Source organism: Streptomyces sp. NPDC096012 (assembly GCF_040426375.1).
GTDB lineage: Bacteria > Actinomycetota > Actinomycetes > Streptomycetales > Streptomycetaceae > Streptomyces.
In genome coordinates, this window is record NZ_JBEOTD010000002.1 from 349,278 (window position 1) to 400,440 (window position 51,163).

The 51,163-nt window shown below is 70.3% G+C and carries 38 protein-coding genes, 8 tRNA genes and 1 pseudogene; 22 read left to right on the forward strand and 25 right to left on the reverse strand.

Features of this window, described 5'->3' with window-relative positions; all coding sequences use genetic code 11:
* Positions 1-131 precede the first annotated feature (131 nt).
* The 4 genes from purD to ABVB68_RS04010 all read left to right on the forward strand — a co-directional run bounded on the left by purD (position 132) and on the right by ABVB68_RS04010 (position 6,527).
* Complete coding sequence (gene purD / locus ABVB68_RS03995) at positions 132-1,382, forward strand: phosphoribosylamine--glycine ligase (RefSeq protein ID WP_353599420.1); 1,251 nt, start codon at positions 132-134, stop codon at positions 1,380-1,382.
* Positions 1,383-1,688: 306 nt separating this feature from the next.
* A complete protein-coding gene (locus ABVB68_RS04000; protein WP_353599421.1) occupies positions 1,689-3,752 on the forward strand; it encodes a M48 family metalloprotease in 2,064 nt (687 codons plus the stop codon).
* Positions 3,753-4,033: 281 nt separating this feature from the next.
* Entirely contained in the window at positions 4,034-5,536 is a 1,503-nt protein-coding gene (locus tag ABVB68_RS04005; protein WP_353599422.1) for a N,N-dimethylformamidase beta subunit family domain-containing protein, read from the forward strand.
* Between the two features lie 91 nt (positions 5,537-5,627).
* Positions 5,628-6,527 carry a phosphoribosylaminoimidazolesuccinocarboxamide synthase gene (locus ABVB68_RS04010; protein WP_353599423.1) on the forward strand — a complete coding sequence of 300 codons (900 nt, stop codon included), beginning with the start codon at positions 5,628-5,630 and terminating at the stop codon, positions 6,525-6,527.
* Between the two features lie 161 nt (positions 6,528-6,688).
* Here the strand turns inward: ABVB68_RS04010 and ABVB68_RS04015 are convergent.
* The 8 genes from ABVB68_RS04015 to ABVB68_RS04050 all read right to left on the reverse strand — a co-directional run bounded on the left by ABVB68_RS04015 (position 6,689) and on the right by ABVB68_RS04050 (position 11,998).
* Positions 6,689-6,764: transfer RNA gene (locus ABVB68_RS04015), tRNA-Gly, on the reverse strand.
* Positions 6,765-6,787: 23 nt separating this feature from the next.
* Positions 6,788-7,402: a response regulator gene (locus tag ABVB68_RS04020; protein ID WP_353599424.1), complete on the reverse strand. Its 615-nt coding sequence runs from the start codon at positions 7,400-7,402 to the stop codon at positions 6,788-6,790.
* A complete protein-coding gene (locus ABVB68_RS04025) occupies positions 7,399-9,021 on the reverse strand; it encodes a sensor histidine kinase (protein WP_353599425.1) in 1,623 nt (540 codons plus the stop codon). Before ABVB68_RS04025 ends, ABVB68_RS04020 begins: the two co-directional genes overlap by 4 nt.
* 18 nt (positions 9,022-9,039) lie before the next feature.
* On the reverse strand, positions 9,040-9,795 hold the full coding sequence (locus ABVB68_RS04030) for an ABC transporter permease (protein ID WP_353599426.1): 756 nt from the start codon (positions 9,793-9,795) through the stop codon (positions 9,040-9,042).
* A gap of 428 nt (positions 9,796-10,223) precedes the next feature.
* On the reverse strand, positions 10,224-11,162 hold the full coding sequence (locus ABVB68_RS04035) for an ABC transporter ATP-binding protein (protein ID WP_353599427.1): 939 nt from the start codon (positions 11,160-11,162) through the stop codon (positions 10,224-10,226).
* Between the two features lie 127 nt (positions 11,163-11,289).
* Positions 11,290-11,362, reverse strand: a tRNA-Gly gene (locus tag ABVB68_RS04040).
* Between the two features lie 79 nt (positions 11,363-11,441).
* A tRNA-Gly gene (locus ABVB68_RS04045) sits at positions 11,442-11,513 on the reverse strand.
* A 167-nt stretch (positions 11,514-11,680) separates the two neighbouring features.
* Positions 11,681-11,998, reverse strand: a complete 318-nt coding sequence (locus ABVB68_RS04050; RefSeq protein ID WP_145488531.1) for a histone-like nucleoid-structuring protein Lsr2 — start codon at positions 11,996-11,998, stop codon at positions 11,681-11,683.
* Between the two features lie 310 nt (positions 11,999-12,308).
* Here ABVB68_RS04050 and purS point away from each other — a divergent pair, with 310 nt between their 5' ends.
* From purS to purM, 7 genes are all read left to right on the forward strand, one after another.
* Positions 12,309-12,581 (forward strand): phosphoribosylformylglycinamidine synthase subunit PurS, encoded by a 273-nt coding sequence (gene purS, locus ABVB68_RS04055; protein WP_351016547.1) that lies wholly within the window; start codon positions 12,309-12,311, stop codon positions 12,579-12,581.
* Positions 12,578-13,258, forward strand: coding sequence for a phosphoribosylformylglycinamidine synthase subunit PurQ (purQ, locus tag ABVB68_RS04060; RefSeq protein ID WP_353599428.1), 681 nt, complete (start codon positions 12,578-12,580; stop codon positions 13,256-13,258). Before purS ends, purQ begins: the two co-directional genes overlap by 4 nt.
* Positions 13,255-15,513, forward strand: coding sequence for a phosphoribosylformylglycinamidine synthase subunit PurL (purL, locus tag ABVB68_RS04065; RefSeq protein ID WP_353599429.1), 2,259 nt, complete (start codon positions 13,255-13,257; stop codon positions 15,511-15,513). Before purQ ends, purL begins: the two co-directional genes overlap by 4 nt.
* A gap of 250 nt (positions 15,514-15,763) precedes the next feature.
* Positions 15,764-16,561: a maleylpyruvate isomerase family mycothiol-dependent enzyme gene (locus ABVB68_RS04070; RefSeq protein WP_353599430.1), complete on the forward strand. Its 798-nt coding sequence runs from the start codon at positions 15,764-15,766 to the stop codon at positions 16,559-16,561.
* A gap of 35 nt (positions 16,562-16,596) precedes the next feature.
* Positions 16,597-17,049: an META domain-containing protein gene (locus ABVB68_RS04075; RefSeq protein ID WP_353599431.1), complete on the forward strand. Its 453-nt coding sequence runs from the start codon at positions 16,597-16,599 to the stop codon at positions 17,047-17,049.
* A 202-nt stretch (positions 17,050-17,251) separates the two neighbouring features.
* Positions 17,252-18,781, forward strand: a complete 1,530-nt coding sequence (purF, locus tag ABVB68_RS04080; RefSeq protein ID WP_353599432.1) for an amidophosphoribosyltransferase — start codon at positions 17,252-17,254, stop codon at positions 18,779-18,781.
* 42 nt (positions 18,782-18,823) lie between these two features.
* Positions 18,824-19,921 carry a phosphoribosylformylglycinamidine cyclo-ligase gene (gene purM / locus ABVB68_RS04085; RefSeq protein WP_353599433.1) on the forward strand — a complete coding sequence of 366 codons (1,098 nt, stop codon included), beginning with the start codon at positions 18,824-18,826 and terminating at the stop codon, positions 19,919-19,921.
* A gap of 66 nt (positions 19,922-19,987) precedes the next feature.
* Here purM and ABVB68_RS04090 read toward each other — a convergent pair whose 3' ends face one another.
* Together ABVB68_RS04090 and ABVB68_RS04095 are read right to left on the reverse strand one after the other, a co-directional pair.
* On the reverse strand, positions 19,988-20,239 hold the full coding sequence (locus ABVB68_RS04090) for a DUF3073 domain-containing protein (protein WP_353599434.1): 252 nt from the start codon (positions 20,237-20,239) through the stop codon (positions 19,988-19,990).
* Positions 20,240-20,529: 290 nt separating this feature from the next.
* Positions 20,530-21,633, reverse strand: a complete 1,104-nt coding sequence (locus ABVB68_RS04095) for a Leu/Phe/Val dehydrogenase (protein WP_353599435.1) — start codon at positions 21,631-21,633, stop codon at positions 20,530-20,532.
* 223 nt (positions 21,634-21,856) lie between these two features.
* On the opposite strand from ABVB68_RS04095, the gene ABVB68_RS04100 reads away from it, so the two are divergent.
* Both ABVB68_RS04100 and bldC read left to right on the forward strand, forming a co-directional pair.
* The gene (locus ABVB68_RS04100) at positions 21,857-22,699 is read left to right on the forward strand and encodes a DUF8083 family protein (RefSeq protein ID WP_353599436.1); all 843 of its coding nucleotides are present in this window, start codon (positions 21,857-21,859) and stop codon (positions 22,697-22,699) included.
* A gap of 562 nt (positions 22,700-23,261) precedes the next feature.
* A complete protein-coding gene (gene bldC / locus ABVB68_RS04105; RefSeq protein ID WP_003949541.1) occupies positions 23,262-23,468 on the forward strand; it encodes a developmental transcriptional regulator BldC in 207 nt (68 codons plus the stop codon).
* Positions 23,469-23,925: 457 nt separating this feature from the next.
* Here the strand turns inward: bldC and ABVB68_RS04110 are convergent, their stop codons facing one another.
* The 3 genes from ABVB68_RS04110 to hrpA form a co-directional block, all read right to left on the reverse strand.
* The gene (locus tag ABVB68_RS04110; RefSeq protein ID WP_353599437.1) at positions 23,926-24,114 is read right to left on the reverse strand and encodes a DUF6274 family protein; all 189 of its coding nucleotides are present in this window, start codon (positions 24,112-24,114) and stop codon (positions 23,926-23,928) included.
* A gap of 414 nt (positions 24,115-24,528) precedes the next feature.
* Positions 24,529-24,603: transfer RNA gene (locus ABVB68_RS04115), tRNA-Asp, on the reverse strand.
* A 97-nt stretch (positions 24,604-24,700) separates the two neighbouring features.
* On the reverse strand, positions 24,701-28,657 hold the full coding sequence (gene hrpA, locus ABVB68_RS04120; RefSeq protein ID WP_353599438.1) for an ATP-dependent RNA helicase HrpA: 3,957 nt from the start codon (positions 28,655-28,657) through the stop codon (positions 24,701-24,703).
* A gap of 132 nt (positions 28,658-28,789) precedes the next feature.
* On the opposite strand from hrpA, the gene ABVB68_RS04125 reads away from it, so the two are divergent.
* Complete coding sequence (locus ABVB68_RS04125; RefSeq protein WP_353599439.1) at positions 28,790-29,848, forward strand: ABC transporter permease; 1,059 nt, start codon at positions 28,790-28,792, stop codon at positions 29,846-29,848.
* 263 nt (positions 29,849-30,111) lie between these two features.
* On the opposite strand, the gene ABVB68_RS04130 is transcribed toward ABVB68_RS04125, so the two are convergent.
* The 4 genes from ABVB68_RS04130 to ABVB68_RS04145 form a co-directional block, all read right to left on the reverse strand.
* Positions 30,112-30,185: transfer RNA gene (locus tag ABVB68_RS04130), tRNA-Phe, on the reverse strand.
* 24 nt (positions 30,186-30,209) lie between these two features.
* Positions 30,210-30,284: transfer RNA gene (locus tag ABVB68_RS04135), tRNA-Asp, on the reverse strand.
* Between the two features lie 36 nt (positions 30,285-30,320).
* A tRNA-Glu gene (locus ABVB68_RS04140) sits at positions 30,321-30,393 on the reverse strand.
* A gap of 80 nt (positions 30,394-30,473) precedes the next feature.
* Complete coding sequence (locus ABVB68_RS04145; protein ID WP_353599440.1) at positions 30,474-32,033, reverse strand: metallophosphoesterase family protein; 1,560 nt, start codon at positions 32,031-32,033, stop codon at positions 30,474-30,476.
* Positions 32,034-32,146: 113 nt separating this feature from the next.
* On the opposite strand from ABVB68_RS04145, the gene ABVB68_RS04150 reads away from it, so the two are divergent.
* The 5 genes from ABVB68_RS04150 (at position 32,147) to ABVB68_RS04170 (ending at position 37,897) form a co-directional block, all read left to right on the forward strand.
* The gene (locus ABVB68_RS04150; RefSeq protein ID WP_353599441.1) at positions 32,147-32,497 is read left to right on the forward strand and encodes a metallopeptidase family protein; all 351 of its coding nucleotides are present in this window, start codon (positions 32,147-32,149) and stop codon (positions 32,495-32,497) included.
* A gap of 88 nt (positions 32,498-32,585) precedes the next feature.
* Positions 32,586-33,101: a hypothetical protein gene (locus ABVB68_RS04155; protein ID WP_503006013.1), complete on the forward strand. Its 516-nt coding sequence runs from the start codon at positions 32,586-32,588 to the stop codon at positions 33,099-33,101.
* Positions 33,102-33,483: 382 nt separating this feature from the next.
* Positions 33,484-35,664 (forward strand): DEAD/DEAH box helicase, encoded by a 2,181-nt coding sequence (locus ABVB68_RS04160; protein ID WP_353599443.1) that lies wholly within the window; start codon positions 33,484-33,486, stop codon positions 35,662-35,664.
* Between the two features lie 555 nt (positions 35,665-36,219).
* Positions 36,220-37,725 (forward strand): amino acid permease, encoded by a 1,506-nt coding sequence (locus ABVB68_RS04165; protein WP_353599444.1) that lies wholly within the window; start codon positions 36,220-36,222, stop codon positions 37,723-37,725.
* A gap of 99 nt (positions 37,726-37,824) precedes the next feature.
* Positions 37,825-37,897 (forward strand) — tRNA-Lys (locus tag ABVB68_RS04170).
* 34 nt (positions 37,898-37,931) lie between these two features.
* Here the strand turns inward: ABVB68_RS04170 and ABVB68_RS04175 are convergent.
* Together ABVB68_RS04175 and ABVB68_RS04180 are read right to left on the reverse strand one after the other, a co-directional pair.
* Positions 37,932-38,893 (reverse strand): annotated as a pseudogene (locus tag ABVB68_RS04175) (site-specific integrase); the annotation flags it as partial.
* A 123-nt stretch (positions 38,894-39,016) separates the two neighbouring features.
* A complete protein-coding gene (locus ABVB68_RS04180) occupies positions 39,017-39,766 on the reverse strand; it encodes a hypothetical protein (RefSeq protein WP_353599445.1) in 750 nt (249 codons plus the stop codon).
* A gap of 225 nt (positions 39,767-39,991) precedes the next feature.
* Between ABVB68_RS04180 and ABVB68_RS04185 the strand changes: the two genes are divergently transcribed.
* On the forward strand, positions 39,992-41,344 hold the full coding sequence (locus ABVB68_RS04185) for an NsdA family TPR-like regulatory protein (protein WP_353599446.1): 1,353 nt from the start codon (positions 39,992-39,994) through the stop codon (positions 41,342-41,344).
* A 35-nt stretch (positions 41,345-41,379) separates the two neighbouring features.
* A complete protein-coding gene (locus tag ABVB68_RS04190; RefSeq protein ID WP_353599447.1) occupies positions 41,380-41,880 on the forward strand; it encodes an NUDIX domain-containing protein in 501 nt (166 codons plus the stop codon).
* A 111-nt stretch (positions 41,881-41,991) separates the two neighbouring features.
* Here the strand turns inward: ABVB68_RS04190 and ABVB68_RS04195 are convergent, their stop codons facing one another.
* The 6 genes from ABVB68_RS04195 to ABVB68_RS04220 all read right to left on the reverse strand — a co-directional run bounded on the left by ABVB68_RS04195 (position 41,992) and on the right by ABVB68_RS04220 (position 49,329).
* The gene (locus ABVB68_RS04195; RefSeq protein WP_353599448.1) at positions 41,992-42,372 is read right to left on the reverse strand and encodes a hypothetical protein; all 381 of its coding nucleotides are present in this window, start codon (positions 42,370-42,372) and stop codon (positions 41,992-41,994) included.
* Positions 42,373-42,421: 49 nt separating this feature from the next.
* Positions 42,422-42,937: a hypothetical protein gene (locus tag ABVB68_RS04200; protein ID WP_353599449.1), complete on the reverse strand. Its 516-nt coding sequence runs from the start codon at positions 42,935-42,937 to the stop codon at positions 42,422-42,424.
* Positions 42,938-42,951: 14 nt separating this feature from the next.
* Positions 42,952-45,216 (reverse strand): hypothetical protein, encoded by a 2,265-nt coding sequence (locus ABVB68_RS04205; protein WP_353599450.1) that lies wholly within the window; start codon positions 45,214-45,216, stop codon positions 42,952-42,954.
* Between the two features lie 28 nt (positions 45,217-45,244).
* Positions 45,245-45,673: a hypothetical protein gene (locus tag ABVB68_RS04210; protein ID WP_353599451.1), complete on the reverse strand. Its 429-nt coding sequence runs from the start codon at positions 45,671-45,673 to the stop codon at positions 45,245-45,247.
* 1 nt (position 45,674) lies between these two features.
* Positions 45,675-46,985 (reverse strand): type VII secretion-associated serine protease mycosin, encoded by a 1,311-nt coding sequence (gene mycP / locus ABVB68_RS04215; protein WP_353599452.1) that lies wholly within the window; start codon positions 46,983-46,985, stop codon positions 45,675-45,677.
* Positions 46,986-48,774: 1,789 nt separating this feature from the next.
* Positions 48,775-49,329, reverse strand: coding sequence for a DUF2563 family protein (locus ABVB68_RS04220; protein ID WP_353599453.1), 555 nt, complete (start codon positions 49,327-49,329; stop codon positions 48,775-48,777).
* 848 nt (positions 49,330-50,177) lie between these two features.
* Between ABVB68_RS04220 and ABVB68_RS04225 the strand changes: the two genes are divergently transcribed.
* Positions 50,178-50,879: a hypothetical protein gene (locus ABVB68_RS04225; protein ID WP_353599454.1), complete on the forward strand. Its 702-nt coding sequence runs from the start codon at positions 50,178-50,180 to the stop codon at positions 50,877-50,879.
* Positions 50,880-51,163 lie beyond the last annotated feature (284 nt).

The window sequence follows — 51,163 nt, forward strand, 5'->3', positions numbered from 1 at the left end:
GCCCCCGGCCCCCGTAGGAGAAGCCGTCCAGGGCCCGAGCCGTGCGCGGCCCCGTCCACGGGCGCCTTTGTAGGAAAGCCCGAGAAACCCGGCCCCCGGCCTTCGGCGACCTTGCCAGTAGGCTGACCCCCGTGAAGGTCCTCGTCATCGGCAGCGGCGCCCGCGAACACGCCCTGTGCCGCTCCCTGTCCCTCGATCCCGACGTCACCGCGCTGTACTGCGCTCCCGGCAACGCCGGCATCGCCGAGGTCGCCGAGCTGCACCAGGTCGACGCGCTCGACGGCGCCGCGGTGGCCCGGCTGGCCACCGACCTCGGTGCCGATCTGGCCGTCGTCGGCCCGGAGGCCCCGCTGGTCGCCGGTGTGGCCGACGCCGTGCGCGCGGCGGGCATCCCGGTGTTCGGCCCGTCCGGAGAAGCCGCCCGGATCGAGGGCTCCAAGGCCTTCGCCAAGGACGTCATGGCCGCGGCCGCGGTGCCGACCGCCCGCTCCTACGTCTGCACCACCGCCGAGGAGGCCGCCCGCGCCCTCGACGCCTTCGGCGCCCCCTACGTCGTCAAGGACGACGGGCTCGCCGCCGGCAAGGGCGTCGTGGTGACCTCCGACCTGGAGGCCGCCAAGGCGCACGCCGCCGCGTGCGAGCGGGTGGTCGTCGAGGAGTTCCTCGACGGCCCCGAGGTGTCGCTGTTCGCCGTCACCGACGGCGAGACGGTCGTCCCGCTGCAGCCGGCCCAGGACTTCAAGCGCGCCCTGGACGGCGACGAGGGCCCGAACACCGGCGGCATGGGCGCGTACTCGCCGCTGCCGTGGGCCGACCCGAAGCTGGTGGACGAGGTGCGGCAGACCGTGCTGCAGCCGACCGTGGACGAGATGCGGCGCCGCGGCACCCCCTTCTCCGGGCTGCTCTACGCCGGGCTCGCGATCACCTCGCGCGGTGTCCGGGTGATCGAGTTCAACGCCCGTTTCGGTGACCCGGAGACCCAGGTCGTGCTGGCCCGCCTGCGGACGCCGCTGGCCGGTGTCCTGATGGCCGCCGCCACCGGTCACCTGGCCGATCTGGAGCCCCTGCGCTGGAGCGAGGAGGCGGCCGTCACCGTCGTCGTCGCCTCCCGCGACTACCCGGCGTCCCCCCGCACCGGCGACCCGATCACCGGCCTGGACGAGGTGGCCGCCGAGGACGCCCCGCACGCGTACGTGCTGCACGCCGGGACCCGGCGGGACGGCGACGCCGTCGTCAGCGCGGGTGGACGGGTGCTGTCCGTCACGGCCAGCGGCAAGGACCTCGCCGAGGCGCGCGAGCGGGCGTACCGGGCGGTGGGCCGGATCCGTCTGGACGGCTCGCAGCACCGCACCGACATCGCGGAGAAGGCGGCGCAGGCCTAGCGCGGCGACGCCGGCCGCGGCGCACCCAGGAAAGCGCCGGTCGCGCGCACCCTCGCACCCAGATCGGGCCCCGGACGGAATCCGGGGCCCGATCTTTGCTGTCTGTCACCCACCTCTGACCAAAGCCATTCCATCGAGTGAGCAATCCCCCATCCGGCTGACGGGGGCCGGGGCCCCAACTAGGGTGCCGCGCAAGCGTTCCGGCACTTGGCCCTCCGGCATTGCGATGTCAGTGGCGGGTGCCACAGTGGGGAGTGACAGGACCAGGACGGCACGGCATCGGCAGGGAGGGGGTGAGGTCGCCAGGTGAGTGGAATCGGTGTGGAGATGGGCGCGCAGGCCGCGCGTTCCCGGGCTCTGGCGGTGCTGCGGGTCCGGGCCCGGGCGCTGGCCGTGGCGCTGCTGCCCGCGGGCGTCGCGGTGATCCTGCTGGCCGGCGGCCCGACCGGCCATTTCGCCGGCGCGGGCTGGGACGCCGCCCGCTGGGTCGTCGGCGTTGTCGCCGTGCTGGTGCTGCTGGCCGCCGCCGGCATCTCCCTGGTCGTGGCCCGGGCCCGCCCCGCCGTGACACCCACGGTGCCGGTCCCGGAGGAGTCCGCCCCGGATCTGTACCGGATGGTGCGCGACCTCGCCGACCGTCTGGACGTGCCGGCGCCCTCGGCCATAGCGCTCACCCCGGACTGCGACAGCTGGCTGGAGGACCGCACCCACGCGGCCCACGGCCCGCCACCGCGCCCGGCACCCGACGAGATAGCGGGCCCGGGAGCGCGCTCCCAGGGCCGCACCCCGGTCGCGCCGGTCCTCGTCATCGGCTCTCCGTTCCTGTGGTGGATGCGGGTCGGCGAGCTGCGCGCGGTCCTCGCCCCGGTCATCGCGGGTACGGGCCCCTCGGCCCACCCCGACATAGCGGCCGCCCGCCGCTTCGTCCGCGGACTGGACGCCGCGGTGGCCGTCGCCTCGGCGTCCGGCGGGCACCCGCTGAGCCGTGGGTTCCGCGCGGTCCTCGGCTGGGTGGCCCGGCTGCTGCTGCGCGGCTGCCGGGAGCACGCCACGCTGATGGAGCGCGGAGTCGCGGCGGCGGCGGCCGAGCGGGCGCAGACGGTGGACTACGGCCTGCGGATCGTCGCCCAGGAGCAGGTCGGCCTCGCCTACGCGGGCTGGGACCGGCTGCTGACCAGGGTGGCGCTGCCCGCCTGGCGCATGGGCCGCTGGCCCTCCCGGCTGGACGCGGGCGTGGTGGCGGCGCTCACCGAGCTGTCCCGGCGCGACCGCCTGGCCGAGGGCTTCGCCTCCCGGCTCGGTGAGCGCCCCGCCTGCGACCTGCTGGAGGAGCCCGGCGTGATGGACGAGGCGGCCTCGCTGCTCGCCGCGCGCCTCTTCCACGGCGGCCCCGCCGAGACCGGCCCCGACTGGGCGCCGGTGGACTGGCAGGCGTATCCGGAGGAGGTGGTGGACCGCACCTGGCGCGCGAACGCCGCCCGTCTGCACCGCGTACTGGACTTCCTCGGCGTCCGCCCCTCCCTCGACCCCGCCGCCCCCGACCCCGGCGGCGCCACTCTGGCCCGCGTCCTGGACCACCTGACGGTTTCCGCCGAGACCGACGGCACACCCCCGGCACGCATCGCCACGCCCCCGCCGACCACCGGCCCGGAGGACACCGGCACCGGAAAAGGCACCCGGACGGGCACCGAGGACACGGCCACCGGGGTCGACGCCCCGATCACCGGCCCGGAGGACACGGCCACCGGCGCCCCCGACATGATCACCGGCACCGAGACCGCTATCACCGGCGCCGAAGACACGATCAGCGGCACCGAGACCGCGCTCACCGGCGCCGAAGACACGATCACCGGCACCGAGGCCGCGATCACCGGCACCGACGACGCGGTCCCCGCCACCACCACGACCGGCCTGACCGACCCGGCCGAGTCGTCCGACGCCTACGACGACGGCGAGGACCCCGATCCCGGGACCGAGCGCAGCGCCGTACTCGCCGCCGGTCTGAGCGCCGAGCTGGCCCGCGAGGAGGCCCTCGCGCCGAGCGCTGCGAGCACGGCCGGGCAGAGCCCCGGGAGCGCCCTCTGGGACGACTGCGGCCTGCCGCTGTTCCCGCTGCAGCCGCCCCGCACCGGCCGTGAGCTGCTCGCCGACCACGTCACGGCGATGGTGTGCTGCGCGGCCGTCGACACCGCCGGTGCGGCCCCGGCCCTGGACTGGCTGGACGGGCCGTCCCTGCTGCTGGGCGGCGAGCGCGCCGCCGACCTGACGCCGAGAGTCCTCAGCCTCATCGAGGACGGGGACCCCGGTCCGCTGCGCGACTGGCTGACCGCGTCCGGCATACGCGCGGAGAAGCCCGTACGCCTCGTGTGACCCGCTCAGGCGGCGCCCCGCGCGCTCCCACCCCGAACCGGCCCGACCGGACCGTCATACGGAGAGGCGACTTCCACTTCAGGTCAATTCGCAACGACTAGTGACCGGGCCCGTGCGTTATGTGATGTGCTGGGACCGACCACGCCTTTGGCAAAGGCGTGCGACATACGACACCAGGACCCGGGACATCGCCTCGACCGGGCGCACCGGGCCCGACGACCACCGAGCACGCCGAGCACCGCCGGGACAGGGACACGGGGGCACCAGGGAGGGGAGCGATCATGGCCTCGGATCACATCCGCCGTTGGGAGTCCGGAGCACTCGCGCACGCCGTCACGGACCCCTTCGGCCTGGGCCCGGTGCCCTGGCTGCGCGGCAGTGAGACCTATTTCGACGACACGGGACACGTCGTGCCCTGGTACGTCGACCCGAGCCCGCAGCCGCTGACCGCCGCCGGGGGCAGAGGGCGTATCCCGGCGCCGCGGTCGAGCGGCTCCGGACCCCGCTCGGCGGACGACGTGCACCGCCAGATCAAGGGCTTCGCCTCCACCGGTGCCGTCACGCCCGGCGAGGCGATCGACTTCCACATCACGGTCGACCCGCCGCAGGAGTTCAGCGTCGACATCTACCGGATCGGCCACTACGGCGGCGACGGCGCGGCCAAGATCACCACGAGTCCGCGCCTGTCCGGGATCGTCCAGCCCCGGCCGCTGACCGCCGACCGCACGGTGTCCTGCCACCACTGGTGGCTGTCCTGGCGCCTCCAGGTGCCCACCCACTGGAGCATCGGCGCCTACGTGGCCGTCCTGACCACCACCGACGGCTACCGCTCCCACGTGCCGTTCACGGTTCGCGACGACCACCCCGCGGACCTGCTCCTGCTGCTGCCCGACGTCACCTGGCAGGCGTACAACCTCTACCCGGAGGACGGCCACACCGGCGCCAGCCTCTACCACGCCTGGGACGATCAGGGCCGGCTGCTCGGCGAGGCGGACGCCGCCACCACGGTCTCCTTCGACCGCCCCTACGCGGGCGCGGGCCTGCCGCTGCACGTCGGCCACGCCTACGACTTCATCCGCTGGGCCGAGCGCTACGGCTACGACCTCGCCTACGCCGACGCCCGCGACCTGCACGCCGGCCGGGTCGACCCCAGCCGCTACCGGGGCCTGGTCTTCCCCGGGCACGACGAGTACTGGTCGGTGCCGATGCGCCGCGCCGTCGAGGACGCCCGGGACCGCGGCACCTCCCTGGTCTTCCTCTCCGCCAACACCATGTACTGGCAGGTGGAGCTGGGGCCCTCCCCCTCGGGCGTCCCGGACCGGCTGCTGACCTGCCGCAAGCGCAGGGGGCCGGGAAAGCCGGTGCTGTGGCGGGAGATCGACCGTCCCGAGCAGCAACTGGTCGGCATCCAGTACGCGGGCCGGGTGCCCGAGCCGCACCCGCTGATCGTCCGCAACGCCGGGCACTGGCTGTGGGAGGCGACCGGCGCGAAGGAGGGCGACGAGATCGAGGGCCTGGTCGCGGGCGAGGCCGACCGGTACTTCCCCCGCACCCCGCTGCCCGAGCACGACGAGCGCATCCTGCTCGCTCACTCCCCCTACAGCGACAACGACGGTGCCGTGCGCCACCAGGAGACCTCCCTCTACCGAGCCCCCTCCGGCGCCTGGGTGTTCGCCTCCGGCACCTTCGCCTGGTCCCCCGCCCTGGACCGCCCGGGTCATGTGGACCCCCGTATCCAGCGCGCCACGGCGAACCTGCTGGACCGCATCTGCAAGCGCGACTGACGGCCGGAGCCCCCGGCCGACCCCCTGGCCGAATCCGATCGCCCGCATAAGGGAGAATCGAGGCACTTGGACAGAACCACGGGGAGGAACCGTGTCCGGATTCGTAGAAAAGCCCGAGCCGATCCAGGTTCCGGGCCTGGTGCACCTGCACACCGGAAAGGTGCGCGACCTGTACCGGAACGAGGCGGGCGATCTCGTGATGGTCGCCAGCGACCGCATGTCCGCCTATGACTGGGTGCTGCCCACCGAGATCCCCGACAAGGGCCGCGTCCTCACCCGGCTCTCCCTGTGGTGGTTCGACCAGCTGCGCGACCTGGCGCCCAACCATGTGATCAGCACCGAGCTGCCGGAGGGCGCCCCGGCCGACTGGGCGGGCCGGACGCTGGTGTGCAAGTCGCTGCGGATGGTCCCGGTGGAGTGCGTGGCCCGCGGCTACCTCACCGGCTCCGGCCTGCTCGAGTACCAGGAGTCCCGGACCGTCTGCGGCCTCGCCCTCCCCGAAGGCCTCGTCGACGGCTCGCAGCTGCCCGCCCCGATCTTCACCCCGGCCACCAAGGCGGAGGTCGGCGAGCACGACGAGAACGTCTCCTACGAGGAGGTGGCCCGTCAGGTCGGTGCGGAGACCGCCGCCCAGCTGCGCCAGGCCACCCTCGCCGTGTACTCCCGCGCCCAGGACATCGCCCGGGACCGGGGGATCATCCTGGCCGACACCAAGTTCGAGTTCGGCTTCGACGGGGACACGCTGATCCTCGCCGACGAGGTGCTCACCCCGGACTCCTCCCGCTTCTGGCCGGCCGACCAGTGGCAGCCGGGCCGCGCGCAGCCGTCGTACGACAAGCAGTTCGTGCGGGACTGGCTGACCTCCGCCGAGTCCGGCTGGGACCGCAGGAGCGAGCAGCCCCCGCCGCCGCTGCCGCACAAGGTCGTGGAGGCGACGAGGGCGAAGTACGTGGAGGCGTACGAGCGGCTGACGGGCACCGGCTGGTCCTAGACGCCGGTCCCGCGGGACCGGGTCCTGGACGCCGGTCCCGGGCGACCGGTCCCGGGCACGGCCCAGGCAAGCGGTCCCGGGCACCGGCCCTGCGCAACGGGTTCCGGGCAATGGCCCCGGACATGGAAAAGGCCCCCGGTGGAACCGGGGGCCTTTCGCCGTGGAGCGGACGACGAGGCTCGAACTCGCGACCTCAACCTTGGCAAGGTTGCGCTCTACCAACTGAGCTACGTCCGCAGTGCGCCGTGGCGCGAGAGCAACTATACCCAACCGCGCTCCCGGGCGAGACGTACCGCCGCGTGACGGTTCTCCGCACCGAGCTTCGTGACGGCCGAGGAGAGGTAGTTCCGCACGGTCCCGGGGGACAGCGCGGCCCGCGCGGCGATCTCCGCGACCGGCGCCCCCTCGGCGGCCAGTTCCAGCACCTCGGCCTCCCGTGCGGTCAGCGGGGAGTCCCCGGCGGAGATCGCGTCGGCGGCCAACTCCGGGTCGACGTAACGGTTTCCCGCGTGCACGGTCCGGATGATCTCGGCGAGGCGCTGGGCGCTGACCGTCTTCGGGACGAATCCGCGCACACCGGCCGCGAGCGCTCGTTTCAGGTGTCCGGGCCGCCCGTGACCGGTGACGATCAGCACCTGGCAGCCGGGCAGTTCGGCGCGCAGCGATGTGGCGACGCTCACACCGTCGGCGCCCGGCATCTGGAGATCGAGCACGGCCACATCGGGCTCGTGCGCCCGGGCCATCGCGAGCGCCTCGGGTCCGCTCGCCGCCTCCGCGACGACCCGCAGATCGTCCTCCAGCGAGAGCAGCGCGGTCAGGGCGCCCCGGATCAGATGCTCGTCGTCGGCGAGCAACAGCCGTACGGGACCGGTCATGAGGAGACGTCCGTCACTTTCTTCCTCGCGAGCGGGACCTCGCCGCCACTCAGCGGCACCCGTGCGACGACCCGGAACCGGCCTTCGCCGACTGCCCCCGCCTCCAGACTGCCGTCCACGGCGGCCAGCCGTTCCCGCAGCCCGGCGAGCCCCGAGCCCCCGCCCGACCCGCCGCTCGTGCCGTCAACCGAGCCCCCGCCCGACCGTTCGCCTGGGCCATAGCCCGAGCCTTCGCTCGGCCCTTCTCCCGGGCCGTCACCCGGGCCCTCGCCCGAGCCCCCGCCCGACCGTTCGCCTGGGCCGTAGCCCGAGCCCCCGCCCGACCCTTCGCCCGGGCCGTCACCCGAGCCCTCGCCCGAGCCCCCGCCCGACCGTTCGCCTGGGCCGTAGCCCGAGCCCCCGCCCGACCCTTCGCCCGACCCGTCACCCGAGCCCCCGCCAGACCCTTCGCCCGACCCGTCGCCCCGGCCGCCGTCGCCGGGGCCGTCACCGCCCACGTCCGCCGCCCGGCCGGCCGCGGTGCCGCCGGGCCCGGCCACCCCGTCGTTCTCCACCGTCAGCACCACATGACCCTCTCGCATCCCTAGTCCCACCGTGCACCGGCTCGCGTCCCCGTGCCGCAGTACGTTGGTGGCCGCCTCGCGTACCACCCAGCCCAGCGCGGACTGCACCCGCGCGGGCAGCCCGGTGGTCTCGGCCCGGACCTCGCACTCGATACCGGCAGCCGTCAACACGCCCCGCGCACCCGCGAGTTCCGCCTCGAGGTCGGCCTCCCGGTAGCCGCGTACGACGGCTCGCACCTCCCGCTGGGACTCCTGGGCGATGCGCTGCACCTCGATCATCTGCTCCACGGCCTCCGGCCGCCCGCGCCGGGCCAGTTGTACGGCCAGCTCGCTCTTGAGGGAGATCACGGACAGGTTCCGGCCCAGCACGTCGTGCAGATCCCGCCCGAACCGCAGCCGCTCCTCGGCGACGGCGAGCCGGGCCTCGATCTCCCGGGCGCGTTCCGCCTCCCAGAGCACGGAGAGGGTCCAGGCGCCGCAGCGGGTGGCGATCAGGGCGAAGGCGGCGGCGAAGACGACGAACGCGCCGGCGGCGAGCACGCCGAGGCCGCTCGGGCGGACGGCCGCGAACGCGGCCGCGATCAGCGCCACGAGCACGGCGGACCGGCGCAGGAACACCCGGATGGGGACGAGGAGGGCGTACGGAAGCGCGAGCGGCAGGAGTGCGGCGGCGACCGCGAGCCGGATGCCGGCCGGTTCGGCTCCGTCGACGGCCGCGAGCGCCAGGGTCGGCGCGAGCGCGAGACCGAACAGGCACACGGCGGGGCGCAGGGCGCGCGCCGGCAGTTCGGCGCGGCCGAGGTAGTGGTCGAGCGCCGGCCGCAGCAGCCGGCCCGCGGCCGCGCACTGCAGCAGGCTCACGGCGACCATCAGGCCGCCGAGCGCCAACGGCGCGGGACGCCGGTCCAGCCCGCCGACGAGCGGCAGCATCAGCCAGCCCAGTGAGAACGTCCAGATGCTGACGTGCCAGGTGAGCAGGGTCTGCAGTTCCACCCGCTCGGCCTTGCTCCGCTCCCGCCAGTGCCGCCGCTGCCACCGCCGTACCCGCTCCAGCATCCGCGCGTACCCCCTTCCTCAGCGCCGCGGCTCCCACCGGAACCACCGGCGTACAGCAAACACCGCCACGATCGTCCAGACCAGCGCGGTCACGAGCGCGCCCAGCGTCTCGAAGGCGCTCAACCGGCCCGTCCAGCCGGCCCGGACGAGCAGGATCGCGGGGGACAGCGGCAGGAGCCGGCAGACGGAGGCGAACCGGTCCCCCATGACCTCGGTGGGCACCGTGATCCCGGAGCCGGCCATGGACACGAACACCAGAGGCAGCGCGGTCACCTGGGCGCTCTCCACGGTGCGGGTGAAGGACGCGGTGAGCGCGGCGAGCGCGGCACTGATCACGAGCCCGGCGAGCAGCCCGGGCACCAGCAGGTACGGCGCCCTCGGCGCGCCGGTGTGCAGCAGTGCGGCGCAGCCGGCGCACAGGACGACGGCCTGGGCGAGGCCTGTGACGACCGCGGGCAGCGCGGTGCCGGCGAGGATCTCGGGGTCGGAGAGTTCGCCTGTGCGCAGCCGCTTGAGGACCAGTTCCTCGCGGCGGGCGACGTACGCGCCGACCAGAGAGGTGTAGACGGCGAAGAGGAAGGAGAAGCCGATCGCGGCCGTCAGCAGGGTCGTGCCGACGCTCAGCCCCTCCTTCGCCAGATCCAGCCGGTCGAGAGCGGGCCGGATGCTGAACGGCAGCGCGAGCGGCATGACGAGCGCCGTGAACAGGGCCCCGCGATTGCGCCCGAGAAGCGTCAACTCGGCCCGGGCCAGCCCCCGAACCCGCCGCCACACCCCCCGGCTCCCCCCGATACGCCCACTCGCGTCCGCGCGCCCGCTCCTCCCCGCGTTCCCGCTCCTCCCCGCGCGCCCGCTCCTCCCCGCGTTCCCGCTCCTCCCCGCGCGCCCGCTCCTCCCCGCGTTCCCGGTGCCGCCCACGCGCCCGGTGCCGCCCAAGGGACCGGTGCTGCCCACGCGCCCGGTGCCGCCCAAGGGATCGGTGACGCCCACGCGCCCGGTGCCGCCCAAGGGACCGGTGCTGCCCACGCGTCCGGTGCCGCCCAAGGGACCGGTGCCGCCCACGCGTCCGGCGGTGCTCGCGCCTCCGCTCCCGTCCGCGTGACCACTCCCCTTCGCGCGCCTGCTGCCGTCCGACCCGTCCGTGCCGGCGTTCGCCGTGGGCTCTGGGCGCATGGTCCGGCCCCCCTTCCGCTCGATTCCGGTCATGCCGCCGTCTCCCGCTCCCGGGCGATGCCGAGGAACGCCTCCTCCAGTGAGGCCGACCGCAGGTCCAGGCCGCGCAGTTCGACGCCGGTCCGCTCGGCCCAGGTCAGCACCCCGGTGGCGGTGCGCTGCAGGTGTGTCGTGCGCAGCCGCACGACCTGGCCGTCGCTCTCGTGCCCGCAGACGCCGAGTTCGGGGAGGGAGGGCAGGTCGCCGAGGAAGTAGCCGGCGGGCAGTTCGAAGGTCATCCGCGCGGGGCGGCCGGCGGTGACCTCGGCCGGGGTGCCGGACGCGGCGATGCGGCCCTCGTGCAGGATGGCCAGCCGGTCGGCGAGGTGCTCGGCCTCCTCCAGGTAGTGCGTGGTGAGCAGCACGGTCGTACCGGCGTCTCGCAGCGCCCGCACCAACTGCCAGGCGTCCCGGCGGCCTTCCGCGTCGAGGCCGGTCGTCGGCTCGTCGAGGAAGAGCACCTCGGGGTCGCCGAGCAGGGCGAGCGCCAGGTCCAGGCGGCGCCGCTCCCCGCCGGACAGCTGCTTGACCCGCACCCTGTGCTTGTCCGCGAGCCCCACCAGCCCCAGTGCCTCCGCCTGCGGCCGTGCCCCGCTCGTGCAGGCCGCCCACATGCGGGCGGTCTCGGCGACGGTCAGTTCGGAGGGGAAGCCGCCTTCCTGGAGCATCACACCGGTGCGGGGGCGTACGGCGGCGCGCTCCAGGCAGGGGTCGTGGCCGAGGATCCGGACCCGGCCCCCGGCCGGTGCGGCGAGCCCCTCCAGCAGTTCCAGCGTGGACGTCTTGCCGGCGCCGTTGGTGCCCAGCAGGGCGAAGATCTCCCCGCGTGCCACGGGGAAGGTGATGCCGCGTACCGCTTCGAACCCGTCCCCGTAGACACGTTCGAGGCCGGTGACCTCGATCACGTGCTCGTGTTCGTCGTTGTCCATGCGTCCAGCGTCCCGGCGCCCAGGGCGGCGGGGCAGTGCGCGGTGTCATCGCCCGGCATGACAAATGTCAGAGTGGCGCGGGGCATACGAAAAGACCCCGGTCCAGTGGACCGGGGTCTCATTCCCGAGCGGACGACGAGGCTCGAACTCGCGACCTCAACCTTGGCAAGGTTGCGCTCTACCAACTGAGCTACGTCCGCACTGCCTCCGACCGGCTCCCACCGATCGGTGCGAGCACCAGCCTACCTGATCCACAAGGGTGGTCATGACCGGTGCCAGAGCGGGTGACAGGAATTGCACACTGCGCCTTCCCCCTGGAAGGGGGATGTTCTACTACTGAACTACACCCGCACGATCCTCGGGATCCGGCCCTGCGGCCTCGCCCCTCGGCGTGTCCCAGACATTAGCTGATCGGCAGGGGGGTAGCGCAAGTCGGTTCCCCGAAGGCTCCCAAATGCCCCAAGTGCACGGCCCCCGGGGCTCGCTGACGGAGCCCCGGGAACCGCCCCTTCGCGGGCTCACTGGGCGGAGCTGAACGCCTCGTAGACCTTCTTGGGGATGCGCCCGCGGGCCGGCACGTCCATCTTGTTGGCCTGGGCCCAGGCCCGGACGGCCGCCGGGTCGGGGGCGACCTCCGTCTGCTTGTACGCCTTGCCGGACCGTGACCGCTTGCGGCCGGCCTCCACGTAGGGCGCGAGCGCCTTGCGCAGTTTCTTGGCGTTGGTTTCGTTCAGGTCGATCTCGTACGACTTGCCGTCGAGTCCGAAGGCGATCGTTTCCGCCGCTTCCGAGCCGTCGATGTCGTCAAAGAGAGTGACCACGACCTTTTGCGCCACGAATATCGGTCCCTTCGTGCGGCACGTCGATACAGCTCAACGGCGATGACGTGCCGAGTATCGGCTATTGCCAATTCATTTGTACAGTGCCCGGCAATGCAAAGTGAAGCCCGACTAAATCCGTCCGCGTGTCCGGGCGCAATAGGGGTCGCGGACGGTCTCCCGAACTTTCCCAGAACTTTTCACGGCGGTCCGGCTTCGACACCCTATCGTGATGCGCCTCACGTAGTTTCCTACAACTCTACCCGCGTAGAAATTTTGTACGGGTAGTCTGAAGGAACCTGCTCAGCACCACACACCGGGAGTGCCAGTGGCACGCGTCGTAGTCGACGTCATGCTCAAGCCGGAGATCCTCGACCCCCAGGGCCAGGCGGTCCAGCGTGCGCTGCCGCGCCTGGGTTTCGAGGGGATCTCGGACGTACGTCAGGGAAAGCGTTTCGAACTGCAAGTCGACGGGCCGGTCGACGAGGCCGCACTCGCCCGCATCCACGATCTTGCGGAATCCTTCCTCGCCAACACGGTGATCGAGGACTTCACCGTCAAGGTGGAAGAGGCGGCGGAAGTCGCGGAGGCCGCGAAGTGACCGCTCGTATTGGCGTCGTCACTTTCCCGGGCAGCCTCGACGACCGGGACACGCAGCGCGCGATCCGTATCGCCGGCGCCGAACCCGTCGCCCTCTGGCACAAGGACAAGGACCTCAAGCAGGTCGACGCCGTCGTGCTGTGCGGTGGATTCTCCTACGGTGACTACCTGCGGGCCGGTGCCATCGCCCGTTTCTCGCCGGTGATGGACCCGATCGTCGAGCAGGCGAAGGCCGGACTGCCGGTCCTCGGTATCTGCAACGGCTTCCAGATCCTCACCGAGGCCCACCTCCTCCCGGGCGCGATGCTCGGCAACGACCACCTCCACTTCATCTGCCGCGACCAGAGGCTGCGGGTGGAGAACGCGGAGACCTCCTGGACCGGCGACTACCGCGCGGGCCAGGAGATCCACATCCCGCTGAAGAACATGGACGGCCGGTACGTCGCCGACGACCACACACTGGACATGCTGGAAGCCGAGGGCCGGGTCGCGTTCCGGTACGTGGGCTTCAATCCGAACGGCTCGCTGCGGGACATCGCCGGCATCACCAACGAGGCGGGCAACGTCGTCGGCCTCATGCCGCACCCGGAGCACGCCGTCGAGCCGCTGATCGGTACGGGCCGTACCGACGGCCTGCCCTTCTTCACCTCGATCCTCAAGAAGCTGGTCAACGCATGAGCCGGACGCCTCTGGACACGGTCGAGCACGCGGCCGCGACCCCCGACGTCGAGCTGCCCTGGGCCGAACTCGGCCTGAAGAAGGACGAGTACGAGCGGGTGGTGGACATCCTCGGCCGCCGCCCGACCGGCGCCGAACTCGCCATGTACTCGGTCATGTGGTCCGAGCACTGCTCGTACAAGTCCTCCAAGGTGCACCTGCGCCAGTTCGGCGAGAAGGCGCCGCAGAGCGACGCGCTGCTCGTCGGCATCGGCGAGAACGCCGGTGTGGTGGACGTCGGCCAGGGCTACGCGGTCACCTTCAAGGTGGAGTCGCACAACCACCCGTCCTACGTGGAGCCCTACCAGGGCGCGGCCACCGGCGTCGGCGGCATCGTCCGCGACATCATCGCGATGGGCGCGCGCCCGGTCGCGGTCGTGGACCCGCTGCGCTTCGGCGCCGCCGACCACCCCGACACCAAGCGCGTCCTGCCGGGCGTCGTCGCGGGCATCGGCGGCTACGGCAACTGCCTGGGCCTGCCCAACATCGGCGGCGAGGTCGTCTTCGACGCCTGCTACCAGGGCAACCCGCTGGTCAACGCCGGTGCCATCGGCGTGATGCGGCACGAGGACATCCACCTCGCCAAGGCCTCCGGCGCCGGCAACAAGGTCATCCTGTACGGCGCCCGGACCGGCGGCGACGGCATCGGCGGGGCGTCGATCCTCGCCTCCGAGACCTTCGACGACGCCAAGCCCTCGAAGCGTCCCGCCGTCCAGGTCGGCGACCCCTTCCAGGAGAAGCTCCTCATCGAGTGCACCCTGGAGGCCTTCAGGGAGAAGCTGGTCGTCGGCATCCAGGACCTCGGTGCCGCCGGCCTCTCCTGCGCCACCTCCGAGCTGGCCTCGAACGGCTCCGGCGGCATGCGCGTCACGCTGGACGACGTCCCGCTGCGCGACTCGACGCTGTCTCCTGAGGAGATCCTCATGAGCGAGTCGCAGGAGCGCATGTGCGCGGTCGTGGAGCCGGAGAAGGTCGACCGCTTCCTGGAGATCTGCGAGAAGTGGGACGTCATCGCCACCGTCATCGGTGAGGTCACCGACGGCGACCGGCTGGAGATCTTCTGGCACGGCGGCAAGATCGTCGACGTCGACCCGCGCACGGTCGCCCACGACGGCCCCGTCTACGAGCGCCCGTACGCCCGCCCCGAGTGGCAGGACGCCCTCCAGGCCGACGACGCGAACAAGCTGCCCCGCCCGGCGACGGGCGAGGAGCTGAAGGACCAGGTCCTGAGGCTGGTGGCCTCCCCCAACCAGGCCTCCAAGAAGTGGATCACCTCGCAGTACGACCACTTCGTGCAGGGCAACACCGTCCTCGCCCAGCCGGAGGACTCCGGCATGATCCGCGTGGACGAGGAGAGCGGTCTCGGCGTCGCCATCGCGACGGACGGCAACGGCCGGTTCGCCAAGCTGGACCCGTACACGGGCGCCCAGCTCGCCCTGGCCGAGGCGTACCGGAACGTCGCCACGACCGGCGCCCGGCCGCTGGCCGTCTCCGACTGCCTGAACTTCGGCTCGCCCGAGGACCCGGCGGTGATGTGGCAGTTCGCCGAGGCCGTGCGCGGTCTGGCCGACGGCTGCCTGCAACTGGGCACCCCGGTGACCGGCGGCAACGTCTCGCTCTACAACCAGACGGGCGAGGCCGCCATCCACCCGACCCCGGTGGTCGCCGTCCTCGGTGTCATCGACGACGTGGCCCGCCGCACGCCGGTCGCCTTCCAGGAGGAGGGCCAGCTGCTCTACCTCCTCGGCGACACGCGTGAGGAGTTCGGCGGCTCGGCCTGGTCCCAGGTCGTCCACGACCACCTCGGCGGCCTGCCCCCGCGGGTCGACCTGGAGCGGGAGCGGCTGCTGGGCGAGATCCTGATCTCCGCCTCCCGCGACGGCATGATCGACTCCGCGCACGACCTGTCCGACGGCGGCCTGGTCCAGGCGGTCGTGGAGTCCGCGCTGCTCGGCGGCAAGGGCGCGCGGCTGATCGTCCCGGACGGTCTGGACGCGTTCACCTTCCTGTTCTCCGAGTCGGCCGGGCGCGCGATCGTCGCCGTGCCGCGCTCGGAGGAAGTCCGCTTCAACGACATGTGCGGTGCGCGCGGCCTGCCGGCCACCCGCATCGGTGTCGTGGACGGCGACCACGTCGAGGTCCAGGGCGAGTTCGCCCTCTCCCTCGCCGATCTGCGCGAGGCCCACGAGGGGACGATCCCGGCGCTGCTCGCGTAGGCACCGCCCGCCGTGCGAAGGCCCTGTCCGCGACGCCGGACAGGGCCTTCGCCGGTGCCGAACTCCGGCCCGCGATAACGAAGTCGCGGAGAACCGGTGCGCGCACCGGGCGCGGATGATCGGCGGACGGCGGGGGAGGGCGTGGGCTTCCGCGGCGAACGCGGTCTGGGGCGCGGGCCGTTGCCCCGCCCCGACGCGGTCCGCGGACCAGCCGGTGAAGGACCCCCCCTGCGGGCATAAGGTCGTTCTCATGCCACCGGCCAAGAAGCGTGCCCGCAGCTACGACCCCGCCAGGACCCGCGCCGCGGTCCTCGCCCAGTTCGGAAACGTCCGGGAGGCCGTCCGCGGCCTCACCCCCGAGCAGCTCGCGCTGCCCACCCGGCTCGGCGACTGGACCGTCCAGGAACTGATCGCGCACTTCGGCATGGCGCTCACCGCCGTCCACCGCGCACTGGACCGTCCGGCCCCGCCCCGGCAGGACGTCACGGTGGCCGAGTGGCCCTTCGCCACCGCCGCCGCCGCGGCCGCCATCGACGAGTTCACCCGGGACCTCGCCGCCGGCCGCTCCGACCTCACCGCCTACCTCGCCGACGTCGAGGCCGGCCTGCGCGCGCTGCTCACCGAGCACCCCGGCGGCCGGCTGCTTGAGACCAACGCGGGGGCGCTGCCGCTGGACGACTACCTCGTCACCCGGACCGTCGAACTCGTCGTCCACACCGACGATCTGAACGCCGCCGTCGAGGGGCTGGAGGTCCCGTACGACCGCCAGGCCCTGGCCGCCGCCACCCGGCTGCTCGCCGACGCCCTCGCCGTGAAGGCGCCCGGCGGCTCCACCGAGGTGCGCGTGCCGCCGTACGCCGTCGTGCAGTGCGTCGAGGGGCCCCGGCACACCCGCGGCACCCCGCCCAACGTCGTGGAGACCGACCCGCTGACCTGGGTGCGGCTCGCCACCGGCCGGGTGGCCTGGAAGGACGCCGTGGCGCAGGCGAAGCTCAGCGCGAGCGGGGAGCGGGCGGACATCGGGGATCTGCTGCCGCTGATGGCGTAGCGGAACCGGTCGTACCGCCGGTCCGTCGAACCCGTATGAACCGGTACAAGCAGCGCATGACCCTGGTGGTGGCCGCCGTGCTCGTCCCGTTCGCGGTGGCCTGTGGCAGTGGGAAGGCGGAGAGTGGTGCGGTGAGCGTCCAGCAGTCGGTGACCGGGATCGACTGGCGGGTCGACGACGTCACCGCCGGCGGTACCACCCGGCACGCCCCCGCCACCGCCCGCCTGCGCATCGACGAGGACGGCAGGGCGGCCGGGAATCTCGGCTGCAACCAGTTCAGCGCCCGGGCCACCGTGCACGGCGACCGGATCACCTTCGGTGCCCTGCGGACGACCAGGATGGCCTGCGCGCCGGACCGGATGGACTTCGAGCGCACCCTCGCCCGGATCCTGACCACCGGCACGCTCGTCGCCAAGGCCGACAAGGCGAAGCTGACCCTCACCGACGGCGACGGTGACCGCGTCCACCTCAGCCGCGCACCCGATTGATGTGCGACACCTCACTCAGGTATCCGGCAGACCGGACCCAGGGCACCCCGCCCCGAGGGCCCGGACGCCGGGTGTAGCGGCCAACCTGCCGCGCTGACCAGGGAAAACGCGGAATCCGACAAGGTGATCGGCTAAACCTGGCGCGGCACCGGCGCGCATCCCCAATTCGGACCAGTGGACGACCTCGCCTACACTCGGTGGCGTGCCACGTGGTGACGGTCGACTCAATCACGATCTGCTTCCCGGCGAAAAGGGCCCCCAGGACGCTTGCGGCGTCTTCGGCGTCTGGGCTCCGGGTGAAGAGGTCGCAAAGCTCACGTACTTCGGGCTCTACGCCCTCCAGCACCGGGGTCAGGAATCCGCGGGAATCGCGGTCAGCAACGGCTCCCAGATCCTCGTCTTCAAGGACATGGGCCTGGTCTCCCAGGTCTTCGACGAGACTTCCCTCGGCTCGCTCCAGGGCCACATCGCGGTCGGACACGCCCGCTACTCGACGACCGGCGCCTCCGTATGGGAGAACGCCCAGCCGACGTTCCGTGCCACCGCGCACGGCTCGATCGCGCTCGGCCACAACGGCAACCTGGTCAACACGGCGCAGCTCGCCGAGATGGTCGCCGAACTGCCGAACGACAACAACAGCCGTTCCACCAGGGTCGCGGCCACCAACGACACCGACCTGCTGACGGCGCTGCTGGCCGCCCAGGTCGACGAGGACGGCAAGCCGCTGACCATCGAGTCGGCCGCGCACGCGGTGCTCCCGAAGGTGAAGGGCGCCTTCTCCCTCGTCTTCATGGACGAGGGCACCCTCTACGCCGCCCGCGACCCGCAGGGCATCCGCCCGCTGGTCCTCGGCCGGCTGGAGCGCGGCTGGGTGGTCGCCTCCGAGTCCGCCGCCCTCGACATCTGCGGCGCCGCCTACGTCCGTGAGATCGAGCCGGGCGAGTTCATCGCCGTCGACGAGAACGGGCTGCGCACCTCGCGATTCGCGGAAGCGAAGCCCAAGGGCTGCGTCTTCGAGTACGTGTACCTGGCCCGTCCGGACACCGACATCGCCGGCCGCAACGTGTACCTCTCCCGCGTGGAGATGGGCCGCCGCCTGGCCAAGGAAGCCCCCGTCGAGGCCGACCTGGTCATAGCGACCCCGGAGTCCGGCACGCCGGCCGCCATCGGCTACGCGGAGGCGTCCGGCATCCCCTTCGGCGCGGGCCTGGTGAAGAACGCCTACGTGGGCCGCACCTTCATCCAGCCCTCGCAGACCATCCGGCAGCTGGGCATCCGCCTGAAGCTGAACCCGCTGAAGGAAGTCATCAAGGGCAAGCGCCTGGTCGTCGTGGACGACTCGATCGTCCGCGGCAACACCCAGCGGGCCCTGGTGCGCATGCTCCGCGAGGCGGGCGCCGCCGAGGTGCACATCCGGATCTCCTCCCCGCCCGTGAAGTGGCCCTGCTTCTTCGGCATCGACTTCGCCACCCGCGCGGAGCTGATCGCCAACGGGATGACCATCGAGGAGATCGGCACGAGCCTCGGCGCCGACTCCCTGGCCTACATCTCCATCGACGGCATGATCGAGGCGACCACGATCGCCAAGCCGAACCTGTGCCGCGCCTGCTTCGACGGCGAGTACCCGATGGAGCTGCCGGACCCCGAGCTGCTCGGCAAGCAGCTGCTGGAGACCGAGCTGGCCGCCGGGCCCGCCGCGACGGCCGCCGCCGACGCGATCCGTCGCCCGTAATTCCCGCTGTTCACGCGGTACGACACGAAAGTTCTCAAGGTCATGTCTTCTGCCGGTTTTGATCAGCGTGCCCCGCACACGGGTACGGGTGCCAGCTACGCGAGCGCGGGTGTCGACATCGAGGCGGGCGACCGCGCCGTCGAGCTGATGAAGGAGTGGGTGAAGAAGACCCGGCGGCCCGAGGTCCTGGGCGGCCTCGGCGGCTTCGCCGGGCTCTTCGACGCCTCCGCCCTCAAGCGCTACGAGCGCCCGCTGCTCGCCTCCGCCACGGACGGCGTCGGCACCAAGGTCGACGTCGCCCGCCGGATGGGCGTCTACGACACCATCGGCCACGACCTGGTCGCCATGGTCATGGACGACATCGTGGTGTGCGGTGCCGAGCCGCTGTTCATGACGGACTACATCTGCGTCGGCAAGGTCCACCCCGAGCGCGTCGCGGCCATCGTCAAGGGCATCGCGGAGGGCTGTGTGCTGGCCGGCTGCGCCCTGGTGGGCGGTGAGACCGCCGAGCACCCCGGCCTGCTGGGCGAGGACGACTTCGACGTGGCAGGCGCCGGTACCGGTGTCGTGGAGGCCGACCGGCTGCTGGGCGCGGATCGCATCCGCAAGGGTGACGCGGTGATCGCCATGGCGGCCTCCGGTCTTCACTCCAACGGGTACTCCCTGGTCCGCCACGTGCTGCTGGACCGTGCCGGCCTCGCCCTGGAGACGGAGATCGCGGAGCTGGGCCGCACCCTCGGCGAGGAACTGCTGGAGCCCACGAAGATCTACTCGCTGGACTGCCTGGCGCTGACCCACACGGCCGAGGTGCACGCCTTCAGCCACATCACCGGCGGCGGACTCGCGGCCAACCTGGCCCGGGTCATCCCGGACGGCCTGCACGCCGTGGTCGACCGGACCACCTGGACTCCGGGCGCGATCTTCGACCTGGTCGGGAGGACCGGGAACGTGGAGCGCCTGGAGCTGGAGAAGACCCTGAACATGGGCGTCGGCATGATGGCCATCGTCCCGCAGGAGTCCACCGAGGTGGCCCTCGCGACCCTGGCCGACCGCGGTGTCGAGGCCTGGGTGGCCGGCGAGATCACGGACCGGGGAGCCAAGGAGAGCGGCGCGGAGCTGGTGGGGGACTACGCCGCCTGACCGTGCGGACAGCACAGAAGCCGGTCGGTGGCTGTGCCACCGACCGGCTGTGTGCTCAGTGCAAGGTCAAGCGCCGCGACGGTGTTGTGAGGGACTTTCGTCCTCGTCCTCGTCGTCGTCCTCATAGAGGTCGGCGTACCGAGAGTAAAGATCGTCCTCATCGTCCTCATCGTCCTCGAACGGCTCGCCGTTCGGCGGCTGGCTCGAAGTCGATGCGCCCAGTTCACTGGCCAGACGTGACAGGTCAGTCCCACCGCTGTTGTACTTCAGCTGGCGGGCGACCTTTGTCTGCTTGGCCTTGGCCCGGCCGCGCCCCATGGCTCGACCCCCTCGGTGACGGGGCTCGATGGCCCCAGAGTCTGACACGCGTTCATGATCCGGAACGGACCCTCCGCGGAGAGGCCGGTCCGTAGGGCTTCCACGGTACCTGAGCCCGCGCCCATACGGTACGTCGCCCGCAGCACGCGCGTGTGCACAGGACCATCGAGGCGCCCCGTCCTCGCTGGTCAGTGGCGATTTTAACCACTTATCGGGGTACGACCCGCCGGTGGAAGTGAGAGTTCTCTCGAAGTTCCCACCGGCGGGTACCGCTCGGGGGTGCGATCGCTTCAGCGCGCCGCGTGCCCGCCGCGGGCTTCGGCCATCCGCTGCTCGGCGATCCGGTCGGCCGCCGCGGCCGGCGGAATCCCGTCTTCCTTCGCACGTGCGAATATGGCCAGCGTGGTGTCGAAGATCTTCGCCGCCTTCGCCTTGCACCGGTCGAAGTCGAACCCGTGCAGCTCGTCCGCCACCTGGATGACCCCGCCGGCGTTCACCACGTAGTCCGGCGCGTAGAGGATCCCGCGGTCGGCGAGGTCCTTCTCCACGCCCGGGTGGGCGAGCTGGTTGTTGGCCGCGCCGCACACCACGCGGGCGGTGAGCACCGGCACGGTGGGATCGTTCAGGGCACCGCCGAGGGCGCAGGGGGCGTAGACGTCGAGCCCCTCGGACCGGATCAGCGCCTCGGTGTCGGCGACGGCCGTCACTTCGGGGTGCTGGTCGAGGATGCGCCGGACGGCGTCCTCGCGCACGTCCGTGATCACGACCTCGGCGCCCTCGTCCAGCAGATGCCGGACCAGGTGGTGACCGACCTTGCCCACGCCGGCGATGCCGACCCTGCGGCCCCGCAGCAGGGGGTCGCCCCACAGGTGCTGGGCGGAGGCGCGCATGCCCTGGTAGACGCCGAAGGCGGTGAGGACGGAGGAGTCGCCGGCGCCGCCGTTCTCGGGGGAGCGGCCGGTGGTCCAGCGGCACTCGCGGGCCACCACGTCCATGTCGGCGACGTAGGTGCCGACGTCGCACGCGGTGACGTAGCGGCCGCCGAGGGAGGCCACCATGCGCCCGTAGGCGAGCAGCAGTTCCTCGGTCTTGTCGCGTTCCGGGTCGCCGATGATCACGGCCTTGCCACCGCCGTGGTCCAGTCCGGCCATGGCGTTCTTGTACGACATCCCGCGCGCGAGGTTGAGCGCGTCGCCGACGGCCTCCGCCTCGGTCGCGTACGGGTAGAAGCGCGTGCCGCCGAGGGCGGGGCCCAGGGCGGTGGAGTGGATGGCGATCACGGCCTTCAGCCCGGTCGCGCGGTCCTGGCAGAGCACGACCTGCTCATGGCCGCCCTGGTCCGAGTGGAACAGGGTGTGCAGGACATCAGCAGGTGCGCCGGTTACGTCGGTCACTGTGGTGACTCCTGTGCAAGTAGCGGCGGGTGGGTCGGTCCCCGGGGGGTCCTCCCACGCTTGTGGCAGGGAGGGCGGCGGGGGCGCTGGCATGAGCGTAGAGCCTGTCCCCGGCCACCATCCGCGCAGTGTTCAGGATCACTCGCGCGTGCCGCTCATGCACGCATGACCGTGGGACGATTTGCCGTGGTTTCGAGCCCGTTCCGATGGGGAGTGAGCAGGCGTGCCCAAGGTGTCCTCCGTGGTCGTCCCTTACGCCGCGTACCTGCGCGTGTACGAGCCGCTGGGCGCCTTTCCGGAGCCGGAACGCGCCCACTGGGCGGGGTACGCCCGCCGTCCCGACCGCCCGTCCTACCAGGACGAACTGCGCCGCTCGCTCGCGGACTTGCTGCCCACGCCGCCGATCGCGGTGCCGGTGCACGAGAGCGGGGACGCCTTCGTGCTGGAGATCGACGGGGTCACCTGCGTGTGCCCCTGGCGCACCCGGCTGCGCGGCTGGCAGGCCCTCGGTGAGATCGAGGGGGAGCTGCCCCCGAACGTGCTGGACGCGGTGCTGCCGCCGGTGGTGCGCGACCAGGCCGCCCAGGACTACGAGCGGTGGCTCGCCCGCAACCCCGACGCCCGCCCCTGGATCCGCACGGCGACCTGGCAGGTGCCGCTGAGCTGGTTCGTGCTGGTCTCGGACGAGGAGCGGCGGTACGACAAGGGGACCGCGGAGGTCCCGCCAGTGCTGCGCTACCGCACGCCCATGGTGCAGGCCAGGCGCCGGGTGGCACGGGCGCTGCGGACGCTGCGGGACACCGTCGAGGAGAGCCCGCTGATCGACGGCCTGGTGGACGTCGGCCGCTGGCTGGAGGAGTTCCACCCGCGCTCCCTGGTGGAGCTGGACTACGGCGGACTGGTGCACGTGCTGCCGGCCGGCGAGCTGGAGGACGATCACTCGGCGGCGGACGTGGCCGGCGGCATCGAGGCGCTGCGCCGGGGCGACTCGGCGGCGGCCGGAGCGGCTTACGGGCGGCTCGCGGAGCGCTGGCGGTCGGTGCGGGACCGCCGGTCGGCCAACTGACGAACTGACGTTTCAACAGAACCGCCGGGATAGTGACCTGGCTCACGGCTGAGATGTCGTCGAACAGCGTACGGTCAAGGGCACTTCACCAGCTGATGGGACGTTGGTCCCGATCCGGGCTTTTGTGTCAAGGGTGGCTGAAGCGTGACGGACCGCACTTACTGGGCCCTTGCGCCTCTTGCCCCTCCTCGTGCCAAAATAGGACAAGGAGTCCGGGGAGGATTCTGTTCGCCCAACTGTGTTGCGGTGTGGGCGAAATCTCAGCATTGCCCCGCTCTGGGGGGTCTGGTGCCTCCTGATCGCCCTGTGACTGATCGTCACAGTGGCGTGACTGTCCGCTATGGCATGGTCCATCGGCATCCGTCGCTGATGGACACCTGGGAGGGCAATTCCATCGGTTTGGCCGACGCGGCTGGACAGATGGTGTAGTTGTAGTGCCGAGGACAAGCCGTTCGTCCTATAACCGACTCGACTCGCGTCCGCCATTTCGGGCAACGCGGGTCAAGGTGCAGAATTTAGAGGAAAGAACCGAGAAGGTTCGGTTCTCCCGAGGAGGCCGCTCATGACCGCTCGCACCCCTGATGCCGAGCCGCTGCTGACCCCGGCTGAGGTCGCCACCATGTTCCGTGTCGACCCCAAGACGGTCACGCGGTGGGCGAAGGCCGGCAAGCTCACGTCCATCCGTACGCTCGGCGGGCACCGCCGCTACCGCGAGGCCGAGGTTCGCGCTCTTCTCGCGGGTATCCCGCAGCAGCGCAGCGAGGCCTGAACAACCGAATATCGGGCGAAACGGCTGGTCCCCCAACCCGTCGAGACGCCCGGAACCCTAGCTCCAAGCGACGCGGGACCTGCCCCAACAGGGCCCACGCCCAAGCCGAAGAGAACGTTTCAGGCAGCGCCACAGGGTGCGTCGTAGATCGCGCTGGACTCCGCCGGGTCCAGCGCGATCTTTTTTGTGCGGCCGTCATGGCGGTGCGGGTGCCTCTGTGAGCGGCCTTGTCGGAGTCTGGGGAGGGCTGTCGGAAGAGCTGTGCGTGACCTCTGAACGAGGTGCAATTGCACATATTAAATTGATCGGTTGTATGACCGGGGTAAGTGCCGCACTTCCCGAAAGTCATGCGGTGACTCCCGTCACACGCGGGTTGGCTTGTTGCCCGTGGCTCCGGTGGGTTATTGGGCGCTCGCGCTCAGCCTCCCACGCTCCGCGCGGCGGGCGTGGACATCCGTCACGCGTTGCGGGGACTTTCGTCCTCCGCTTCGTCGCTCGTGTCGTCGGGCCGGGGCCCGGTGTCCATGGCCAGCCGCAGCAGGCGATGGCAGATGGGGCAGTGGCGGGTGAAGTGCCGGTACTCCGAGGCGGCCGCCAGGTGGGCCCTCAGGAGCGCTCGCGTCTCGTGCCTCGCCGATGCCGCCATACGTCACCTCCGGAGCCGCACAGGGGAAACGGGCCCTGCACTCTGGGTACCGAGCGAATGTGACGTCGTCAAGGGCGCGAACCCTTCCAGCGCCCCGAGCGGACCGGCTACCGAGAGCCGGCCGGCGCACGGGAAGGGCCCACATCCCTTGCGGGTGCGGGCCCTTGGCCTGGTGGAGTGTGGTGTGGCCCGTTGCCGCCCGCGGGCGCGGCCTCGGGGGTGTGGGCGGGTCGTGGTGGGACGACTGAGGCCCGCATCCCTTGCGGGTGCGGGCCTCGGTTTTCTTGCGGTCCTGACGGGATGTGCTGTGTTCGATGGCGGCTTCGCCGCGGGCGCGGCCTCGGGGGTGTGGGCGGGTCGTGGTGGGACGACTGAGGCCCGCATCCCTTGCGGGTGCGGGCCTCAGTCTTCTTGCGGTCCTGACGGGATTTGAACCCGCGGCCTCCACCTTGACAGGGTGGCGAGCACTCCAAACTGCTCCACAGGACCAGGTTTCGCGGCGTTCGACTTGGTGTCTTGCGCTGCGAGAAGAGACTGTACAGGAGGTGTGCCCGCCTGGTCGAACTCACCGTCTGTGTGTGGACGGTTACGGAGCGGCGGCGTCGATCGCCTTCACGATCCGCTTGTCGGAGACGGCATACGCGGTGCCCAGCGCGTGGGCGAAATAGCTGACCCGCAGCTCCTCGATCATCCAGCGGATCTCCAGCACCGCGGCGGGGACCGGCCGGCCCTGGGGGAGCTGTTCCAGGAGCCAGGCGTACTCGTCCTGCATCTCGTGGACCTTCTCCATCCGCGTGGTGTCCCGCTGGACGCCCGTCGGCATCTGCTGCAGGCGCCGGTCGGCGGCCACCAGGTAGCGCACGAGGTCGGGCAGGCGCCGTATCCCGGCCCAGGTGACGAAGCCGGGCTTCACGAGGGCGTCCAGCTGCTTGCGGACGTCCGTCAGGTTGGCGAGCAGCACGGGGCTGCGCACGCCCTTCAGGCGCCGTTCACAGGCCTGCCAGGCCGCGAGGACCTGCTGGACCTGGCCGACCGTGCGGACCGTCGTGTCCACGATCTCCGCGCGCACCTTGTCGTACAGCTTCCGGTACGACTCCTCGTCCCACGCCGGCCCGCCGAAGTCGCCGATCAGTTTGTCGGCGGCGGCCATCGCGCAGTCGTCGAACAGGGCCTGGATGGAGCCGTGCGGGTTCGCCGACAGGGCCAGCTTCTGCTGGTTCGTCAGCTTCTCCGAGGCGAACTTCGCCGGGTTCACCGGGATGTTGCGCAGGATGAGCCGCCGGGTGCCCTTCCACATGGCCTCCGCCTGCTCGGCCTCCGTGTCGAAGAGCCGGACGGAGACCGTGTCGCCGTCGTCCACCAGCGCCGGGTACGCCTTGACCGGCTGGCCGGCCCGGCGGGTCTCGAAGACGCGGGTGAGCGAGCCGATCGTCCAGTCGGTGAGGCCGCCCCGCTCCAGGGACTCGCCGCCCTCCCGGGACGCGGTCGCGGCCGCCGCCTGGGAGAGGGCCTGGCGCGCCTTCGGCTTCAGGCGCAGCTTCAGGGCCTCGAGATCCTTGTCCTCGGCCAGCTTGCGGCGCCGCTCGTCCACGATCCTGAAGGTGATCTTCAGGTGCTCCGGGAGCCTGGCCCGGTCGAAGTCCTCCGCCTCGAAGGGCACGCCGACCATGCGCTTCAGCTCGCGGGCCATGGTGACCGTCAGCGGCTCCTGCTGGGGCACCGCCCGCTCCAGGAAGGCCTTCGCGTAGTTCGGCGCGGGCACGTAGTGGCGCCGGATCGGCTTCGGGAGGGTGCGGATCAGCTCCGTCACGACCTCCTCGCGCAGGCCCGGGATCTGCCAGTCGAAGCCCTCGTCGGTGACCTGGTTGAGGACCTGGAGGGGGATGTGCACGGTCACGCCGTCGGCGTCGGCGCCCGGTTCGAACTGGTAGGTCACCCGGAACGTGAGCTGTCCCTGCCGCCAGGTGTCCGGGTAGTCGGCTTTGGTGACCGCCTCCGCCGACTCCCGGATGAGCATCTCCCGCTCGAAGTCCAGGTGGTCCGGCTGCTCCTGCCGCTTGCGCTTCCACCAGGAGTCGAAGTGCGCGCCGGAGACGACGTGTTCGGGCACCCGCTGGTCGTAGAAGTCGAACAGCGTCTCGTCGTCGACCACGATGTCCCGGCGCCGGGCGCGGTGCTCCAGCTCCTCGACCTCGCTGAGGAGCCTGCGGTTGTCGCCGAAGAACTTGTGGTGGGTGCGCCAGTCGCCCTCGACCAGCGCGTTGCGGATGAACAGCTCGCGGCTGACCTCGGCGTCGATGCGGCCGTAGTTCACCTTCCGCTGGGCGACGATCGGGACGCCGTACAGCGTGGCCTTCTCGTACGCCATCACGGCCGCCTGGTCCTTCTCCCAGTGCGGTTCGCTGTACGTCCGCTTCAGCAGGTGGCCGGCGAGCGGCTCGACCCACTCGGGCTCGATCCTGGCGTTGACCCGGGCCCACAGCCGGGAGGTCTCCACCAGCTCGGCCGACATCACGAACTTCGGCTGCTTCTTGAACAGCGCCGAACCCGGGAAGATCGCGAACTTGGCGCTGCGGGCGCCCAGGTACTCGTTCTTGTTGCCGTCCTTCACGTCCTTCATCCCGATGTGGGAGAGGAGCCCGGCGAGCAGCGAGACGTGGATGCGGTCGGCGGGGGCGTCGGCGCCCGCCGTGGCCTCCCCGACGTGGATGCCCATCTGCTTGGCGACCGTGCGCAGCTGGGTGTAGATGTCCTGCCATTCGCGAATGCGCAGGAAGTTCAGGTACTCCTGCTTGCACATCCGGCGGAAGGACGACGAGCCGCGCTCCTTCTGCTGCTCGCGCACGTACCGCCACAGGTTCAGGTACGCCAGGAAGTCGCTGGTCTCGTCCTTGAAGCGGGCGTGCTGCTGGTCGGCCTGGGCCTGCTTCTCTGCCGGGCGCTCGCGCGGGTCCTGGATGGACAGGGCGGCGGCGATGACCATGACCTCGCGGACACAGCCGTTCTTGTCGGCCTCCAGCACCATCCGGGCCAGGCGCGGGTCGACCGGCAGCTGGGCCAGTTTGCGGCCGGTGACGGTGAGGCGCTTGCGGGGGTCCTGCTGGGCCGGGTCCAGGGCGCCCAGTTCCTGGAGCAGCTGCACGCCGTCGCGGATGTTGCGGTGGTCCGGCGGATCGATGAAGGGGAACTTCTCGATGTCGCCGAGGCCGGCAGCGGTCATCTGCAGGATGACGGAGGCGAGGTTCGTCCGCAGGATCTCCGCGTCCGTGAACTCCGGCCGGGCGAGGAAGTCGTCCTCGCTGTAGAGCCGGATGCAGATGCCGTCGGACGTACGGCCGCAGCGGCCCTTTCGCTGGTTGGCGCTGGCCTGCGAGACGGGCTCGATGGGCAGCCGCTGGACCTTGGTGCGGTGGCTGTAGCGGCTGATCCGGGCGAAGCCGGGGTCGATGACGTACTTGATGCCGGGCACGGTGAGGGAGGTCTCGGCGACGTTGGTCGCCAGAACGATCCTGCGTCCGGTGTGCGGCTGGAAGACGCGGTGCTGCTCGGCGTGCGAGAGCCGCGCGTACAGCGGCAGCACCTCGGTGAATCTGTACTTCTTCTTCTCCAGCGCGTCGGCCGTGTCGCGGATCTCCCGCTCACCGGAGAGGAAGACGAGGATGTCGCCCTTCCCCTCGCCCATCAGCTCCTCCACGGCGTCGGTGATGGCGGTGATCTGGTCGCGGTCGGCCTCTTCCTCGTCCTCCTCGAGGAGCGGCCGGTAGCGCACCTCCACCGGATACGTGCGGCCGCTGACCTCGACGATGGGGGCGTCGCCGAAGTGCCGGGAGAAGCGCTCGGGGTCGATGGTCGCCGAGGTGATGACGACCTTCAGGTCCGGCCGCTTCGGCAGCAGCTGGGCCAGGTAGCCGAGCAGGAAGTCGATGTTGAGGGACCGCTCGTGGGCCTCGTCGATGATGATCGTGTCGTAGGCGCGCAGCTCGCGGTCGGTCTGGATCTCGGCGAGCAGGATGCCGTCCGTCATGAGCTTGACGAAGGTCGCGTCCTGGTTCACCTGGTCGGTGAAGCGGACCTTCCAGCCCACGGCCTCGCCGAGCGGGGACTTCAGCTCCTCCGCGACCCGCTCGGCGACGGTGCGGGCGGCGATGCGCCGGGGCTGGGTGTGGCCGATCATGCCGCGGACGCCGCGGCCCAGCTCCAGACAGATCTTCGGGATCTGCGTCGTCTTTCCGGAACCGGTCTCACCGGCGACGATGACGACCTGGTGATCGCGGATGGCGGCCGCGATCTCGTCCTTCTTCTGGCTGACGGGAAGCTGCTCGGGGTACGTGACCGTGGGCACGCGGGAGTGCCGCTCGGCCATCCGGGCCTCGGCCTTGCCGATCTCGGCGTCGATCTCGGCGAGGACGGCGGCGCGGGCTTCCGGCTTGCGGATCTTGCGCGCGCCCTCGAGCCGCCGGCCGAGCCGTTGCGCGTCGCGCAGTGACAGCTCGGTCAGGCGGGGGGCGAGGGTGCCGAGGGCGGGGGCGGGATGCGTAGACATACGCGATCCAGGATCTCACCCCCCGCGAAAAACGCGCGAACGATTTGACTGCGGGCCTCCGCACCCGGGTGTCCGCACCCCTGGGCGCCCATAACAAGAGGGGTATGCGCTGATTGCTCTAGCGTGATCCCTATGCCCGATTCGTCGCATGGAGAGCACGGCCGGCCCCCGACCCGCTCGGAGCGCTTCGCGGCGTTCCGGGCCTCGCCCTTCCTGCCCGCGACGGTCCTGGTGCTGATCATCGCCGCCACCGCCGGTCTCTTCGCCGGCTCCTACACCTACGCCATGGCCAACCCGACCCCGCACAGCATTCCCACCGCTGTCGTCGGCCGGTACGACGAGCCGACGGCCCGGCGTTTCATCGCGGGCATGGAACGGGCCCTGGGTGCCTCGCTCAAGCTGCACCCGTACGGCAGCAGGCAGGCGGCGGTGCGCGCGGTGGATCAGCAGGAGGAGTTCGCGGTGTTCGAGGTGCCCGCCGCCGGCCGGCCCATCACCCTCGACGTGTCCGGGGCCTCCGGGGCGACGGTCGCGCAGGTGCTCACCGAGGCTGCGGTGAAGGTGGGCAAGGCCACGGCGACGCCCGTGGTGGTGCACGACCTCAAGCCGCTGCAGAAGGGCGACCCGAGAGGGCTGGCGATCTTCTACATCTCGCTCGCCGCGGTGATCATCGGCTTCGTCGGCGCCATCCAGCTCAGCGTGCACGCCCGGGAGCTGAATCCGCTGGAGCGGATCGCCTTCACCGCCGCGTACTCGCTGCTGGGCGGCTTCGTGATCGTCGCGGTCGTGGACTGGCTGCTCGGCGCGCTCTCGCTGCCGTTCGTCGAGTCCTGGCTGATCCTCGCCCTGACGATGTTCACCTCGGGCATGGTGTTCACGATGTTCAACACCCTCTTCGGCCGCTGGGCGATGCTTCCGACGTGGGGCCTGATGGTCCTGCTGGGCAACCCGTCGTCCGGCGGCGCGGTCTCCTGGCCGCTGCTGCCGTCCCCGCTCGGCACGATCGGCCGCTGGCTGCCGCCGGGCGCCTCGGTGAACGCGCAGCACACGGCGGTGTACTTCCGCGGGTACCAGCACGCCTTCCCGTTCCTGGTGCTGGCGGGGTGGCTGATCGTCTCCTGCGGGGTCTTCCTGATCTGGCGGCATCGTCATCCGGGCGGCCGCCCGGGCGGCGCCGCCCACGCCGCCTAGAGGTGAGCCGGGCGGGCGGCGATGCGAGCCGTCTGTGACCGTGGCCGGTCGTCGGGAGTGCCTGGCCGTGGCCGCCGTCGGTGCCGCTCAGCCGGCAGCGCGGACTGAGGCATGACGTCCCTGGCGGCACGTCCTTTGGAAAGACGCGAATGAGGACGGAAAACGAATGAGTACCGCCCATTCGAATACAGGCGCACCCTCACGCAAAAGAGCCCCTCTCCAGTGAAAGTGGAGAGGGGCTCAGGCCCTGTACAGGGCGGCTGTGGCTGGGGCCGGGGTCGAACCGGCGACCTTCCGCTTTTCAGGCGGACGCTCGTACCAACTGAGCTACCCAGCCACGGTGTTTCACGTGAAACACCAGCGGTCCTGACGGGATTTGAACCCGCGGCCTCCACCTTGACAGGGTGGCGAGCACTCCAAACTGCTCCACAGGACCAAGCTTGTGTGCAACAGTGTCGCACACGATCTTGCGTGCCCCCAACGGGATTCGAACCCGTGCTACCGCCTTGAAAGGGCGGCGTCCTAGGCCGCTAGACGATGAGGGCTATCGGCCCGCCTGGGCGCTTCGCAGCGCGTCGGGGACGTGAGAAGCATATGGGATGGCGGGGGGTATCGCCAAAACGGTTTACGGGGACCGTCGGGAGGGTGGACCGGACGGGGTGGCGGAGGGGGTCGTCCCGGGGCGGTTGTCGTCCGCGAGATGGCGGCTGACCTCGGCCTTGGTCAGTCCCAGCCCTCCCAGCTCGATCGCGTCCCAGGCCTGGAGCCGGCGGCTGCCGCGGTCGAAGTAGAGGATCGACGCCTGGACGGGGGCGGGGTACTGGTGCTCCACCGCCCGCAGGCCGCTGCCGCCTGTCGAGCCCTCCCTGCGCAGCCGGGTGCCGTGCCTCAGCATCTCGGTGCCCTCGTGGTGCAGATGGCCGCACAGCACCAGCGGGACCTCGCCGTCCGTCTCCCGGGCCGCCGTCGGCTCATGGGCCAGCGCCACGTCCACCGGCGTCCCGGCCGCCCGCTGATCGCGCAGTGCGCTGGCGAGCCGGTCGCCCGCCAGCTCCTCGGAGGCCTCGCCGCCCAGGACCGCCGAGCGGTCGGGGGTGAACTGCGGGTCGCCGATGCCCGCGAAGCGCAGGCCGCCGACGGTCTCCGCCCGGCCGTCGTCCAGGACGTGCACGTTCTTCATGCGCTCCAGGTAGCGCTGGGTGTTCGCCGAGTCATGGTTGCCCCGCACCCAGACGTACGGCGCGCCCAGGTCCGCGATCGGGTCCAGGAAGCCGTTCTCCGCCGCCGTGCCGTGATCCATCGTGTCGCCCGAGTCGACGATCACGTTCACCTTGTACTGCCGCACCAGCGAGGCGATGATCTTCCAGCTGGCCGGGTTCAGATGGATGTCGGAGACGTGCAGGACCCGGATGGTCGAGGGGTCGGGCCGGTAGGCCGGGAGCGTGGACGTGACGTCGTAGAGCTTGGTCACGTTCGTCACCAGGCGCGCCAACTCCTTCTGGTAGACGTCGAACTCGGTGACGATGCTGCGGGCGTTGCCGACCACGGACGGTGCCGAGCTGAGCAGGCCGGAGAACTTCGGCTCCAGGACCGACTTCGGGTTCCAGGTGGCGTACGCCGTCGCGCCCGAGGCGGCCAGCAGGGCCAGGGCCAGGCCGCCGGCCGCGAGGGCCCGGCGCGGGCGGCGGTAGACGGCCAGGCCGAGTGCCGTGGCCCCGGCGACGACGGCCACGCAGGAGCGCACGGCCAGGTCGCGGGTGCCGTGCTCGACGTCGCCGGTGACCTCGTCCTGGAGGCCGGAGAGGCGCTCGGGGTGGTCGACCAGGGCCTGCGAGCGCACCGGGTCCAGCTGGTCGACGTTGACGTCCAGACGGACGGGGGCGACATGGCTGTCCAGGCTCAGCGCGCCGAGCGGCGAGATGTTGATCTTCGTGCCGCCGGTGAGGGAGGGGCGCAGCGCCATCGTCGTGTTCATGGGCCCGACCGGGGCCCGTACGTTGCCGACGACCAGCAGGCCCAGCCAGGCACCGACGAGGACGACCGCCGTGAGGCCGAGGGCGCGCAGCCAGGGCCGGGAGCGCTCGGTGAGCTCCAGGGTGGGCGGTGCCGGCTCGCGGGTGCGGCGTAGGCGGTGGGAGATCCGGCTGGGCAGGTGGGTCAGGGCTGCGACAGGGACGCGGGCCATTGGTCCCGTATGCCCATGTCCCGGCGCGGATATGCGACGGCAGCCGCGCACCCGGCCTTGATCACACGCGTACGGGCCCCGCTCATCGGCCCGGCGTACCGGACAATGAGCCTGTGCTGGAGATGACGCGCGAGGAGTTCGAGGAACTGGTCGCCGAGGCGCTCGACCGGATCCCGGCGGAGCTGACGCGGCTCATGGACAACGTGGCGGTGTTCGTCGAGGACGAGCCGCCCGCCGACGACCCCGAGCTGCTCGGCCTCTACGAGGGGACCCCGCTGACCGACCGGGGCGAGTGGTACGCCGGTGTCCTGCCGGACCGGATCACCGTCTACCGGGGGCCGACGCTCAGGATGTGCGAGACCCGCGAAGACGTCGTGGCGGAGACCGAGGTGACCGTGGTGCACGAGATCGCCCACCACTTCGGCATCGACGACGCGCGGCTGCACGCCCTCGGCTACGGGTGAGCGCCGATTCGAACGCGGCGCGTGTCCTCTTGCGGGCGGCGGGAGTTGGGGAGGTTGACTCCTTTCCTTGTCCCCGGAGGTGGCCGCCGTGCGCCCCATGTACGTACCTGTCCGACTGGTCGTCACGGTGCTCGCTGTCACGGCGGCGGCAGGCTGTGTGAACGTGGGGGACGACGCCGGCCGGGCCAGACCCTCGCACTCGGCGGGACAGCGCGGCGGTGAGGCGCCGGACGGCTGGCCGGTGGGGGGCGAGGGCGCCCTCGGGCACGGTGGCGCGGGGGCCGACGGCAAGCACGGGCACGGCGGCAAGGCGAAACGCGGGGAGTCGGCCTCGGCGTCGGCCACGCCGTCGGGGCCGCGCAGCGCTTCCGCGGCGCCGACGAAGCCCGGGAAGACCGTCGCCCCCGGGGATCCCGCGCCGACCCAGGGCCAGCCGGAGCCGCCTCCCACCTCGGCGCCGCCCGAACCGCCGGCCACCACCCCGCCACCACCCCCCACGGAGCCGCCGTCGGCCGAGCCGTCCTCGTCGGCCCACGAGGGGACGGGGCCGCAGCTGGTCCAGCGCGAACCGGTGCCGGCGCCCGCGGCCGGCATCCCGGTGTGACGCCGGCGGGCGCGGGGAGGCCGGTGTCAGGCGGTACGGCTGTGAGGCCGCGTGTCCGCCGGTACGGCTGTGAGGCCGGGTGTCCGCCGGTACGGCTGGGAGGGCGGTGCCTGCCGGTACGGCTGTGAGGCCGACCGCTGTGCGTCGCCGGCGCTGCCGGGAGAGGGGGGCCGGCCTGCGGTTATGGGGGTCGGTTTGCCTTCAGGGGTGGTGGGTGCGTATGGTGGTAGATCGTTTGATCCCATTTGCCCGGCGCCACCACAGAGCGCGCCGTGTGGCGCGTACTCTCCTTTGCCGTGGCGGACCGCATTGAGGCGGTCGTGAGCGAATCACGGAGTTGACGGGCGCGTGCCGAAGAGACTCCGGAAGGTTTCGCATTCGCATGTCCGTGTCCAGTACTGACCAGATCGTCGTGTCCGAGAACGACAACGAACTCACCGACGTGACGACCGAGGTCACCGAGGCCCCCGAGGCCACTGACACCCCTCAGTCCCCCCAGATCACCTTCGCCGACCTCGGCCTCCCCGAGGGCATCGTGCGCAAGCTCGCACAGAACGGCGTGACAACCCCCTTCCCGATCCAGGCCGCGACCATCCCGGACGCCCTGACCGGCAAGGACATCCTCGGCCGTGGCCGCACCGGCTCCGGCAAGACCCTCTCCTTCGGTCTGCCGACCCTGGCGCGGCTCGCCGGCGGCCACACCGAGCGGAAGAAGCCGCGCGCGGTCATCCTGACGCCGACCCGTGAGCTGGCCATGCAGGTCGCCGACGCGCTGCAGCCCTACGGCGACGTCCTCGGCCTCAAGATGAAGGTCGTCTGCGGCGGCACCTCGATGGGCAACCAGATCTACGCCCTGGAGCGCGGTGTCGACGTCCTCGTCGCCACCCCGGGCCGGCTGCGCGACATCATCAACCGCGGCGCCTGCTCCCTGGAGAACACCCAGATCGCCGTCCTCGACGAGGCCGACCAGATGTCGGACCTGGGCTTCCTGCCCGAGGTCACCGAGCTGTTCGACCAGATCCCGGCCGGCGGCCAGCGGATGCTGTTCTCGGCCACGATGGAGAACGAGATCTCCACGCTGGTCAAGCGCTACCTGACCGACCCGGTCACGCACGAGGTCGACAGCGCCCAGGGCAACGTCACGACCATGTCGCACCACATCCTGATCGTGAAGCCCAAGGACAAGGCGCCGGTCACCGCCGCGATCGCCTCCCGCAAGGGCCGCACGATCATCTTCGTCCGCACCCAGCTCGGCGCCGACCGCATCGCGGAGCAGCTCCGTGACGCCGGTGTGAAGGCCGACGCGCTGCACGGCGGCATGACGCAGGGCGCCCGCACCCGGACGCTGGCCGACTTCAAGGACGGCTACGTCAACGCGCTCGTCGCCACCGACGTCGCCGCCCGCGGCATCCACGTCGACGGCATCGATCTGGTCCTGAACGTGGACCCGGCCGGTGACCACAAGGACTACCTGCACCGCTCCGGCCGTACCGCTCGCGCGGGCCGCACGGGCACCGTGGTCTCTCTGTCGCTGCCGCACCAGCGGCGCCAGATCTTCCGCCTCATGGAGGACGCGGGCGTCGACGCCGGCCGCCACATCATCCAGGGCGGTGCCGCCTTCGACCCGGAGGTCGCCGAGATCACCGGCGCCCGCTCGATGACCGAGGTCCAGGCCGAGTCCGCGGGCAACGCCGCCCAGCAGGCCGAGCGTGAGGTCGTCCAGCTCACCAAGGAGCTGGAGCGCGCCCAGCGTCGTGCGGCCGAGCTGCGCGAGGAGGCCGACCGACTGGTCGCCCGCGTGGCCCGCGAACGCGGCGAGGACCCGGAGGCCGCGGTGGCCGAGGCCCAGGCGTCCGCCGCCGAGGCCGTGGCCGAGGCGGCCGTCGCCGAGCAGCCGGCGGAGCGTGCCGCCGCGCGCGACGAGCGCCCGGCGGCCTCGGCGCCGTACGAGCGCAAGGAGCGGCGCGGCTTCGAGCGCCGGGACGACCGTGGCGAGCGTGGTTTCGAGCGTCGTGACGACCGCGGTGACCGTGGTGGCCGTGGCTTCGAGCGCCGTGACGACCGTCGTTCGTTCGACCGTGACCGCGGTGAGCGTGGTTTCGAGCGTCGTGACGACCGCGGTGACCGTGGTAGCCGTGGCTTCGAGCGCCGTGACGACCGTCGTTCGTTCGACCGTGACCGCGGTGAGCGTGGTTTCGAGCGTCGCGACGACCGCGGTGACCGTGGCGGCCGTAACTTCGAGCGCCGTGACGACCGCGGCGACCGCGGCGACCGGGGCGACCGTGGTGGCCGTTCCTTCGAGCAGCGCGACGAGCGCCGTCCGTTCGACCGTGACCGCGGTGGCCGTCCCTTCGAGCGCCGTGACGACCGTGCCGGCTTCCGCCGGGACGAGCGCGGCGGTCACCGGGGCAGCGACCGTCCGTTCAACCGCGAGCGCCGCGACGACCGTCCGGGCTTCCGCTCCGCCGGTCACGACCGCCCCACCGGCCGTCGTGACGACCACCGTGGCACCGGCTCCTTCGGCCGCCGCGACGACAAGCCGCGCTGGAAGCGCAACGGCTGACGCCCGCTGAGGCGAGGAAGGGCCCGTACGACGTCGGTCGTGCGGGCCCTTCCGCCGTACCCGGGTGCGCGCGGCGCGGCTACGGTCTCTCCTCTCGCGGCCCCCTTCTCGCGGCCATCCCTCCCTCCCGGGGGTCCCTCCCTCTCGGCGGTCCCTCCTTCCGGTGGTCCCTGCCCCCTCGGCGGTCCCTCCTTCCGGTGGTCCCTGCCCCCTCGGCGGTCCCTCCTTCCGGTGGTCCCTGCCCCCTCGGCGGTCCCTGCCCCCTCGGTGGTCCCCTGCCCCCTCGGCGGTCCCTCCCTCCCGGCGGTCCCTCCTTCCGGTGGTCCCTCCCCCCTCGGCGGTTCCTCCTTCGGGTGGCCCCCCGGCGCTCCCCTTGGGCGGTCACTCCCCTCCCCGCCGTCCCCCCGGACCGTCCCCTCGGTCTCTCGCGACCGGGGCCCGCGCGTCCCGCACCGGGCGCTGCGGCTCGGCGGCAGGACCGCAGCGGCCTTTTCTGGCCACATCGAGTCGGTTCGTGACGCATGTCACGCACGCGACGAGGGAATTGCTGGGGGCATGACAGATGACGCGAGAGCGAGCGGCTTGTCGGACGAGGAACGACTGGCCCAGCTCGGCTACACCCAGGTCCTCGCCCGCCGGATGTCGGCGTTCTCGAACTACGCCGTCTCCTTCACGATCATCTCGGTGCTCTCCGGCTGTCTCACCCTGTACCTGTTCGGGATGACCACCGGCGGTCCCGCGGTGATCACGTGGGGGTGGGTCGCGGTCGGCCTGATGACCCTGTTCGTCGGCCTGTCGATGGCCGAAATCTGCTCCGCCTACCCGACCTCGGCGGGTCTGTACTTCTGGGCCCACCGCCTGGCCCCGCCCCGCTCGGCGGCGGCCTGGGCGTGGTTCACGGGCTGGTTCAACGTGCTGGGCCAGGTCGCGGTGACGGCGGGCATCGACTTCGGCGCGGCGTCCTTCCTGGGCGCCTACCTGAACCTGCAGTTCGGCTTCGAGGTGACCCCGGGCCGCACGGTGCTGCTGTTCGCGGCGATCCTCGTGCTGCACGGCCTGCTGAACACCTTCGGCGTCAGGATCGTCGCCTTCCTGAACAGCGTCAGCGTGTGGTGGCACGTCCTCGGCGTCGCGGTCATCGTCGGCGCCCTCGCCCTCGTTCCCGACCACCATCAGTCGGCGTCCTTCGTGTTCACCCACTTCGTGAACGAGACGGGCTGGGGCAGCGGCCCGTACGTCGTGCTGCTCGGCCTGCTGATGGCCCAGTACACCTTCACCGGTTACGACGCCTCGGCCCACATGACGGAGGAGACCCAGGACGCGTCCACGGCGGGACCCCGGGGCATCGTCCGGTCCATCTGGACCTCCTGGATCGCCGGCTTCGTCCTGCTGCTGGGCTTCACCTTCGCCATCCAGTCCTACGACAAGGAGCTGGCCTCCCCCACGGGCGCCCCACCGGCCCAGATCCTCCTCGACGCCCTCGGCGCCACGACCGGCAAGCTCCTGCTGCTGGTGGTGATCGGCGCCCAGCTCTTCTGCGGCATGGCCTCCGTCACCGCCAACAGCCGTATGATCTACGCCTTTTCCCGGGACGGCGCGCTGCCCTTCTCACACCTCTGGCACACCGTCAGCCCGCGCACCCGCACCCCGGTGGCGGCGGTCTGGCTGGCCGCACTGGCCGCCCTCGCCCTGGGCCTGCCCTACCTCATCAACTCGACGGCCTACGCGGCGGTGACCTCGATCGCCGTCATCGGCCTGTACATCGCGTACGTCGTCCCGACCTTCCTGCGGCTCCGCAGGGGCGCGGCCTTCGAGCGCGGGCCCTGGCACCTGGGACGCTGGTCGCGGGCCATCGGTGTCGTCTCGGTCCTCTGGGTCGCCGTGATCACGATCCTCTTCATGCTCCCGCAGGTCTCCCCGGTGACCTGGAAGACCTTCAACTACGCCCCTGTCGCCGTCCTGGTCGTGCTGGGCTTCGCCGCGACCTGGTGGCTGGCCTCGGCCCGCCACTGGTTCCTCGCCCGGACCCCGGCCCCCGCCCCGGTACCCGCCGAAAAGTGACCAACGCCCCGCTCCGTCCTCCCTCGACGCGGCCGGTCATCCGATACCCGATCGGAGACCCGGCCTCGTCCCGCTATGCTCGGACAGGCAACATCGCCAGGGCCCTTAGCTCAATTGGCAGAGCAGTGGACTTTTAATCCATTGGTTGTGGGTTCGAGTCCCACAGGGCCTACGGCTGGTAGGCGGGGGATATGGCCCCTGACCTGCTACGCAGCGCCTGAGTCGGCTTCGGCTGGCTCGGGCGCTGCTTCGTTTTCAGGCCCGTGCGTGAGCGATGCGTGAGCGGATGTGCCCGTGGCCGCGGATCGGCTGCCGCTGGGGCGGACGATTCGGCAGCTGCCGGACGCGACCGAGGGATCAGCTTCGCTGCCTTCTCGGCGATCTCACGGTCCAGCTCGGGGAGCAGGCTCGTGTACGTGTCCGAGGTCAGCGTGATGGTGGAGTGCCGGAGCGTCTCCTTGACCGTGTGGATGTCGCCGCCGCCTCCGTGCGTGAGCGTCGCGGCCACGTGACGCAGGTCCCGCAGGGTGATGGGCGGGAGGTCAGTCGTGGCGATGATGCGGCGGAAGGATTCCGACACCGTCTCGGGGTGGAGCCAGGAGCCGTCCTCCTTGGTGAAGACCTTGCCCGTGTCCTGCCAGGCGCCGCCCCACTTGGCCCGCTCCTTGTCCTGGCGGGCCTTGTGGTCGCGCAGGACGGCGATGTTCATGCTGTCGAGCGCGATCGTGTTCGCGCTGCCGTCCGTCTTCGGCTCGGACTCGTAGAGGTCCCAGCCGTCGACCACGATCTCCTTGGCCGGAGTGATGAGGCCAGCGTCGAGATCGATCTCGTGCCAGTCCTGGCCGACCGCCTCGCCGCGCCGGAGGCCACGGGTGCCCATCAGGTGGAAGATCGCGTACAGCCGGTCGCCCTCGGCGGCGTCGAGGAAGGCGCCGAACTGCTGGGGAGTCCAGACCATGACCGGGCCGGGGACCTCGCCCGTCTCGCGCCAGCGCCGGACCCGCTCCTCGGTCCAGAGGAGCGGCTTGGGCCGCCTGCCGGACTCCAACTCGACGTGGGAGGCCGGATGGAAGGTGATGAGCTGCTGGGCGATCGCGGAGTTCAAAGCCGCGCGCAGGGTGCGGCGGATCGCCTGCCGGGAGGCCGGGCCGGTGATCTTCCGGAACGGCAGCGGACCCGGCGCCGATGTGCGAGGCGTAGCCGCGGCGGCCGTGCGGGTGCGGTGCGCTGGGAGAAGCACCTCTGCCGAGCAGGTCTATGCCCGCCCCGGAGCCTGGTGTGCGGTGTACTGCTACGCGGCAGGGCTGACGCGGTGGGCGTAGACCTGCTCGATCCAGCCGGCCTTGAAGGCCGCGAGGTCGTCGCGGAAGGCGGTCATCGAGGCACCGTAGGGCGCGACGACGCCGCCGGACTGGTCCGGCACGGACTGGCAGCCGTGCACGAGCCGACCGCCGAGGGCGGCGTGGGCCTTGATGGACTCGATGCGGCGGTGCTCGTTGAACCAGCCGCCGTGGTAGACCTCGTCGAGCATCCCGCCCATCTCGTCGTCCAGGTCGAAGACGACGGAGGTGGCGGCGGGGAAGAACCAGCACGGGCCGACGTTGGAGATGTGCCCGTCCAGCTCCACCTTGTTGAGCGCCATCAGCGTGGCCGCCTCGCGGAGCATCCGCAGGTGCTCGGCGGTGATCTGCGGCAGGCCGAGTCCGGCGAGATGTTCGTCGCGGAACAGGTAGGCGTACACCTCGTAGGCGGTGGCCAGGACGCGTGCGGCGTCCGAGGTGGACTCGCCGTGGGCCTTGATGAAGTCCAGGGCGAGCTGCTCGACCGCGCTCTCGGTGGTTTCCTCCACGTGCAGGAGGTGGGACTTGACCAGCTCCCAGTCGGCGACGAGCCAGGTGTTGGACTCGAAGCGGAAGAAGTACTCGGCCGGGTTGATCGTGATGCGCCGGCCGTGGATCTGGATGCCCGGCAGTCGGCTCCAGCGTGCGTCGAACGCCTGGGGCAGCTCGACCGTGATGGCCGTGGTCTCGATGGTGGTCACCGTGTCTCCGTCTCTGATCGGCCGGGTTCGGGCACAGGCATGCCTGAACCCGGAGCGGTGGTACGGAACTTCGGGGAGCCGCCCGGCTGAAGGGGGGAGCCTGGTCACGGTGTCGGACCGGGCCGGGCGGTTGATACTCAGTGAACACGCCGTCACGCACAGTGGGTACGGTGAGAGGCAGTCGAAGCGGTATACGCGGTTTACAGCTCCGGAGCGGAGGCGATCGTGGCAGCGCAGAGAGAAACCAACTCCCGCCTGCGCGAGACCATCGAGGCCACGGGCTGCACGTACGAGGCTCTGGCGAAGGACATCCGACGCATCGCTGCCGAGAACGGCGAGACCCTCCAGACCAACAAATCGGCTGTCTCCCACTGGGTGAACGGCACCCGCCGGCCGACCGGCCGGACCGCCCGGTATCTCGCCGAGGCACTGTCCCGGCGAGCAGGCCGCACGGTCACCGAGACGGAGATCGGTCTCCGCGGAGGCGAGGCGCCGACCGAGCAGGCTGATCCCGTCCTCGCCGCGACCGACCTCGGCCGTGCCGACGTCGAGCGCCGGCGCTTCCTGGCCGTGGCCGCCTTCACCGCAGCCGGCGTCGCCATGCCCCTTGCGTACGACCACGAAGCCACTGCGCGCATGCTTCGAGCCCGCACCGGCAGCTCCCTGGTCGGTACGGAGGACGTGGACGTCGTACGCCAGATCACCGCGGCTTTCAGTGCTGCCGACGAGCGTCTCGGCGGCGGCCATGGACTCACCACCGTCACCGCGTATCTCGCCGACACCGCTGCCCCCATGCTCCGCGGCCGGTTCCCGAACGAAGCCTTACGCCAGGCAGCCTTCGGAGCGGTCGCAGAACTCGCCTACCTCGCAGGGTGGAAGCACCACGATCTGGGCCAGGAAGGTGCCGCCCAGCGCTACTACCAGGTCGGCTACCAACTCGCCTGCGAGGCCGACCCGCACGGCCACGCCGCCTGGATGATGCGGGCCCTCGCCCACCAGGCCCTCAGTCTCAAGCAGCCCCACCACTGCGTCGACCTCGTCGAGGGCGCACTGACCCGCGGCCTGGGCCGCGTCGACGGCCAGACCGAGGCGCTGCTCCACATCACCCATGCCCGCGCGTACGCCGCTGTGGGCGAGAAGCCCGCAGCGGCCCGCGCCCTGCTCGCCGCCGAAGATGCCCTCCTACGCGAGGACGGCCCACAGCCGAGCTACTCCCGCGTCAGCGGCCCGGCCGCCGGCACCGTGGCCAGCCACACCGCCCGCACCCTGACGGACCTCGCCGACCACGTCGGCACCGAGCAACAGCACCGCGACGCCCTGATCCGCTGGGACCCCGAGAAGTACAGGCGCGTCCATGCCCTCACCTATGCCGACCTGGGCGACAGCCTCGCCGCCCAGGCCCGAGCCGACGAAGCCGTGGCTGCCTGGTCCCAGGCCCTGTCCCTCATGGAGGGCATGACCTCGGACCGGACCCGCAAAGCGATCACCTCACTCCGTTCCACCCTCGCCACCTACCAGCGTCGCAGAGTGCCCGGAGCCGCCGAACTCGCCCGTCGCGCACGCGAAGCACTGGCCTAAGCTGCCCACCAACCGGCCGACGAAGGGACGCAACCGTGGTTCAGCGGACAACCGACGACCAGTCCAAAGCCCTCAAGCCCGCCCTCGAATCCATGACCCTGCTGGTCGCCGCCGTCATCGTTCACGACAAGGCCACCAACCGCGTCGTCCTCCTCCAGCGCAGCCAGAACGCCAAGTTCGCCCAGGGCATGTGGGACCTGCCCGTCGGCAAGAGCGAGCCCGGCGAGCCCATCACCGAGACCGCCGTACGCGAGCTGTACGAGGAAACCGGCCTGACCGTGAAGCCAGAGGCTCTGAAGGTCGCCCACATCATCCACGGCGCCTGGGGCGTCGAAGCCCCCAACGGCTTCCTCACCGTCGTCTTCGCGGCCCACGATTGGACCGGCGAACCGGAAAACCGCGAACCGCGCAAACACGCCCAGGTCCGCTGGGTCGATGCCAAGGCCATCCCGGAGGAGTTCGTAGACACCACCGCGAGCGCCCTCCACCGGTATCTCACGGGCGGTCCGGAAGTCTCCCTCGACGGCTGGCGGTAACCCCTTGGCTCATCGATGAGCGGACCTACAAGAGGGCTGATGCGCTCACGCAGACGCGGTCACGACGACCGGCGCGCGGTGGGTTTCCAGTCCAAGCACTCGCCCGGGAGCTCACAAAGGCGAGCCTGCAGGGGAATTTGTGTCCTGTTTCGGTGAACCGGCGATTCGGTAGAGGAGCTTTGCGTACAGCGATGTTATTGCGGCAATGACCGTCGGAATCATCGCCAGGGCAAGTACACCAAGAAGTACGGGCCACTGGCGCATGCCGCTGTCGCAGGGCCCGTAATCCTGGTCGGCATGGAACATCGGCGCCCGGCACTTGACTCCACCGGCCTCGTACCCGAAAAAGAGCAGGTAGAGAAACCAAACCCACATGCCAATCGCTGCGAGCATCCAAAAGATCGACCACTTTTCTATTCGGTCGGCGTCTCGCAGGGACTTCTCGTCGCGTGGACTGCCGCATGGCCATGGCGCCTGTAGGCGCTCGTTCATGACTGTCTCTCCCTGCGTGCCGATGCGGTCTGGGCTGCATCCTCGCCGACTAATCGGTGCAGTGGAACTTTTTCGTTTCGCGAGGGACGAAGTCGTTGACGAACCGTTGGAGTTTCTTGTAGCCGGTGGGAGTGTTCTCGACGCGGTCGCCGAAGAAATAGACCCCGAATACCATGTATGCGTTCCCAGAGGTGCAGGTGGCCCGCACCACGGCGCCGTCGCTTCCGATCGCCGCATGCCCCGGGAAGGACACGGCCCGCTCGGCGGCGTACTTGTGCGGTGTTGCCTTGGGCTTCCAGTCCGCCGGATCCGGGGCCCGGTCATAGCGTTGGATGTCGATGTACAGCACCTTGTGGCCGCCGACACTCAGCGTGCAGCCCGCACCCGGCTGACCCTCAAAGGCGTAGTACGTCTGCTTCACGGACCCGTTGTGCGGCATGAGTGGTGACAAGGCCGCCTTCGACACCGGGACCTTGCAGAAGTCCGCGGGGACGGTGGCCTGGGTGCTGGTGCTGCAGCCCGCCACCGCTCCCATGGCGGCGGTGCACCACAGGGCCGCCGCCATGCGCCTCGTTGTCATCACTGCGCTCCCGCCATGCCGCGGGCCCGGGCATTGCCGTTGTTGGCCGCTGAGTTGATCTGGTCGTACATCCCCTGCTCGTGTGAGTAGTCGGTATGGGTGTCGGCCCAGTGGGAGTTGGCTGCGTACCACTGGTGGGCAATGGCGTTGAGCTGGTTCTGGCGATGGTGGAAGGTCGCCTGGCTGTCACTCGTCAGCTTGTCCGCCTGATGCTGCTGTTCGTCCATGATCCAGGCGCTGGTGATCACGTCGGCTCCACGCTGCAAGGCGTCACCGTACACGGGGACGAAATTCAGCATCCCACCGGAGAGGTGGTAGCTCCATGCTTTGTCCCAGGTGTAGTCGTGCTGGTCCCCCTTGAGGGCCAGGTACCGGCCCTCCTCCATGAAACCGACCGCGGTGCCGGCCGCATGGAGGGTGTCTTCCGGGCGCCGCGAAGGGTTGTGAATGTCGTCCATGATCGCGTAGTTCATGCCCGTGTGAAGCAGGTTGTAGGAGTCCTGGCTCCGTGATATCTGCTTCGTCATTTCCAGGACCTGCTGCCGGTCCAGATCAGGGCCATCGGTGGTATGCCGGTCGCCGCTCGGATCGCTCATCGCCACATACGTCTCATGGCCATGATTGGTCATGATCTTCGCCATGTCGTCACGCAGAGACGGCGGCATGTCATCTCCCTGCTTCGACAGGATATCCAGCGCGTGCACGAACACCCTGTTGTTGGCGTCCGTGTGCGACGTCGGTCCCATCGGGCGGGGTCCGTGCGGGTCGATACCGGTGGCTGCTGCGGTCAGGGCGTCGCTGAGTCCCTTGCGCTCGTCCGCGTCCAGGGCATTGGGCCCGTCGCTTTCATGCTCCCCCCGCCATTCGGTGGTATTGACGACGTGCCAGTCCCGGTCCTTGAGGAGGTAGTGGAGGCGGTCGTCGCTGCCGCCGGCGTGCGGATCGAGATAGCCGGCGGCTGCCTCCGGGTTGTGGCTCATGATGCCCAGGGCACCGTCAACCGGGTCATTGGCAAACCAACCGTTGCCGTTCTTGCTGTCGAAGTTGCCGTAGAGGTTCCAGATGTGCGGGTGGTCCCTCTCCGCGGCGATCGCGCCGTCGGTGACGTCGGAGAGGAACTGCGGTGAGTAGCTACTGTGTCCCTGCTGCATCAGGGTGACCAGGCTCTGGTAGCCGCGCACCTGCTGTCCGTGTTCCTTGGCAACCCTGTCGACCTCCCCGGCCGTCTTGAGGTCGTACTTGTCGGCGCCGTGTTCCCTCAGGTCGTTGCCGAACTTGATGTAGAACTGGGCGTCGTCGGTCGTCAGCCAGTTGTCAAAGGCGTCGTTGTACCCCTTTGACCCGAACGGTAGGTGCTTGCCGTTCGCGTCCTTGAAGTCCGGGATACGGGTGGCAGTCGCCAGCGAGTCGGCTATGCCTCCGTTGATCTGGAGGTAGGCGTTCTTGTCCTTGGTGTCGTCGAAGTACGCCAGGTCGTCGATCTTGTTGGTGAGCTTGAGGGTCTTGTCTGCGCCGAGGGAGTTGAGGAGGGTCTGGCTGAAGACCTTGTCGTGGGAGTTGTCGCGCATCAGGCGCTGCCACTCCTTCAGGTCGTCGCTGTCGAGCTTCTGGCCGTCCAGGATCTGGTTGGCGTAGTGCTTGGCCTCGCGGGCCTCGTACACCTCGATGTCGCCGACGGCGGCGCCGTTGAAGGTGTGGCCTCCCTGCCCCATCGCGTCGTCGAAGGCGCGCTGGATCCAGCTCTTGATGCCGGCTGCCTCGTGGAGAGCGAGCTTGACGCCCTGGTCGGCGTCGTCCACCTTCTGTTCGGCGTCCTTGATCTTCTTCGTCCAGGCCGCTTCAGCATTCTTCGCCTGGGACACGTACTTGGGGTAGTCCTCGTCGTGCCGCATCGGGGTGAGCTTGCTGAAGTCGTAGACCGCCTCGCCCTGGCTGTTGACGGTCATGTGGTCCGCCTTCACCTGCTCGACGACGTCGTTCACGTTGCCGATCAGTTTGGAGAGCTGCTGATGGGCGTCCCGCAGGATTGAGGCGATGGCGCGGGCTTCAGTCTGTGCGTCCTTGAACTGCTGGTGAGTGGCAGCCAACTGCGCCGCCCTGACCGCGGCAGTGAGGCCTGCCGTGTCCTCGGTCGCCGCCGACTCCACCTTCGCGGCATAGAGGGCCTCCAGGTCCTCGAAGCCGCCGGCCATGTCCTCCCAGTCGGTGGCCGCCGTCGTCAGAACACCGAGCTTGATGGTGACCACGTCCTGATAGCTGAGCATGCCCGTCCTTCTCCCCGTCCCCGTTTTCCTAGACCTCGCGCCCCTGGTGGGACCCGGCATTGATCTGCGCCGTCCGACTGCCGACTCCGTAGTCGACGTACTGAAGGTGCTCATGGCTGCCCTCCAGCGCCGCCCGGTCCTGCCCCAGGCGCGCCTTCAGGTTCTTGACCTGCAACTCCCATTCCGCGTGGGCGTCCTTCAGCCCAGAACCGGTCTGCCAGCCACTGAACTCCCGCACAGCCGCGGAGGTGGACTCGTCGGCGTGACTGCCCGCCTTGTCCGTGCCTTGCGGTATCTCACCCTGCAAGGCTTTGACTGCGGCGTCGTTCCCCGCCTTGTTCGTCTTCAGGTCTGGCGCGCCCCCCGTGCCGGCACCCGCTGCGCTGTCCAGCCGCATCGTGTTCTGCCGACGGGCCAACGCGTCAGCCTTCAGCTGCTCCCACTCGTCCCATGCCATCTCAGGGCCTCCCCCCGTAGTTGCTGTCTCCGTACGACGGCGTCTGTCCCGGTCCCGGTGGCATGGCTACGTGAGCCTGAGCCACCGTCGCTGCACGCCGGCGCCTGCGTGCCGCCCCAGCTGCGAGCGCCCCACCCGCAACTACGACAACTCCAGCACCCCCGAGAGCCCATGGGAGTGCCGAGCCGCCGGCCGTAGCTGCGGATGCTGCTGGTGAGGGGCTGCTGTCATCCTTCGCGGAGGCCGTGGCTGACTTGTTCGGGGCCTTGGATGCCGCTTGCTTGAAGTCGGGCAGCGGGTAGACGTCGGCCGGGCCGGGGTCGCCCGGGTTGGTCAGCGCGATTCGGGGGCGAACGGCGCCGTAGCCGATGTAGTCGGTGCGCTTCTCGCCGCTTGTTGGCTTGCTCGCGGTGTTGAGCATGACCCGCAGGACCTGGTTGTTGGTCCAGTTCGGGTGCTTGGACCAGATCAGAGCGGCGGAGGCGGAGGCGAACGCGGTGGCGTCACTCGTGCCGTGCGAGTTGCACAGTTCCGTGCCGCCGAGGCAGGCGGAGACGATGTCCTCGCCCGGCGCGACCAGGTCGACCTGGGGACCGTGCTCGGACTCCTTGGTCGCCTTCACGTTTCTGTCGATCGCTCCTACGCCCACCGCGCCCGGAGTTGCTGCCGGGTACTGCGGTTCGTTGACAGTGTCGCCGTCGTTGCCGACAGCTGCGAAGATCAGCTTCCCCTTGGACAGCGCGTAGGCGACGGCGTCGGTCAGCTCGCGAGATTGCGCGCTACTCCCCGCCGAGATGTTGATGATCTGGGCATTCGAATCGGCTGCGAACCGGATGGCCTTCGCCGCGGCAGTGGGAAAGTCGTCCTGATTGCCGTCGGTGCGGTTGCGTTCGATGAAGCCCGGGATTCGAATCGGCATGATCTTCGCGCCCGGGGCCAGGCCATATGAGCCCAGGGTGGCGCCCTTGGCGCCCGTGCCGGCGATGAGGGCAGCAATGGTGGTGCCGTGGCCGTCGTAGTCCGTGCGTTCGTCACCAGCTCGCTTGGAGAAGTCCTTGCCCGCCACGACCTGGCCACGCAAATCCGCGATATCGGCCTGAACGCCGGTGTCGATCACGGCGACCGTGATGCCCTTGCCCGTACTGGCCTTCCACATCTGCTCGGCGTGCATGGCATCGAGGTACCACTGCCGCTCGCGCACGGTGTCTGCGTAGGCCGGTGTGACGGCAAGGCTGGCCAACAGGGTCCCGACGGCTGCGGACGCGGCTCGGCTGCGCCATCCGGCCTGCTTGCTGCGGCTGCGCATCATCATCCTTCTCGTCCTATGTCTCATCGGGCCCTTTGGGCAGCGGAGGCGGCTCCGGCCGGTTCTCCCTCACTTCCAGCAGGGGATCTCCGCCTTTTGCCTCAGGCTCCCTGTGCTCTGTCCGGTCCGTCGCGCCGCTGCCAGAGCGCTTCTCGCGAGCCGAGCGGTCATCGCGCTTCGAGGCGGTGGGGGCACCCCGAGATGGTCCGCCCCGCCGTGGCATCTGCTCGCCTCTGGATGCCCCTTCTCCGGCTTGGACGTCGCGTGAGGTGAACCCTGCCCGCCCACGGCCTCGGGATGGTTTGGGCTGCCCGCCGACAATCCCATTGGAAGGGGCGGGCGTGCGCCCCCTTGCCGCACCCTCCCGTTCCACTGAGGGATTCCCGCCGCGGGCTGGTGTGGCCCCTGCCGCAGGGCCGCCCGACACGGCCCCGCGGCCCCTGGGAGGCTGCTGGTTGTTCGGGGTGCCGCCAATGATGTTGCCGCGTGGAATCGCACCAGCAGGCCGTCCTGCCGCCGGCGAGACGGGACGACCGCCCGTGATACCGCGGCTGCTCCCGGCGGATGGGGAGCCAACCGGCCCACGCCCAGTGCCGTACTGACCGCTGGGCTCACCCGGACCGAAGGGGCCGGAGAACCCTCGACCTGGGGGACGCGGATTCGTGGACATGCCCGGTCCAGACGGCATGGCACGAGGAAGTCGCCCGTCGTTCACAGGGAGCCGCTCGCCACCACCTCGAAAGCCTGGCGGCAGTGTCGTTCCGGCCCCGAACGCAGGAGGGAGCATCCCTGTCGCTGAAGGCAGCCGGACGTCCGGGTCGCTCGGTGCGACGGGCGGTGACGAAGGGGAGGCAGGCAGCACTGGAGAGGACGGCAGGGTCTTTACGCTGTCGATCGCAGTGTTCGTTGGGTCCGCATGAGGTCGTGGCGGTGAATCCGGAACATCAGCCAGGTCCGTCGGGTGGTGTGGGGCGGTCAGATGGCGTGGCACTGACGCCCTCGGCACCTGGTCTGGCTCCCTCATGCCTGAGCCAGTGGTTGGCTGCCGCTCCGGTACCTCTGCTCGCGCGGTGGTCCCCGGGTGGGTCCCGCCACCAGCGGTAGGGACGGAAATGTGAGTCTCCCCGCCACGTGAATCCGGCACAAACCGCTGAGGCAGTTCCGGGAACTTCGGTGCCTCCACCGCGTGGATCTGCTCCGTCGACGCCGTGTACGACTGGGCGAGCTTCATCATCAGCCCACCGGCCTCGGCACGGGTGTTGGCGTACTGGGTCTTGGCCTTTGTCACGGCGGCGTCCGAGGGACCGCCATCGTGGCTGCCGACGTCGGTCGCCTTCGCCGCATGTGCGTCAAGCACCGAGCGCGCGCTGACGCTCTGGTTCCGCAGGATTTCGAGCTGTGGCTTGACCTCGTGCAGCGTGTCCGCCGCGTGGCCCAGCCATTTGCCGGCGTTCTCGCTGTAATCGCCCAAACTCACCGTTGCCAGCGCCGCCTGGTAGCACCAGGTCCGGAACGCCTCGCCGCCCTCGCCCTCCCACTCGACCGCCAGACTGTGTTTCAGCAGATCCCCGCCGATCTCCTTGATCGTCTTGGCGGCCTCGGTCAGAAGTTCACCGAGTCCGCTGGCCGTCGGCCCGTCAGCCGACTCGACCATGGCCCACAGCTGTTCGGGGTCCTGAACCAGGAACCGTTCCTGGTTGATCGTCTCCCACATGCGGCTGGCAAAGTCAGACATGGAGCAGCACCGCCTTCCCTGTCGAGACCATCCCGTCGCACTGTCTCATCACCACGGACATCACAAGCCACCTGCCTGCGAGTCCGACGTGGAGCCGCGTCGACTATGGCCGGACGCATCCGCCCTGGCGTCAACGTGTCCTTTTGCTCCTGGCCGGGCCTCATCGGCCGCCAGCTTGTCGGCCTCGACGCGGATGCGGTGCAGCCGATCGCGAACGTCGGCGTCGAGATCGTGATAGTTGCTCTTCGACGCATCGACCGTGACCATCAGCCCCTCGATCTGCAGTGCCAGCATCCTGGAGAGGCGCTCCAGCTGGGAATGCACCTGGGTGTAGGCGCTGTGGAGCGCGTCTGCTTCATCGAAGTTGCCCAACCGTCCCGTCGGCATGGAACCGTCCGCGATCCTTTGCGGGGCGGCCTTCGACTTCTCCAGCCGGGTCAGGAGGTCGTTCACCCGGTTCTTGAAGGCCGTCAGAGTCTCGGCCTCGACCCGCAGCTCCCGGGCCACGACGGCGCCGACACCTGCGGTCGGGCCGATGCCGGATGCGGCCAGCGCGCCGGCCGCCGATTCCAGTGCAGCGGCGGTTGCCTGCGGATCCCCCGTGTTGTCGGCCATCGAGCCTTCCCCCGTGCGGTCAGCCCCTCAGTAGTACGTTAGCCACTCGCTTGTAGTGCCCCTGCCACCACCAATCGGTAACAGAAGCAACCCAGGCACGATAGTCGTGATCTTGCCTGGTTACGGAATCTTGACGCCGCCTCTGGCCGGCTGCTGACCGGAAAATGACCATGCCGTACGTCACAGCTACGCCTCCGCCTCCGTCTGCCTCCTTGCTGCACCCAGAGGTGTGGCACAGGTGGCGTCCGCCGTCAGGCGCATGAGCGTCTTGCGAATGGCCGGCACAGGTCGGCATTGGTCCCGATCCTGGGAGGAGCTCCGCTACCACCTCTCGGGCAGTCCGGTCAGCGAACAGTGGGCGAACCAGGGCAGATGTCGGCGCAGGTCTGCTGTCGGTGAGACTGCGGTCACGCGGTACGCCGAAGGCCCCGGCCATCGCTGTGGCGGACCGGGCTTGTCTACGGGCAGGGGATCGCCAAGTAGGCTGAGTTGGCCTCGAGTGTCAGTGCTCCGCGCCAGGATCCCCTTATGCACATCGACTTGGAGCGCATAGCCGCGATCCAGCGGTCGGTCATCGGGGCTGTGTTACTCGTTGCCATAGTGATGGTGACGTACCGATCGCTTGCCTGGGTCGCGCGTCGGATCCGCCGGATACAAGAGTGGTGGTCGGCCTGGAACGCGAGGGTTGCTGATCGGGACATAGCGCCGACAGCTCAGGCGCTCCAACGGCTTGGTTTGGCAGACCTGCCCATCCGTGATCTCCGTGAGGCTGGCCGGAAGACCGCGGGATCCGTAAAACTCCGCTATCAACTGCTCACCTTCGCGGTCAGCATGGGGCATCCGACCTGTTGATCGCCGTGATCAAAACCATCGACACCCAGCGGATGCAGCCGGACCTGAGGCCACCGGCGCTGATGCTCGCTGGTGTGACGTTGCCCCTCCTGATGTGGGCCGCGCGACGTGGCAAGGCCATCGTGGGTTACAGATTCCTGCTCTCGATCATGGCTGCCATCGAGGCGTGCGAGGCTGTGGCCAGCGCGGATACGAGCGCCAGGCATCAGGCGCTTCGGCATCTGGATGACACGTGCTCCATCGTTCGGCGGTCGCTCCTGCGGATCCACCGGATCTCGAACAGCGTCAGGCGTGGATCTCCCCGGCAGCGCAGCACAAAGCGTCACGCCGCCCTCGTAGTGGCAAAACTGCAGCTTGCCGAGGCGCAGGTCGACACGAAGGGCATTGGTGGGCTACGCAGTCTGGCCGCGCTGCTCGCCAAGATCGGCAACAGCTACGCTGCCGGAAACGCTGGCAGGCTTCTGCCAGAGCAGAGGCTTCGAGGCACGGTTCCGGTGGCCAATCGAGAAGGGCTTCGCCTGGTTGCCGTGGTCTCCGCTCCAGTAGCAGCGGTCTGCCTGGCCGTGCTGACGGGGCTTCCCGCAGGAGCCGAAACTGTCTTGGCGGCCGCTGCAGCCGTGGTGGCTGCGGCGGCCGCGTACGGGCCGCGGGTCGCAATCGCCAAAGCGGCCGAGATCATGAGCATTTTGAAGCAGTAGCACTGCGCTCACATTGGTACTGAACGCGCTGCTCAGCGGGCTCTTTTGCGTGAGCGATGCGTGAGCGGACGGTGCGGCACGAGCCGTCACGAGCCGCACCGCGCATCACGGCACACATGCTCTGACCAGGCAGTTCCGGACACCGGAGCAGTGTCCGGAACCACCCGGCAAGCCTTGGCCAGGACTCTTAGACGTCGTCTCATTTGGAGTGCTGGGTAATCTTCACTGTGTGGTGATGGTTGAGCGAATGGTGCCGGACGAGTTGTGGGAGCTGTTCCAGCGGG

Bases quoted from the DNA above. Each gene is read 5' to 3' on its own strand.
- ABVB68_RS04005 (WP_353599422.1), top strand. From the start codon at position 4,034: ATGGCCTCGGATCACATCCGCCGTTGGGAGTCCGGAGCACTCGCGCAC.
- ABVB68_RS04020 (WP_353599424.1), bottom strand. From the start codon at position 7,402: ATGACCGGTCCCGTACGGCTGTTGCTCGCCGACGACGAGCATCTGATC.
- ABVB68_RS04025 (WP_353599425.1), bottom strand. From the start codon at position 9,021: ATGCTGGAGCGGGTACGGCGGTGGCAGCGGCGGCACTGGCGGGAGCGG.
- ABVB68_RS04035 (WP_353599427.1), bottom strand. From the start codon at position 11,162: ATGGACAACGACGAACACGAGCACGTGATCGAGGTCACCGGCCTCGAA.
- purL (WP_353599429.1), top strand. From the start codon at position 13,255: ATGAGCCGGACGCCTCTGGACACGGTCGAGCACGCGGCCGCGACCCCC.
- ABVB68_RS04070 (WP_353599430.1), top strand. From the start codon at position 15,764: ATGCCACCGGCCAAGAAGCGTGCCCGCAGCTACGACCCCGCCAGGACC.
- ABVB68_RS04075 (WP_353599431.1), top strand. From the start codon at position 16,597: ATGAACCGGTACAAGCAGCGCATGACCCTGGTGGTGGCCGCCGTGCTC.
- purM (WP_353599433.1), top strand. From the start codon at position 18,824: ATGTCTTCTGCCGGTTTTGATCAGCGTGCCCCGCACACGGGTACGGGT.
- ABVB68_RS04090 (WP_353599434.1), bottom strand. From the start codon at position 20,239: ATGGGGCGCGGCCGGGCCAAGGCCAAGCAGACAAAGGTCGCCCGCCAG.
- bldC (WP_003949541.1), top strand. From the start codon at position 23,262: ATGACCGCTCGCACCCCTGATGCCGAGCCGCTGCTGACCCCGGCTGAG.
- ABVB68_RS04110 (WP_353599437.1), bottom strand. From the start codon at position 24,114: ATGGCGGCATCGGCGAGGCACGAGACGCGAGCGCTCCTGAGGGCCCAC.
- hrpA (WP_353599438.1), bottom strand. From the start codon at position 28,657: ATGTCTACGCATCCCGCCCCCGCCCTCGGCACCCTCGCCCCCCGCCTG.
- ABVB68_RS04125 (WP_353599439.1), top strand. From the start codon at position 28,790: ATGCCCGATTCGTCGCATGGAGAGCACGGCCGGCCCCCGACCCGCTCG.
- ABVB68_RS04145 (WP_353599440.1), bottom strand. From the start codon at position 32,033: ATGGCCCGCGTCCCTGTCGCAGCCCTGACCCACCTGCCCAGCCGGATC.
- ABVB68_RS04160 (WP_353599443.1), top strand. From the start codon at position 33,484: ATGTCCGTGTCCAGTACTGACCAGATCGTCGTGTCCGAGAACGACAAC.
- ABVB68_RS04165 (WP_353599444.1), top strand. From the start codon at position 36,220: ATGACAGATGACGCGAGAGCGAGCGGCTTGTCGGACGAGGAACGACTG.
- ABVB68_RS04195 (WP_353599448.1), bottom strand. From the start codon at position 42,372: ATGAACGAGCGCCTACAGGCGCCATGGCCATGCGGCAGTCCACGCGAC.
- ABVB68_RS04200 (WP_353599449.1), bottom strand. From the start codon at position 42,937: ATGGCGGCGGCCCTGTGGTGCACCGCCGCCATGGGAGCGGTGGCGGGC.
- ABVB68_RS04205 (WP_353599450.1), bottom strand. From the start codon at position 45,216: ATGCTCAGCTATCAGGACGTGGTCACCATCAAGCTCGGTGTTCTGACG.
- ABVB68_RS04210 (WP_353599451.1), bottom strand. From the start codon at position 45,673: ATGGCATGGGACGAGTGGGAGCAGCTGAAGGCTGACGCGTTGGCCCGT.
- mycP (WP_353599452.1), bottom strand. From the start codon at position 46,985: ATGATGATGCGCAGCCGCAGCAAGCAGGCCGGATGGCGCAGCCGAGCC.
- ABVB68_RS04220 (WP_353599453.1), bottom strand. From the start codon at position 49,329: ATGGCCGACAACACGGGGGATCCGCAGGCAACCGCCGCTGCACTGGAA.